Below are 43,773 nucleotides of genomic sequence, written 5' to 3'. Positions count from 1 at the left end.
CGAGGATTGCGCCGCCGTCGGCGCCGTCGTCGTAGGTGCCGGGCGAACCCTCACCCGACCCACCGGGCGCGACCGGCACCACCGGCACCACCGGCATGGCCGGCGCGACCGGCGCGACCGGCGCGGCGGCCGGCGCTGCCTCACCGGTAGCCGGGGTGTCGGTCTTCGGTGTGTCGGGTGTGGTGGGCCAGGGTTCTTGTTCCTTCTTCTTCTCGCGGGCGGCGTTGCCGTCCTTGACGGTGACGCCCTTGAGGGTGAGTTCGCCGCCTTCGCCGACGGTGAAGATGCGGAAGGCGTCGCTGGAGTCGCGCTTGATGATGGACTTGTCGCCCTTGATGGTGATCCGTTGGCGGATCGTGGGCAGGGCGGAGCCGTTCTTGCGGTCGTGGTCGCTCAGCTCGTACTTGCAGTCCCGGGCGAGCTTCAGCGTGCCGCCGAGTTCGTTGTTGGCCCGTACCACCGCTTCGACCAGCGCGTCGTCGTCGCAGGGCACCTCACGGACCCGGCCGTCCTCGTCACGCTCATCCCGGCCGTCCCGGTCCTTGCCTGACCAGTCGTCCTGGCCGGACCACTCGGCACCGCTCCGGTCGTCCTGCTTGCCGGAATCCTGGCCGCCGCTCTCCTTGCCGCGTTCCTCGTCGGCCCGGCCGGCGTCGCTGACGTTCTGCTTCGCGGTGGCCGAGTGCTGATCCGACAGTCGGTTCGCGTCGTCGGACTTGTCTTCGCGGGTGGCCAGTCCGCCGAGCGCCGCCAGACCGACGACGCCGGTCAGGCCGGCAACGCCGGTGGCGACCCAGAGAGCCCGCCGTCGTTTCGCCGGCGGGGTGTCGTGCACCCCGCCGCCGGGAGTCGTTTCGTCGTTGGACATCAGAACCTGCCGCCCTTTCCTGCTACCAGACGGGGCCGCACCGCCCGAAGGGGCGCGACCAGCTACAAATCGGTTGCAGCCTTCTGATCCCCACCGTATGAGAACGTTCTTCACGAGGAGGACGTATCCGAAAAAACCCCGCATTGTTCTCGGATCGGGCGGGAGTCCGCAGTCGGGTGATGCCGTGCACGAAGGTGCCGCAGGGGGAAACGGCGGCGGGCCCCGCCACCGGTGCGTCGACGGTCGAAACGTCGCGTACCGGCGGCGGAGCCCGCCGTGGTCGTACCTGAGGATCAGCCAGGCAGGCGCGGACCCGCCTCGCGCTGCTCGGCCAGCCACGTCTCCACCTCGTCGGCCCGGCGCGGCAGCCCGGCCGAGAGGTTGACCGCGCCGGTCGCGGTCACCAGCACGTCGTCCTCGATCCGGATGCCGATGCCGTGCAGCTCCTCGGGGACCAGTTCGTCCTCCGGCTGGAAGTACAGCCCCGGCTCGACGGTGAGCACGTAGCCCTCGCCGAGCGCGCCGTCGCGGTACGTCTCCTTGCGGGCGTTCGCGCAGTCGTGCACGTCGATGCCGAGCATGTGCCCGAAGCCGTGCAGCGTCCACCGGCGGTAGACCGTCGACTTCTCGTCCATCGCCTCGTCCACGCTCACCGGCAGCAGGCCCAGGTCGTGCAGGCCCTCGGCCAGCACCCGCATGCACGTCAGCTGGACGTCCTTGAACTGCACCCCCGGCCTGATGAGGTCGATGCCGGCCTGCTGGGAGGCGTACACGATGTCGTAGACCTGCCGCTGCAGCGGGGTGAACCGGCCGTCGACCGGGAGCACCCGGGTCACGTCGGCGGTGTAGAGGTTGCGGTTCTCCACGCCCATGTCCATGAGCAGCAGCTCGCCCGGCCGGGTGACGCCGTGGTTGTGCACCCAGTGCAGGATCGTGGCGTGCTCGCCGGCCCCGACGATCGAGCCGTAGCCGACGTCGTTGCCGTCGTGCCGGGCGCGCAGCGCGAAGATCCCCTCCAGCAGCCGCTCGGAGACCGCCCGGTCGGCCGGCAGCACCCGGGCCACGTCCTCGAAGCCCCGCACCGTGGCGTCGATCGCGTCCTGGAGCTGGGCGATCTCCCACTCGTCCTTGACCAGCTTGGCCTCGGAGATCGCGATCGCCAGCTCCCGGTCCCGGGCGGGCTGCCCCTCCTCGCGCGGCCCGTCGTACGGGCGCACGGCCGAGTCCACCCGGGCGTCGAAGCCGCGCAGCACCCGGGTACGCCCCGGCGCCAGCTCGGCCAGCGCCGCGTCCAGCTCGGTCAGGTCGGCGGTGGGCAGGCCCAGCTCGGTCGACTTCTCGGCCAGGGTGTGCCGCCGGCCCACCCACAGCTCGCCGTGCCGGCTGCGGAAGAACTCGTCGGTCTCCCGGGAGGACCGGGGCCGCGTGTACAGGGTGGCGTCGTGCCCCGAGCCGTTCGGGCGCAGCACCAGCACACCGTCCGGGTCGTGGTCACCGGTCAGGTACGCGAAGTCGCTGCCCGGCCGGAACCGGTACTCGGTGTCGTTGGCGCGTACCTTCTCCTCGCCGGTGGGGATCACCAGCGTCTCGCCCGGGAAGGCCGCGGAGAGCGCGGCCCGCCGCTTGGCGTGGTTGGGCACCTCCACCCGGGGGCCGACCGGAAGGGCCGTGTCCCGCCAGCCCTGGCGCATGAACGACAGGAACGCCTCCGGGAAATCCGGGTCGTGTGACTCGGTGCCGTCCGTAGGCTGGTCGCCCGCCCGCTTTTCGCTCATGATCCGCTCCCTCCGGCACGCCGTTGGCCCAGACGCTACCCCTCGCGCGCGGATGTGGAGTGCCTGCGGTGCCTGCGACGTCCGTCCCGGCCGCGTGGAAAGATGACCGGCATGTGCGGACTCCTGGCCTTCTTCAGCGCGAACGGCAACGCCGCCGCCCACCGCGACCACATCGCGGGGGCGTTGGAGTGCCTGCACCACCGCGGACCGGACGAGACAGGTGTCGAGGTGGTGGGCGACGCGACCGGCCAGTACGCGGACGGGGTGTTCGGGCACAAGCGGCTCGCGATCATCGACGTGGCGTCCAGCCACGAGCCGCTGCCGTACGCGGGCGGACGCTACCTGCTGACCTTCAACGGCGAGATCTACAACTACATCGAGCTGCGCGACGAGCTGGTGCGCACCTACGGGGCCCAGTTCGCCACCGCCGGCGACGGCGAGGTGATCGTCGCCGGCTACCACTTCTGGGGCGAGCAGGTGCTCACCCGGCTGCGCGGCATGTTCGCGTTCGTGATCTGGGACCGGCAGGAGCGCCGCGCGTTCGGCGCCCGCGACTACTTCGGCATCAAGCCGCTGCACTACCTGGAGACCGCCGACGGGCTCTACCTTGCCTCGGAGAAGAAGGCGCTGCTGCCGTTCGCGCAGTCCGCGTACGCCGGGGACGCCGGGATCGACCCGGCGAACCTGAGCCACTACCTGACCCTCCAGTACGTTCCGGAGCCCGGCACCCTGCACCGGGGGATCAACCGGATCGGTTCGGGGGAGTACCTGACCTGGACCCCGGGCGGCCGGATCGACGTGCGCCGGTGGTACCGGCCGGTGTTCCGGCCGGCCCCGGTCAGCGACGAGCAGCGGCTCTACCACGAGATCCGGGAGACGCTGCGCGAGAGCGTCCGGGTGCACATGCGCTCGGACGTGCCGGTCGGCTCGTTCCTGTCCAGCGGCATCGACTCCACCGCCGTGGTCGCCCTGGCCCGGGAGTTCAACCCGCACATCCTCACCTTCACCGTCGGCTACGACGTCCCCGGGTACTCGGAGATCGACGTCGCCCAGGAGTCGGCCCAGCACCTCGACGTGACCATCATGCCGACCAAGATCGGTCCGCAGGACATGATCGACGCGCTGCCGAAGATCGTCTGGCACCTGGACGACCCGGTCGCCGACCCGGCGCTGGTGCCGCTGTACTTCGTGGCGAAGAAGGCCGCCGAGCACGTCACCGTGGTCCTCTCCGGCGAGGGCGCCGACGAGTTCTTCGGCGGGTACACCATCTACCGGGAGCCGCTCTCCCTCGGCACGGTCAACGGCCTGCCCGGCGGGGTGCAGAAGGGCCTGCGCGCGGTCTCGAAGGCCATCCCGCAGGGGGTGAAGGGCAAGAGCTTCCTGGAGCGCGGCACCACCCCGATCGAGCAGCGCTACTACGGCAACGCCCGGATGTTCACCGAGGAGGAGAAGCAGCACCTGCTGCGCCGCTACGACCCCTCGGTGCGCTACACCGACGTCACCGCCCCGATCTACGCCGAGTGCACCGAGCTCGACGACGTCACCAAGATGCAGTACGTCGACCTGTACACCTGGCTGCGCGGCGACATCCTGGTCAAGGCCGACCGGATCTCGATGGCGCACTCGCTGGAGGTGCGGGTGCCGTTCCTGGACCGCGCGGTGTTCGACGTGGCAGCCACCATCCCGGTGGACCTGAAGCTCCCACCGCGCTCCGACGCCACCAAGTACGCCATGCGCCAGGCCCTCCAGGGCGTGGTGCCCCCGGCCATCGTCAACCGCAGGAAGCTCGGCTTCCCCACCCCGACGCGGGTGTGGCTGCGCGGCGAGATGTACGAGTGGGCCCGCTGGGTGATCTCCAACTCCGGCGCGGGCGAGCTGATCGACCTGTCGTACGCGATGCGGCTGCTGGAGGAGCACAAGCGGGAGGAGGCCGACCACTCCCGCAAGGTGTGGACGGTGCTGATCTTCTGCATCTGGCACGCGATCTTCGTGGCCAAGACGCTCGACCCGGGCATCCAGCGCAACCAGTCCGCGCTGCTGACCAAGCCGGTGGTCGGCTCCATGGTCCGCTGAGCCGGTGAGAAGGCCCCCTGCCGCTGCTTGCGTGGCAGGGGGCCTCCGCTCACCCGGGCGGGCTCACGCCCGGGCGCAACTCACCGTGGGCAGGGCGTTCGTCCCGGTGGTGCTGGCCACGAAGCCGAACGCGGTCGTCCCCTCCGGGGCGACCGTGCCGTTCCAGGCCGCGTTCGTCACCGTGGTGGTCGACCCGGACGTGGTGTACGAGCCGTTCCACAGGCTCTGGATGGCCTGCCCGCTCGGCCAGGTCAGCGTCGCCTTCCAGCCGGCGAACGACGTCGCGCCGTGGTTCATGATCGTCACCTCGCCCTGGAAACCGCCGGACCAGGCGCCGGTCACCTTGTAGACCGCCATGCAGTCCCCGCTGTGCGGCGGCGGGGTGGTCGGGCTCGGCGGGGGGCTGGTGGGGCTGGGCGGGGGAGTCGTCGGGCTCGGCGGCGGGGTGGTCGGGTTGGGCGAGCCGCCGTTGCCCACCCCGGTGACCTCGCCGTTGCCCCCGTCGAAGGTCACGTCGGAGCAGGCGAAGAAGTTCTCCTGGCTGTCCGAGCGGACCCAGCGCGAGTAGATGATGTGCCGGCCGCTCTTGCTGGACGGCAGGTTGCCGCTGAAGTAGTAGTGCCCCTCGTTGGTGCCCACCCCTCCGTTCTGCGGCGGGTTGGTCACCGTGAGGAAGGGCTGCTCCTCCAGGTCGCCCCAGGCCAGCGGCCGGGTCGGGCTCCAACTGTCCTTCGTCACGTAGAAGTAGAAGGTGCCCGGGTGGTGGGCCCAGTTGCTGTACTTGAAGTTGTGCCGGGCCCCGGCGGTCAGGTGGGTCAGCGGCCAGTCGGTGCGGGCCAGGTCGTACCCGGTGTAGCCGGGGTTGCCGCCGCTGCACAGCTTGCCGTCGGGGATGAAGCCGACGGTCCGGCCGCCGGCGTCGGAGCGCAGCACGCTGAACCAGTTGTACAGCGAGTTCGCCCCGCTCTGGGCGACCGCCGCCGTGCAGGCCGGGTTGATCGGCTTGATCTCGCCGGTGGGGCTGAGGCCGTCCTTCCAGCACAGGTAGGTCCGGCTGCCGGGGGTCATCGGGGTGCCGTGGGCGGCGGCCGGGTCGGGGCCGGCCACCAGGGCGACGGCGCCCGCGGCGAGGGTGGCGACCGCGGTGAGCAGCGCGGCCGTACGGGAACGGGTCACGGGGTTCTCCTGACTCGCGGGACGCGGGCGCCCCGCGGGCAACGTGCGGGGCGGCAGTGCCGCCTGCCCCGCTGCGACGCGGATACGACGGTCGCGGCGGATGCGCCCCGGCGTGGATGGCCGGCGCGTGCGCCGTCGGCGGTCCGGCTCGCGGACCGGTGCCCTCGCGTGGATGTGAACCCGGCGCCGGCGGTACGGCAGCCCCCGCACCGCCCGGCAAGCGTCATCCCACCACGGGATGCCGACGGCGCGCAATAGCCGTTGCTCGATGTGTCAGTAGCGCTCGGCGAGGTGCTCGCGGCCGGGCGGCGGCTCGTAGGGTTCCGGCCGGAACTCGGTGACCTCGCGGACGAGAGTCCCTCGCCTCCAACGCCGCCCGGTAGGCCGACACGGTGGCTTCGGTGCTCATCATGGCGCGTACTGTGCCAGCCTGGTGCGACACGAACAGTCGGCGAGCGGTGCGGACGGAGGGGCCCGAGATGGGATACGCGGCGGTGCTCGGCGAGGCACTGGTCGACCTGCTCGACGCGGAGTGCGACGGCCGGCCCGTGTTCCGCCAGGCGATCGGCGGCGGGCCGCTCAACGTCGCGGTCGGGGTGGCTCGGCTCGGCGGACGCGTGCAGTTCGTCGGCTCGCTCGGCGACGACGTGCTCGCCGACCGGATCCGCGCCTTCCTGGCCGATGCCGGGGTCGGGCTCGACGGGGCGGTCACCGTGCCCGTGGCGACCGCGCTCGCGGTGGCCACCCACTCCGGCGCCGAGCCGGAATTCCGCTTCTACGGCGAGCCACCGTCGTACGGGCTGCTCACCGCCGAGGACCTGGACGTCGGCCTGGTCGAGGGTGCCGAGGTGCTCTACTGCGGGTCGATCGTGCTGCTGTGCCCGGCCGTGCTGGCCGCCGCCCGCCGGGCCTGGTCCGCCGCGGGCGGGCTGCGGGTCTTCGACCCGAACGTGCGGCCCCGGCTGCTCGACGGCCCGGCCGCGCTGGCCGGGCTGCGCGAGACGGTGGCCGAGTTCGCCGCCTCCGCCCATCTGGTCAAGCTGAGCACCGCAGACGCCGAGCTGCTCTACCCCGGTGAGCCGGTCGAGGGGGTCGCGGCGTACCTGCGCGAACTGGGGGCGGCGACCGTGGTGGTCACCCTCGGCCCGGCCGGCGCGGTGGTCGCCGCCGCAGGCGCCGATCCGGTACGCGTGCCCGCGCCCAGGGTGCGCGCGGTGGACGCCACCGGCGCCGGCGACTCGGTGATGGGCGCGCTCGTCGCCGACCTGCTGGTCGACGGCGAGCCGACCGACCCGGCCGACTGGCACCGGCGGGTCGCGTTCGCGCTGCGGGTCGCCGGCCTGGTCTGCGAGTCCCCGGGCGGCGCGGTGGCCATGCCCACCCGCGCCGAGGTGCTGCGCCGTTTCGCCGGCTGACCCGGCGTGGAAGCTGTCCGGCGCGGGCGTCAGCGGTCGGCGGACCGGGCCAGGGTGAGCACGGCGGCCAGGGAGAGCGCGGCGGCGCCGGCCAGTACCGCCGCCATCGGCACGGCGCTGCCCTCGCCGCCCAGCCCGACCAGCGGCGCGGCCAGCGCGCCGATCACCGACTGGAGCGCCCCCAACAGCGCGGCGGCCGTGCCGGCGTGGCTGGCGTGCCGGTCCAGCGCCAGCGCCGTGCTGTTGGGCATCACCATGCCGATCGTGCCGACGAAGACGAACAACGCCACGGCGAGCGGCCACAGGCCGCCGGCCGCCGCGCCGGTCAGCACGCCCACGGCGGCCACGGCGCCGACCAGCAGGGTGGCGACCAGCAGGACGCGCGGGCTGAACCGGTCGAGCAGCCGGGCGTTGGCCTGCCCGGCGGCGACCAGGGCGAGCGCGTTGAGGCCGAAGATCAGGCTGAACGTGCCGCTGGAGACGCCGAACACGTCCTGGAAGACGAACGGCGAGCCGGAGATGTACGCGAACAGGGCGGCGAAGGCAAGCCCCTGGGTCAGCACGTACCCGAGGTAGACCCGGTCGGTCAGCAGCGACCGCATGGTCCGGGCGGTGCCGGCCACGCCCCCGGTGCTGCGCCGCTCGGCGGGAAGCGTCTCGGGCAGCCGCCAGGCCGCCGCGGCGGCGAGCAGCAGGCCGATCACCGCGAGGGTGACGAAGACCGCCCGCCAGGACCCGAACCGCAGCACCAGGCTGCCGACGCCGGGCGCGGCCACCGGGGCCACCCCGAAGATCAGGGTGAGCCGGGAGAAGTACTTCGCGGCGGCCCGGCCGGCGTACAGGTCGCGGACGATCGCCCGGGCCACCACCACGCCCGTCCCGCCGGCGAAGCCCTGCACGAAGCGGGCCGCGGCGAGCGTGCCGGCGTTCGGGGCGACCGCGCAGACCAGGGCCAGCAGGGCGTACCCGACGAGGCCGACGAGCACCGGCCGGCGGCGGCCCCACCGGTCGCTGAGCGGGCCGGTGACGAGCTGGCCGAGGGCCATGCCGATCAGGCAGGTGGTGAGCGAGAGCTGGATCTGGGCCTGGCTGGCCCCCAGCTCGTCGGCCATGGCCGGGAACGCCGGCAGGTACATGTCCAGCGAGAGGGGGCCGACGGCGGTGAGCGCCCCGAGCAGCACCAGCAGCCCGATCCCGGTGCCCCGGCCGGCGGCCCCGGCCCCCGGGACCGGCGCCCCGGGCGCCGCGGTCTGCCCGCCGGGTGCCGGGACGCCGGAGCCCCGCCGACCGGTGACCGGCGTGGGACTGCCGGTCGACTGCACCACACGTGCCACGAGGCCCCCAGAAGAAGTCGGATCCGGGTAACCTTAGCTCTGTCATCAGAGATATTGCGCTGTGAAGTAGGTGACTCGTGTCCACCGACGAGACCCCCGCGCGGCTCGGCGCCGCCGTGGCGGAGCTGCACCGGCTGCTGCGCCGCTCGACCGTGCGGCGGGCCAACCGGCCGGCGCTGCCGGAGGCGCAGGTGGAGTTGCTGCTGGTGGTCCGCGCCCACCCGGACATCAGCGTCAAGGAGACGGCCCGGCGGCTGGGCACCGCGCCGAACACGGTGAGCACCCTGGTCGGCGACCTGGCCGGCGCGGGGCTGCTGCACCGCGAGCGCGACCCGGGCGACCGGCGGCTGGTCCTGCTGCGCCTCACCGACGCCGCGTGGCAGCGGATGGCCGACTACGAGCGGCACCGCGCCGAGCTGCTCGCCGACGCCCTCGCCGCCCTCGACCCGGCCGCCCGCCGGGCCCTGGCGGAGGCCCTGCCCCACCTGCCCCGCCTGGCTGCCCTCATCACCCCCGGCGACTGACCCGGTCGGGTCAGCCGGCGCCGTCGAGTTCGGCGTAGCCCCGGCGGGCCGCGAGCAGGGCGGCGCGGGCACCGAAGGGGGCCTCGGCGGCCACCCGCTCCGGCGGGGCGCCTCCGGCGTGGCCGGCCCGGATCAGCCGGGCCAGCTCGACCAGCTCGCCGTGCTGGGCCCGGACGAACTCCGGGTCGACCAGCTCGCCGTGCCCCGGCACGACGACCGTGCCCGGGGTGGTCAGCCGCAGCAGCTCGGCCACCGCGTCCGGCCACTGCAACGGGTACGACTCCTCGAACGCCGGCGGCCCGCCCTGCTCGACGAGGTCCCCGGCGACCAGCACGTCCGCGTCCGGCACGTGCACCATCAGGTCGGCGTCGGTGTGCCCGTGCCCCGGATGGCGCAGCAGCACCCGCCGGCCCCCGACGTCCAGCACCGTCTCCCGGCGAACGACATGCGTCGGGGGCAGCAGCGCCGTGCCGGCCAGCTCGGCGGCCAGCCCCGGCCGCTCGCCGCGCATCTCCTCGTACGCCGCCCGGCGCAGCTCGTCGGGGCGCTCGCGCAGCGCCGCTGCGGCGACCTCGTGCGCGTACACCGGGCGGGCCGGGTCGGCGGCGAGCGTGACGTTGCCGAAGCAGTGGTCGAAGTGGTGGTGGGTGTTCACCACCGTCCACGGGTGCGGGGTGACCGCGCGGGCTGCGGCGGCCAGCTCGGCGGCCTGCCCGGCGGTGGAGAGGGTGTCCACCACCAGCGCCCCGCCGTCGCCGACGACCAGCGTGACGTTGACGTCGAGCAGCGGCTCCCGCAGCACGTGCACCCCGTCGGCGACCTCGACGAACCGCAGCGTCACGACCCGGCCGTCGCCGCGCGGTCACCGGAGCGACCGCCGGCCGGCGCGTCGGAGGGCCCCCCGCCGGCCGGGGAGCCGGGCCGAGTCCCGCCGGCCCGCTCGACGAAGCGCTGCCGGTCGACCAGCACCCGGTCCACCAGCCCTCGGGCGACCGTCTCCGCGCCGTCGGTGACGCTCACCTCGAACCGCAGCCGTCGCCCGTCGACCGTGGCGAGCCGGGCGTGCGCCGCCACCGTGCGGCCGACCGGGGTGGGGGCCAGGTGGTCCAGCTCGACCCGGAGCCCGACGCTGGTCCGGCCCGGCGGCATCCCGTCGGCGGTGGCCGCGACCGTGGCGGCCTCGATCAGGGCCAGCACCCGGGGCGTGCCCAGCACCGGCACGTCGCCGGAGCCGAGGGCCCGCGCGGTGTCGGCGTCGGTCACGGTCAGCTCGACCCGGGCCGACAGGCCCGGCGCGAGGGATTGCTCCGACAGCTCCTGCATGCGCCCAGCCTAGGTGGTCGCCGTCGGCGGGTCGTGGTGCCGCCGTTAACCTGGACGGCGATGGCCGTCGTGACTGACCCACAGACCCCCGCCCCCGCCGGACCGCCCGCGCCGCCCGACGGCGGTCGCCGCCGGGTGATCGCCATGTCGGTCTGGGCCGTCGCCTTCGTGGTCGGCTGGCTCGGCATCGGCCTGCCCACCGACCCGGCGTACGCGTTCCTCTGGATCTGGGCGGCCACCGTCGCCTGGAACTCGCACCGCCCGTGGCGCACCCACCTGCTGTTCGCCCGCGACTGGGTGCCGGTGGTGCTGTTCCTCGCGGCCTACAACCTGTCCCGGGGGTTCGCCGACAACGGCGCCACCCCGCACGCGATGGAGCTGATCGTCGCGGATCGGTTCATGTTCGGCTGGGCGACCGGCGGCGAGGTGCCGACCGTCTGGTTGCAGGAGCACCTCTACCGGCCCGAGGTGCGCTGGTGGGACGTGGTCGCCAGCTGGGTCTACTTCTCCCACTTCGTGGTGACCCTCGCCGCCGCCGCGGTGCTCTGGATGCGGAACCGGGGCCGGTGGGCCGCGTACATGCGGCGCTTCGGGTTCCTCTGCGCGGCCGGGCTGGTCACGTACTTCCTCTACCCGGCCGCCCCGCCCTGGTGGGCGGCGCAGAACGGCCTGCTCACCGAGGTGGCCCGGATCTCCACCCGGGGCTGGAAGGCGTTCGGCATGCACGGCGCGGGCAACCTGCTCAACGCCGGGCAGATCGCCTCCAACCCGGTGGCCGCGATGCCGTCGCTGCACACCGCGTGGGCACTGTTCGTGGTGCTGTTCTTCCTGAGGGCGACCCGCCGCCGGTGGTGGCCGCTGCTGCTGGCGTACCCGCTGGCGATGACCTTCACCCTGGTCTACTCCGGCGAGCACTACGTCATCGACGTGCTGGTCGGCTGGGCGTACGTGGGGATGACCTTCCTCGTGGTCGGCCTGGCCGAGCGCTGGTGGGCGGCCCGCCGGTCGCGCCGGGCACCGGTCGCGTCGGCGCCGGCCGACGGGGGGCCGGGTGGTCCGGAGCCGGGCGACGGGGGGCCCGAGCCGGTCGGTCCCGCCGCCGATCCGCCGGCGGTCCCGGCCGCGCGCTGAGGGTCCTGCGCTGGCTGCCGCCGGGCCTGTTGCGGCCGGTGTTCCGGCCGCGCGCTGAGGGTCCTGCGCTGGCTGCCGCCGGGCCCGTTGCGGCCGGTGTTCGGCCGCGTGGTGGGCCGGCTCAGCCGGGGTTGCGGGCGGCGTGCGCCCGCGCGGTCAGCTCCGCCGCCAGCCACCACGCCTCGGCGAGGTCGCGGTCGAGGGCGGAGGCGCCCGCGCCGCCCGCGGTGTCCGCGTGCACGGTCGCCAGCCGCAGCCGCCGCTGCGCCGGGCCCTGGGTCACCCGCACGCTCTGGATCCGCGCGTACGGCACGACGGTGAGCTGCCGGGTGATCAGCCCGGACCGGGCGGCGAAGACCCGTTCGTCGAGCCCGGCGCCGACGGCCCGGCGGCTCAGCGGGCGCAGCCACCGGGCCCGGGCCGGCGGGAGGCTCGTCGCCAGCCCGCTCAGCCGCACCCCCGGGAGCACCTCCGTCACGATCCGTTCCCCGGTGTGCGCGTCGCCCACCGGCAGCAGCCGGTCGGGCCGGTTGCGGTCGTCCGGTTCGCCGGCCGCGTAACCGGCCACCTCCAGCCGCAGCCGAAGCCAGCCCTTGGCGCGCCAGAGCAGTGGCCAGGTGACCCCGACCGTCTGTACCCGGCTCAGCGGCACGGTCTGCGCCCGGGTCTCCAGCAGGCCGTTGCGGATCCGCAGGGTGCCCTCGTCTCTGGCCAGCCGGAAGTTCCAGTCGTCGAGGACGCGGCGTACCGGTTGGAGCAGCACGCCGGCCATCGCGGTGAGCGTGCTCGCCACCGCGATGAACGACCAGGAGTCCTCGGAGAGGAACTGGGCCACGACGAAGGCCACGCCGAGGGGGAGCAGGAGCGCCTGCGGGGTGAGCAGCTGGCCGACCAGCAGGTCCCGGTTCGACACGTCGTGCAGCGCCCGCCCCGGCGGGACCGGCGAGGCCGGGTGCTCCACCCCCGGTCCGTCCGTCGCTGTGGTCGCCGGCCGGGGGCCGGGGGCGGCCCCGGTACCGGCGAGCGCGAGCAGCCGCTGCCGCAGGGCGGCGGCCTCGGCCACCCCCAGGTACGCCAGCGGCGCCTCGGTCTTCCCGCCGCCGACCACCTCCAGCCGCAGCTCGGCCAGCCCGGTGAGCTGGGCGAGCAGCGGGCGGACCACCTCGACGGCCTGGAGGCGCTCCAGCGGGATGGCCCGGGTACGCCGCCAGAGCAGGCCCTCGTACACCCGCAGCTCGCGGCCGACCACGTGGTAGCCGGTGTTGTACCAGCTGACCACCGCGAGCACGGTCGCGCCGAGGGCCAGCACGGTCACCATCGCCGCGAACCAGCCGAAGCCGACCCGGGACAGGGTCGACCAGGACAGCCCGGCGACGACCACGACCAGCGACTTGGCCCCGTGCAGCGCGGGACTCAGCGGGTGCAACCGCTGCCGGGGCTCCCCGCCCCCGGCCCGCTGGTCAGGCAGTTGCTGCCCCGGCCCGCCGGGCGGGGCGACGGCCACCTCGGGCCCGTGCGGGGGGCCGGCGGTTGGCGCGGCGGGCACGGGGGCCGGGAACTGCGAGGAGTGGGGGTCGGTGTCGTGCTGGCCCTGGCTCACAGGCCCTCCGCGCGGTCCTCGCCGAGCGCGGTGAGCCGGTCGCGCAGCCGGGACGCCTCCGCCGGGCGCAGCCCCGGCACCCGGGCGTCGCTGGCCGCGGCGGCGGTGTGCAGCTGCACCGTGGCCAGGTCGAAGGCCCGCTCCAGCGGGCCGGCGCTGACGTCGACGAACTGCATCCGCGAGTACGGCACGATGGACAGCCGGCGGACCAGCAGCCCGTGTCGCACCAGGAGGTCGTTCTCGCGCTCGGCGTACCCCCAGGCGTGCACCGCGCGCACGATGGTGACGACCCGCCACGCGCCGGCCAGCACGACCGCGCCGAGGGCGGCACCGAACAGCCAGTGCCCGCTCAACGCCCAACCGACGGCGAGACCCAGCAGCAGCACCCCGAGCAGCGCCGCCAGCCGCAGCAGCTCCACCCAGATCAGTTCGCCGGACACCGGTTGCCATCGCACGGTGTCCGGCCATGGCTCCAGCGGGCCCGGCGTCGACCAGGCCGGGGCCGGCGGCGGCGCGGGGTGCGGGCCGGGTGGGACGGCCGGTGGGCCGCCGACGGGGTCGCCGGTCACCGGGAGGGTCCGCTCTGCGCGTTCACCAGTCGAGCGTAGGCGATCCGGCGAGTGGCGTGACCTCCCGAAGGAAGCCGCGTGCGTCGAGAAAGTCGCCGAGTGAGGACCGGTGGTCGGCGCAGGCGAGCCAGGTCTTGCGCCGGTCGGCGGTGTGCAGGCGGGGATTGTTCCAGCGCAGCGCACACTCGGCGGGCGCGCGACAGCCTCGGGCCGAGCAGATCGGTGCCGCGTCGGCGGGGAGGGGGAGGCTCATCCGGGCCAGTCTAGGCGCGCGGCGGGAAGTCTGAGCGCCGGGCGGCCACGGGGGGAGCCGCCCGGCGACGGGGTGAATGGTACACACGCCGGACCCCCTGGTGTAAACCCGTGACCGGCGATTCGGGACGGGGGGACGGCGTGGCGGAAAACGGCTTCTCCCCGCCTCGGCACTCAGCCGGGCATGCGAGTCTTGACACGCACCACGCCGCGACAATCGATCATGCTGTGGAGGACCGGTGGCCCAGCCGACCACGCCCGACACCCCGACGCCGAACGGCAGCGCGCCGGACACCCCCCCGACGTCGGCGCCGCCGACGACCACCCCCGCTCAGGACGCGACGCTACTGGAGCGCGCGCTGTTCGAGATCAAGCGGGTGATCGTCGGCCAGGACCGGATGGTCGAGCGGATGTTCGTGGCGCTGCTCGCCCGGGGGCACTGTCTGCTGGAGGGGGTGCCCGGGGTGGCGAAGACCCTCGCCGTGGAGACCCTCGCCAAGGTGGTCGGCGGGTCCTTCGCCCGGGTGCAGTTCACCCCGGACCTGGTTCCCGCCGACATCATGGGCACCCGGATCTACCGGCAGTCCAGCGAGAAGTTCGACGTCGAGCTGGGCCCCGTCTTCGTCAACTTCCTGCTCGCCGACGAGATCAACCGGGCCCCGGCAAAGGTGCAGTCGGCGCTGCTGGAGGTGATGGGCGAGCGGCAGGTGTCCATCGGCGGCCAGACCCACCGGGTGCCGGACCCGTTCCTCGTGATGGCCACCCAGAACCCGATCGAGCAGGAGGGCGTCTACCCGCTTCCGGAGGCGCAGCGGGACCGCTTCCTGATGAAGATCGTCGTCGGGTATCCGACCGACGCCGAGGAGCGGGAGATCGTGTACCGGATGGGGGTGACCCCGCCGCAGTCGACGCGGGTCTTCGACACCGAGGACCTGATCGCCCTGCAGCGCAAGGCCGACCAGGTCTTCGTGCACAACGCGCTGGTCGACTACGCGGTTCGGCTGGTGCTGGCCACCCGCGCCCCCGCCGAGCACGGCATGCCCGACGTCGCGCAACTGATCCAGTACGGCGCCAGCCCGCGCGCCTCGCTCGGACTGGTCCGGGCCGCCCGGGCGCTGGCGCTGCTGCGTGGCCGGGACTACGCCCTGCCGCAGGACGTGCAGGACATCGCGCCGGACATCCTGCGTCACCGGCTGGTGCTCAGCTACGACGCGCTCGCCGACGACGTGCCGGCCGACCACGTGGTGCACCGGGTGATGTCGACCATCCCGCTGCCGTCGGTGGCCCCGCGCCAGCAGGCCACCCCGAACGGCGCCCCGCCGGCCGCCGGGTGGCCCGGGCAGCGGCCGTGACCTCACCCACCCCCACCCCCACCGGGGGTACGCGGTGGTCGCCCTCACCCGCCGCCGCCCGCAGCGACGCGCTGCTGCTCCGGCTCCAGCTCATGGTCACCCGCAAGCTCGACGGCCTGCTCCAGGGCGACTACGCCGGACTGCTGCCCGGTCCGGGCAGCGAGGCGGGGGAGTCGCGCGAGTACCGCCCGGGCGACGACGTGCGCCGGATGGACTGGCCGGTGACCGCGCGCACGACGACGCCGCACGTGCGGCGCACGGTCGCCGACCGGGAGCTGGAGACCTGGCTCGCGGTGGACCTGTCCGCGAGCCTGGACTTCGGCACCGGCCAATGGCTGAAGCGGGACGTGGTGGTGGCCGCCGCCGCCGCGCTGACCCACCTGACCGTGCGCGGCGGCAACCGGATCGGGGCGGTGGTCGGCAGCGGCGCAGCTCCGGCGGCCCCGGCCGGACGCCGCCGGGGCACGCCGCCGCCCGGCCCCGGCCGGCCGGTCCGGCTGCCCGCCCGGTCCGGGCGGAAGGAGGCGCAGGGGCTGCTGCGGGCGATCGCCGGCACCGAGATCCGGCCCGGGCGCAGCGACCTGGGCGCGTTGGTCGACATGCTGAACCGGCCGCCCCGCCGGCGGGGGGTCGCGGTGGTCATCTCCGATTTCCTCGCGCCGCCGCCGCAGTGGGCGCGGCCGATGCGTAAGCTGCGGGTCCGGCACGACGTGCTGGCGATCGAGGTGGTCGACCCGCGCGAGCTGGAGCTGCCCGACGTGGGGGTGCTGCCGGTGGTCGACCCGGAGACCGGGGAGTTGCACGAGGTGCAGACCGCCGACCCGCGGCTGCGCCGCCGGTACGCCGAGGCCGCCACCGCCCAGCGCGCGGAGATCTCCGCCCAGCTCCGCGCCGCCGGAGCGGCCCACCTGCGACTGCGGACCGACACCGACTGGCTGCTCGACATGGTGCGCTTCGTCGCCGCTCAGCGGCACGCCCGCACCCGGGGGACGACACGATGATCCGTTTTCTGCAACCGTGGTGGCTGCTGGCCGTGCTGCCGGTGCTCGCCCTCGCCGCGCTGTACGTGTGGCGGCAGCTGCACCGCCGGGCGTACGCGATGCGGTTCACCAACGTGGACCTGCTGCGCACCCTGGCGCCGAAGGGGCTGGGCTGGCGCCGGCACGTACCGGCGGTGGCGTTCCTGCTCTGCCTGCTGGTGCTGTCCACCGCCCTGGCCCGGCCGGCGATCGACACCAGGGAGCCGCTGGAGCGGGCAACCGTCATGCTGGCCATCGACGTTTCGCTGTCCATGCAGGCCGACGACGTGTCGCCGAACCGGCTGGAGGCCGCCCAGGAGGCGGCCAAGCAGTTCGTCGGCGAACTGCCGGAGAGCTACAACCTCGGCCTGGTCTCGTTCGCCAAGTCGGCGAACGTGCTGGTGCCGCCCGGCAAGGACCGGGACGCGGTGACCAGCGCGATCGACGGGCTGGTGCTGGCCGAGGCGACGGCGACCGGCGAGGCGGTGTTCACCTGCCTGGAGGCGATCCGGTCGGTGCCGGCCGACGGCGCGGCGGGGATCCCGCCGGCCCGGATCGTGCTGCTCTCCGACGGCTTCCGCACCTCCGGGCGGTCGGTGGAGGAGGCCGCCGCCGCCGCGCAGGCGGCCAACGTGCCGGTCTCCACCATCGCCTTCGGCACCGACGCCGGCCAGGTCGACATCGGCGGGCAGCTCCAGCGGGTGCCGGTGGACCGACTGGCGTTGGCCGACCTGGCGGAGACCACCGACGGGTACTTCTACGAGGCGGCCTCGGTCAGCGAACTCAAGCAGGTCTACCAGGACATGGGCAGCTCGATCGGGTTCCGCACCGAGCCCCGCGAGATCACCCAGTGGTACGCCGGGATCGCGCTGCTGCTGGCCCTCTGCGCGGGCGCCACGAGTCTCCTGTGGTCCTCCCGCCTGATCTGACCGACCCCGGCCCGCGTCGACCCGTGGGGGTCGGCGTGGGCCGGGCGGTCAGTGGCCGGCGGAGGTGAGGACGAAGACGACGGCCACCCAGACGGCGGCGAGGGTGAAGCCCAGGGGGGCGACGTAACGGCTCATGGGAAGGCTCCGGTGGCGGCTCGACGGTCCGCGCTGTCGCGGGACCGCAGGGGTAGGCAGGACGCGCACACGAAGTCGTGACCGGGGGCTCCCGGCGCCGTCTCCATCGGACGACGCGGCGCGGCCCCCCTCGCCGGCGGGCGGGGGCGGACGGCGGGGAGCGGAGCTGGGTCAGCTCACCTGCTGAGTCGTGGCTCAGCGGGGCTGACGATCGGCCCGGCCACGACTGGGAGGATCGCTATCTCGCACAGCGATCACCTCCTGCGGTCGGCCTGGTCCGGAACGCTGATCATCGTACACCCGGGCACCCGCCCGCCCGCACTCGCCCGGTGGTCCCCGGGCGGTGCCAGGGGGCGGGCGACGCGCCCCGCCGTTAGCGCTTACCTGTCGGTAACGCCTAGGCTGCCCACCGACGTGGATCAGCGGAGCAGAGGGGGGACCCGTGGCCCGAACCGTGCTGGTGACCGGCGGCAACCGGGGGATCGGCCTGGCCATCGCGCAGGCCTTCGCCAAGCAGGGCGACCGGGTGGCGGTGACGCACCGTAGTGGCGACGCCCCGGAGGGGCTGTTCGGGGTGCGGTGCGACGTGACCGACTCCGCCTCCGTCGACGCGGCCTTCGGCACCATCGAGGCCGAGCTGGGCCCGGTCGAGGTGCTGGTGGCCAACGCCGGCATCACCGACGACACCCTGATCATGCGGATGTCGGAGGAGCAGTTCACCCGGGTGGTGGACACCAACCTCACCGGCGCGTTCCGCTGCGCCAAGCGCGCCTCGACGAAGATGCTCCGGGCCAGGTGGGGCCGGATGATCTTCATCTCCTCGGTCGTCGGCCTGTACGGCGGCCCCGGTCAGGTCAACTACGCGGCGAGCAAGGCCGGCATGGTCGGCGTGGCCCGCTCGATCACCCGGGAGTTGGGCGGACGCAACATCACCGCCAACGTCGTCGCGCCCGGCTTCATCGACACCGACATGACCGCCGCGCTGCCCGAGGACCGCCGGACCGAGTACCTCAAGTCCATCCCGGCCGGCCGGTTCGCCGCTCCCGACGAGGTCGCCGCGGTGGTCGCCTGGCTGGCCTCGGATGCCGCCGGCTACATCTCCGGCGCCGTGATCCCGGTCGACGGCGGCCTGGGCATGGGCCACTGACGCTGCTCATCGCACCGACTCAACGGAGGAATCCCGACATGTCCGGACTGCTGGCCGGTAAGCGGCTGCTGGTCACCGGCGTCATCACCGACGCCTCGATCGCCTTCTCCGTGGCGAAGCTCGCCCAGGAGAACGGCGCGCAGGTCGTGCTCACCGGCTACGGCCGGCTCTCCCTGGTCGAGCGGATCGCCAGGCGGCTGCCCGAGCCGGCCCCGGTGATCGAGCTGGACGTGGCCAACGCCGAGCACCTCGCCGGCCTGGCCGACAAGGTCCGGGAGCACGTCGACGGCCTCGACGGGGTGGTGCACTCGATCGGCTTCGCCCCGCAGAGCTGCCTCGGCGGCGGGTTCCTCGACGCGCCGTGGGAGGACGTGGCCACCGCGCTGCACGTCTCGACGTACTCCTACAAGTCCCTGGCCATGGCGGCGCTGCCGCTGATGCAGCCGGGCGGCGCGGTGGTCGGGCTGACCTTCGACGCCACCAAGGCGTGGCCGGTCTACGACTGGATGGGCGTGGCCAAGGCCGGGCTGGAGTCCGCCTCCCGCTACCTCGCGATGCACCTGGGCAAGCAGGGCATCCGCAGCAACCTGGTCGCCGCCGGCCCGCTGCGCACCATCGCGGCGAAGTCGATCCCCGGCTTCGAACAGTTCGAGGACGCCTGGGCCGAGCGCGCCCCGCTGGGCTGGAGCCTCACCGACCAGGATCCGGCCGCCCGGGCCTGCCTGGCGCTGCTGTCGGACTGGTTCCCGGCCACCACCGGCGAGATCGTCCACGTCGACGGCGGCTACCACGCCATCGGCGCCTGACGTCGCGGGCGGGCCCGCCGGCGCGGGGGCCCGCCCCTCCACCCCCCGGAGCAGGGGGCGTCGCCCAGCCGCCGACGGGGGCGGGGAAGAATAGGCCCATGGCGTACGACGCGTTGGTGCTGGTCTCCTTCGGCGGCCCGGAGCGGCCCGAGGACGTGCTGCCCTTCCTCCAGAACGTGACCCGGGGGCGGGGCGTGCCCCCGGAGCGGCTGGCGGAGGTCGTCGAGCACTACCAGCACTTCGGCGGGGTCTCCCCGATCAACCAGCAGTGCCGCGACCTGCTCGCCGCCATCCGGGCGGACTTCGCCGCCCACGGCGTCGACCTGCCGGTCTACTGGGGCAACCGGAACTGGGACCCGATGCTCGCCGACACCGTGGCCCGGATGCGCGACGACGGGGTCACCAACGCCCTGGCGCTCGTGACCAGCGCGTACGGCGGCTACTCCTCCTGCCGCCAGTACCAGGAGGACATCGCGAAGGCCCGCGCGGCCGTCGGCCCGGACGCCCCGGTGATCGAGAAGCTGCGCCAGTTCTGGGACCACCCGGGCTTCGTCGAGCCGCACGCCGACGCGGTCAGGGCGGCGCTGGGCCGGCTCGACCCGGCGAAGCGGGCCACCACCCGGCTGGTCTTCACCGCACACTCCGTCCCCGTCTCGGCGGCCGCGAACGCCGGCCCGCACGGCGGCCGGTACACCGCCCAACTCGTGGAGGTGGCCCGGCTGGTGCACGCCGCCGCCGCGCCCGACCTGCCGTACGACCTGGTGTGGCAGAGCCGCTCCGGCCCGCCCCAGGTGCCGTGGCTGGAGCCGGACGTCAACGACCACCTGGCCGCCCTCGCCGAGGCCGGCACCACCACCGGCGTGGTGGTCAGCCCGATCGGGTTCGTCTCCGACCACCTGGAGGTGGTGTGGGACCTCGACACCGAGGCGGCGGAGACGGCCAGGCAACTGGGGCTGGACTTCGCCCGGGCCGGCACCCCGGGCACCGACCCGCGCTTCGTGGCCATGGTGCGCGAGCTGGTCGCCGAGCGCACCGAGCCGGGCGGGGAGCGGCTGCGCCGCCGCCTCGGCGAGCTGCCGCTGTGGGACACCTGCCCGACGGTGTGCTGCGTGCCGGCCCGCCGGCCCTGACCGCCGCCCGCCACCTCCGACACCCGTGCGGGTCACCGTCCGACGGCCCCGCCCCGAGACCCCCTGGGACGACGAATGCACGAACGTAAGCCGGTGCAGAGCTGGCTGACCGACATGGACGGCGTGCTGGTGCACGAGGGTCAGCCGGTGCCCGGAGCGCCGGAGTTCGTCAACAAGCTGCGCTCCTCCGGCAAGCCGTTCCTGGTGCTGACGAACAACTCCATCTACACCCCGCGCGACCTGCGGGCCCGGCTGACCCGGATGGGCTTCGAGGTGCCCGAGCAGGCCATCTGGACGTCGGCGCTGGCCACCGCCCAGTTCCTGGCCGACCAGCGGCCGGGCGGCACGGCGTACGCGATCGGGGAGGCCGGGCTGACCACGGCGCTGCACGCGGTCGGCTACGTGCTCACCGACTTCGCCCCCGACTACGTGGTGCTGGGCGAGACCCGGACGTACAGCTTCGAGGCGATCACCAAGGCGGTCCGGCTGATCAACGAGGGGGCGCGGTTCATCTGCACCAACCCGGACGTCACCGGCCCGTCGGCCGAGGGCGCGCTGCCGGCCGCCGGCTCGGTCGCGGCGATGGTCTCGAAGGCGACCGGGGTGGCGCCGTACTTCGTCGGCAAGCCCAACCCGATGATGATGCGGTCGGCGCTGAACACCATCGACGCGCACTCCGAGACGACCGCCATGATCGGCGACCGGATGGACACCGACGTGCTGTGCGGCCTGGAGGCCGGGCTGGAGACGATCCTGGTGCTGACCGGGATCAGCACCCGGGTCGAGGCCGAGCGGTACCCGTACCGCCCGTCGCGGATCGTCAACTCGGTGGCCGACCTGATGGACGAGGTCTGACCCCGACGGCCGTCGACGCGGTGGCCGACCTGGCCAGGGGTCGGGCCAGGCGGGGGTCAGGGCGCTCCGGGAGGGCCGGCGGGGGTCAGGGGCGCAGCGGGGCGTTGCAGGCGGCGACGAGGGCCTGCCGGCAGGCGGTGGTGAGCGGGCGCAGCGCGGCGTCGCGCTGCTGGGCCTCGTAGTTGTTGATCGCGCCGCCCAGCGCGCTGTGCCCGGCCAGCGCCAGCACCCGGTCCAGCACGGCGGCGCGGGCGAACAGCCGCCGCGCCCGGGGGTCGAAGCCCGGTGGCAGGTCGGTGGTCCCGTCGGGGCGGCGCAGCGCGGCCAGCGCGCCGGCCAGCTCGGGCCGCCACTGGGCCACGTCGAGCCGGGTCAGCGCCGCGGTGGTCTCGGCGAGCGCGCTGGCCAGTTCCGCCTCCGCCTCGGCGGCGCCGGGCGAGGCCAGCGAGGCGGCCGGGGCGTCGGCGGGCAGCGGGTAGCAGCGCCAGAGCACCGTCTCGAAGGTCATCCCCGAGCCGGAGGTGTGCGTGCGCACCTGCGGGATCAGCCCGATCCCGCCGGCCAACACCGCCTCGCCGGTGACCAGCGCGGTGCCCGCGAAGTCGCCCGGCCCGGGCAGCCCCCGGGGATCGCCGGGCGCGGGCAGCACCAGCCGGATCTCGTCCGGGGAGAGCTTCGCCAGGGTGGGCAGCGCGTCCCGTAGTGGGACGTCGGTCCAGGTGCCGGGGGCGTCCGAGACGAGGTGCTCCTCGTCGCCGGCGATCTCCTCGGCGACCTCGTCGTACGGCACGAGGCCGGCGCGCCACGCGCGCACCCAGGCAACGAACCGGCTCGACCGGCGGGGCGCGAGGGTGACCGCGCCCGCTGCGGGGGTGGACATGCAAGAGAGGGTACGTGGTGCGCGCCGCCCCTGTCTCGACTGCCGCGTGCCCCGCTCCGGTTAGCGTCGATCATGGACTCGTGGTGACCGGATATTCCGTTCGTGCGCCTTTTGCGGAGGTGCTTCGACTCAATGATCGGCGCGGCTGACGCGCCCCCGGGGTGGGGCGGGGGTTAGCGTGGCGGGATGGTGGGGCGGTACGGCGAGGACGTGTTGGCGGGGGACTGGCGGCGGCGGAAGACGACCCCCGAGGTGGACGCGGAACCCGATCTCGTGGTCGAGGACGCCGACTCCGGGTTCTGCGGCGCGGTGGTCGGCTTCGAGTCCGGGGCGGTGGTGCTGGAGGACCGGCACGGCCGGCGGCGCAACTTCCCGCTGTCGCCGGCGGCGTTCCTGCTCGACGGCCGGCCGGTCACGCTGCGCCGCCCGGCCCGCGCGCCCGTGCCGGCGGGCCGCCGACGTACCGCGTCCGGCTCGATCGCGGTCGACGGCGTGCGGGCGCAGGTGGCCAAGGCCAGCCGGATCTGGGTCGAGGGCGTGCACGACGCCGCCCTCGTCGAGCGGATCTGGGGCGACGACCTGCGCGTCGAGGGCGTGGTGGTGGAGCCGCTGGACGGCATCGACGAGCTTTCCGCGCAGGTGCGCGACTTCGCCCCCGGCCCGTCCCGGCGGCTCGGCGTGCTGGTCGACCATCTGGTGCCCGGCTCGAAGGAGAGCCGGATCGTGGCCCGGGTGAACTCCCCGCACGTGCTGGTCACCGGCCACCCCTACGTCGACGTGTGGCAGGCCGTCAAGCCGGCCGCGCTGGGCATCGCGGCGTGGCCGGTGGTGCCGCCGGGGCGGCCGTGGAAGGAGGGGGTCTGCGCGGCCCTCGGGGTGGCGGAGCCGGCCGACATGTGGCGGCACATCCTGTCCCGGGTGGACAGCTTCGCCGACGTGGAGACCCCACTGATCAACGCCATGGAACGGCTGATCGACTTCGTCACCGCCCCCTCCGCCTAACCCCACCCCGCCCGCGCAGATTCACGGAAAGCGTGGCTGTTCCTCGGCGAATGGCCACGCTTTCCGTGAATCTGTCGGCACCGGCACCGGCACCGGCCGGGTCAGGGTTCTTCGGTGGGGGTGCGGGTCAGGATGAAGGTGGCCATGTCCAGGGCGATGGGGTGGGCCTCGGCGTCGCGGAGCACGGTGAGGATCTCGCCGTCCTGCGGGCCGGAGATGCCCCGCCAGCGGTCCGGGCCCTCCCGGGTGAACCGCATGACCGGGTTGCCGACCTGTCCGGCCCGCAGTTCGCCGGTCGTGACGTCGGCGCTGAACTCGACCTCCGCGCCCATCCACCACCAGCGGCCGGTCAGCTCGGCCAGTTCGGCCGGGGGCGGGGCGTCGGCCGGGCGCCACGGCTCGACCGGGTCCGGCAGCGCGTCCAGTACGGTGGTCAGCACCTCCCGGCCGAGGCCGCCGATGTGGCCGACCCGCAGGCCGTACGAGTTGGCGAAGCCCACCACGGCGGTGCGGGTGGGGCGGTGCACAGCCAGCCCGGCGACGTACCCGGGCATCGACCCGCCGTGGCCGACGTACACCCGGTCGCCGACCCGGTTCAGCTCGATGCCGAGGCCGTGCCCGCCGGTCCACGAGTCGAGGTCGCTGATCACCACCGGCGCGCACATCTCGGCGAGCGTCGCCGGGGCGAGGACGGCCGGATCGGGGTCGGCCAGGAACGCGGCCCACCGGCCGAGGTCGGTGATCGTCGACCAGAGCTGCCCGGCGGGGGCCATCGCCCCGGTGTCGGTGCGCGGCTCCTCCCGCAGCGTGTCGTGCCACGGGTGCACCACGTACCCCCGGGCGAACGGCTCGGTGGCCTGGTACGTGGTGCGGGTCATGCCCAGCGGCCCCAGGATGCGCTGCCGGAGCAGGTCGAACCAGCTCGTCCCGGTGACCGCCTCCAGCACCCCGCCGAGCAGCCCGTACGCCAGGTTGGAGTAGTGGTACGCGCGGTGCGGCGGGTAGGCGAGCTTGTGTTCGCCCACGTCGGCCAGCACGGACGCCAGGTCGCCGACCTTGACCCGTTCCCACCAGGGGCCGTCGGGTTCGCGCTGGAGGCCGCTGGCGTGGCCGAGGAGCTGGCGCAGGGTGAGCGCGCCGACCCCGGTGCCGGGCAGGTGCGCGTCGAGGGGATCGTGCAGGGCCAGCGTCCCGGCGTCGCGCTGCTGCATGACCAGCGCCGCGGTCATCGTCTTGGTGATCGAGCCGAGTCGGTACTGCCGGTCGGAATCCGGGCGGGGATGCTCCCCGGCTGCGGCGACGTGGGCCAATTCACCATCGCGCACCACGCCGAGCACGAGCGACGGGGTGCGCCCGGCGGACTGCGCCCGGGCGACTGCGGTGTCGACCCCTCGGACGGTCTCGGATGGCAGTGACACGGCTCCTCCACGGGCTCGAGGGACGGCTGTCAGCGTCCTCACAGAATGACTCGCCGCCGAGCTTACTGATCTTGTCGAGGGGTCGCGCGTGCTACGACGTGTCACTCTTGGGTGGTGGACGCGGTGTTCTGGGTCGTACTGGGTGTGGTGTTGGCGGTCGCCGAGATCTTCACGACGACGCTGTTCCTGATCATGTTCTCGGTCGGCGCGTTCGCCGCCGCCGGGGCCGCGGCCCTGGGTGCGCCGACCGCCGTGCAGGCGCTGGTGTTCGCGGTGGTCTCGGCGCTCACCGTGGCGGTGGCCCGGCCGGCGATCCGCCGGCACGCCCGCTCCGCCGAGGAGAGCGGCGAGCAGCCGTTCGGGGTGGAGGCGATCGAGGGGACCACCGCCCTGGTGCTGGAGCGGGTCGACGCCGACCAGGGCCTCGTCAAGATCGACGGGGAGCTGTGGAGCGCCCGGTCGTTCGACGCGACGCAGAGCTTCGTCCCCGGTCGGCGGGTGCGGGTGATCAAGGTCCAGGGCGCGACGGTCCTGGTATGGGATGACGACGTTTCCACCTCGGGTGAGCTGCCCGAAGCGAGAGGGTGAAAGGCATGGAATTTGTGACGGTGCTGTTGGTCGCCGTGGCGTTGATCGTCATGGTGACCCTGGTCAAGGCGGTGCGGATCGTGCCGCAGCAGCGCCAGGACGTGGTGGAGCGGCTCGGCAAGTACAAGCGCACCTTGAACCCGGGCCTGAACCTGCTGGTCCCGTTCGTCGACGCGGTCCGCACCAAGGTCGACATGCGGGAGCAGGTGGTCAGCTTCCCGCCGCAGCCGGTGATCACCTCGGACAACCTGGTGGTGTCGATCGACACGGTGCTCTACTTCAAGGTCATCGACGCGGCCCGTGCCACGTACGAGATCTCGAACTTCCTCCAGGCCATCGAGCAGCTCACCGTCACCACCCTGCGTAACGTGATCGGCTCGCTGGACCTGGAGCGGGCGCTGACCAGCCGCGAGGAGATCAACCGGCACCTCTCGGGCGTGCTGGACGAGACCACCGGCCGGTGGGGCATCAAGGTCACCCGGGTGGAGATCAAGGCGATCGAGCCGCCGGCCAGCATCCGTGACTCGATGGAGAAGCAGATGCGCGCCGAGCGGGACCGCCGGGCGGCGATCCTGACCGCCGAGGGCCACAAGCAGTCGCAGATCCTGACCGCCGAGGGCGACAAGCAGTCCGCGGTGCTGCGGGCCGACGGTGACCGGCAGGCCCGGATCCTCCAGGCCGAGGGCCAGGCGAAGGCCATCCGGACGGTCTTCGACGCGATCCACCAGTCGAACCCGAGCCAGAAGGTGCTCGCCTACCAGTACCTCCAGGCGCTGCCGCAGATCGCCAACGGCACGGCCAACAAGGTCTGGATCATCCCGGCCGAGCTGACCAAGGCCCTGGAGGGGATGGGCGGCGCGTTGGGCGGGCTGAGCCAGATGGTCGGCGACCAGCCCACGGCCGAGGCGGCCGACCACGCGAGCGCCGTCGAGCGGGAGGCCGCCGAGGCCGCCCAGGCCGCGGCCGCCGCCGCCCAGCAGATCCACGACGAGGTACGCGTCGCCGAGGCGCAGGCCACCGGCGGCCACGGTCCGCAGGGGCTGCCGGCCCCCGAGCCGGTGTCCCCGGGGAGCCTGCTGCACGACCCGGCCGACCAGCGCGAGCGGGGCTGACGACCACCCGGGCGGGGCCCGGGGCGGAATGCGAATAACGCTCATGCGGCGCTCCGGCACCTGACACGATCGGTCCGAAGGACGGGTGGTGACCAGGAGCCGGGGCGCCGCGGCGCGTTCCGCCCCGCCGACCAGCGCAGCGAGGTGACGTATGAAGGATCCCGCCGACAAGCTCTTCTCCAGCACCCCGGTGCCCGGCGCGCACGATCCGGCGGGGCCGATCGGCACCCGACGCACCGGGGGCGGGTTCGGGGTGCTGCCGTTCGTCGGCGAGCCGACGCCCGCCCGTCCCGCGACCGACGCCACCTGGGCCTGGTCGCTGCGCCGCTTCGGCCGCGCCGCCGTCTGGCTGCTGCCGGCGTACGCGGTGCTGTACGGCGTGGTCGCGATGGCCAGCGACGGCGGGGTGGGCAACGCCCCGTACCCGGCCGACGGGGGGCAGCTCTACCTGATCGGCTGGGTCGCCGCCGTCTGGCTCGGGCTGCTCGCCCTGCTGGCCCTGACCGGCCTGCTCGCGGCCACCCGCAGCCGTCGGGTGGCCGCCGCGGGGCTGCTGGTCAGCATCGCCGGCACCGTGCTCATGCTGCCCTTCGCCGGGCTGACCGGGCAGGCCCCGGTCTTCGGCACCACGGCCCGCACGCTCGTGCTGCTCGGGGCCACCTGCTACACGGTGGGCTGGTTCCTCACCGGATGGGCGGTGGCCCGTTCCGGCATGTTCAGCATCGGCGACGGCACGATGCTGATGATCGCCGCCCCGCTGGTCGGCATCGGCGGCGCGCTGATCGGGTCGCTGCAGACCTTCGGGGCGATCTTCGTGCTGATCGCCGGCATCGGCATCGGGTACCGCTCCGGCCGCCTGGTCCCCGCCGCGATCGCCCGGGACGCGGCCAGCGCCAGCGTCGCCACCGCCACCGCCCCGGGGGGCGGCGCGACACCGGGTTCCGGCGGCGGCCCGCTCGCCGCCGGCTGACCCGGTTTCCGCCGGCCGTTCGGGGGGTTCGTCCCGCTACCTGTCGACCAGGTGGGGAAGCGCCTGGCGGGACGCGGTGAATTACCTGACAATCGCCCCCGGGGCTGGCCGGATCGCGGCTTTCGTGGCAATCCTTGGCTCCATGCCGCCACCCCGGTCGCCGCTGTCGCGGCTGTTCACCGTGCTCCTCGCCGGCGTGCTCGCCGGCCTCGTCCTGGCGGTCGCGGCGCTGCCGGGCAACCTGCTGCTCGGGTACGCCGCGAAGTCGGCGATCGGGTCGTACGCCGTGCTGCCCGAGGCGCTGCGCACCCCGATCACCCCGCAGCGGTCGTACCTCTACGCCAACGACGGCAAGACGCTGATCACCACGTTCTACGACGTCAACCGCACCGACGTGCCGCTGGCCGAGATCGCGCCGGTGATGCGCCAGGCCGTCGTGGCGGCCGAGGACCGGCGGTTCTACTCGCACGGGGGCGCCGACCTGCGCGGCCTCGCCCGCGCCCTGGCCGCCAACGTCACCGGCGGCGGCACCGAGCAGGGCGGCTCCACGCTGACCATGCAGTACGTCCGCAACGTGCTCAAGACCGACCCGAACCGCACCGCCGAGGAGCGGCAGGCCGCCACCGAGCAGACCGTCGGGCGCAAGCTCCAGGAGATCCGGTACGCCACGGCGCTGGAGCAGCGGCTCAGCAAGGACGAGATTCTCAACGGCTATCTCAACATCGCGTACTTCGGCTCCGGCGCGTACGGCATCGCGGCGGCCAGCCAGCGCTACTTCGCCAAGTCCCCGGCCGAGCTGACCCTGCCCGAGGCGGCCCTGCTCGCCGGCCTGGTCCAGTCGCCGGACGCGTACAGCCCGATCGACGGCGACGCCGACGCGGCGCTGGCCCGGCGCGGGTACGTGCTCGACGCGATGGCCGGCACCGGCGCGATCACCGCCGAACAGGCCTCGGCGGCCAAGGCGGAGAAGCTGGCGCTGAGCCCGACCCGGCAGCCCAACGGCTGCACCGCCGTGGCGAAGGGCCACGACGACTGGGGCTTCTTCTGCGACTACCTGCGCCAGTGGTGGCTCACCCAGCCCGCGTTCGGCGAGACCGTCGAGGAGCGTGAGCAGGCGCTGCGCCGGGGCGGCTACACCGTGGTCACCTCCCTCGACCCGAAGATCCAGGCCACGGCGCAGCAGCAGGCCACCGCCGTCTACGGGTACGACAACAAGCGCGCCCTGCCGATCGCGGCCGTGCAGCCCGGCACCGGCCGGGTGCTCGCCATGGCGGTCAACCGGCACTACAGCCTTGAGGACAACCCGGACGGGCAGGCCAACCACCCCAACACCGTCAACCCGCTGATCTCCGGTGGCGGCGGTGTCGACGGGTACCAGGCCGGGTCGACGTTCAAGCTGTTCACCATGCTCGCCGCCCTGGAGAACGGCAAGCAGCTCGCCACCGGCTTCGACGCGCCCAGCCGGCTGCCCACCCGGTACGCCGCCGAGGGCGAGGCAAGCTGCGACGGCAAGTGGTGCCCGGCGAACGCCAACCCGCAGTGGATGGACGGCTACCGCACCATGTGGGACGGCTTCGGCCGCTCGGTGAACACGTACTTCGTCTGGCTCGCCGAACAGGTCGGCCCGGCGAAGGTGGTGGAGATGGCCCAGCGCCTCGGCATCACCTTCCGGGCCGACTCGGATGCCGCCTTCGCGGAGGACAACGCCGCCAACTGGGGGTCGTTCACCCTCGGCGTGGCCGCCACCACCCCCCTCGACCTCGCGAACGCGTACGCGACCGTGGCGGCCGAGGGCACGTACTGCGCCCCGCTGCCGGTGGTCTCGGTGACCGCCGCAAACGGCGACCGGGTGCCGGTCGGCGACCCGTCCTGCCGCAAGGTGCTCGACGCCGACGTGGCCCGGGCGGCCACCGACGCGGCGCGCTGCCCGGTCGGCCAGCAGACCACGTTCGACCAGTGCGACGGCGGCACCGCGACCTCGGTGGACCGGATCGTCGGCCGCCAGGTCGCCGGCAAGACCGGCAGCTCGGAGAAGAACGCCACCGAGACGTTCGTCGGATTCACCCCGCAGGTCGCCGTCGCCGGCATCGCCGCCAACCCCGACGACCCGGGCGACTCGGTCGGCTCGGCCGTGCAGGCGAAGGTGATCGACGCGGTGGCCCGGACCATCCGCACGGCCGTCAACGGCCAGCCGGTGCGCGACTTCACCCCGCCCAGCCGGGCGCTGGCCGGCGAGGTGCGCCGCCCGGCCCCGCAGCCGAGCCCTCCGCAGCAACAGCGCCGGCAGCAGGAACGGAATCTGCCGCCGGACGTGCTCCGCTGGCTCAACCGAGGCCGAGGCTGAGGCGCGACCGGGTCTGAACCGGGGCGGAGGCTGCTCGTCACGTGTTCAGCGGCGGCGGGGACGCCAGGTGGCGACGGCGCTGGGCAGGCCGCGCCGGATGATCCCCGCCCGGTCGGCGTCGCCGCGCAGCATCGCCGCCGCCGTGTTGCGCGCCTGTTCGCCGGTGAAGTGCGGGGGCAGCATCAGCTCCGCCGGGTCCACCACCGCGTTGATCACCGTCGGCCGGTCGGCGGTCAGGGCGCGCCGCCAGACGTCCGGCACCTGGTCGGGGGAGTCGACCAGGACGCCGTGCAGGCCGAGCACCTCCGCCCACCGGTGGTAGTCGACGTCGGGCAGGTCCTGGCTGGCCGGGTACGCCGGCGTGCCCTCGGTGGAGCGCTGCTCCCAGCTGACGAAGGCGAGGTCCCGGTTGTTCAGCACCAGCACCACGAACCGGGGATCCGACCAGCTCCGCCAGTACTTCGCCACGGTGATCAGCTCGTTGACCCCGTTCATCTGCATCGCCCCGTCGCCGAGCAGCGCCACCAGCGGCCGGTCCGGGTGGGCGAACTTCGCCGCGATCCCGTACGGCATGCCCCCGCCCATGGACAGCAGGGTGCCCGACAGGCTGGCCAGCATGCCGGGGCGGACCCGCACGTGCCGGGCGTACCAGGCGGTGCTGGTGCCGCAGTCCACCGAGAGCATCACGTCCTCCGGTAGCTGGTCGTCCAGCGCCGTGAACAGCGACTGCGGGTTCACCGGGTCCGCGGGCTGGCCGGCGATCTCCCGCTGGGCACGCCGCCAGGCGGAGGTGGCGTCGACGATCTTCTGCCGCCAGGCGGTCGGGGCCGGGCCGGGGCCCAACTCGCGTAGCAGCGCCCGCAGCGTCGCCCCGGCATCGCCGGTGAGGTTGACCTCGGTGGGGTAGCGCAGCCCCATCCGGCTGCCGTCCACGTCGATCTGCACAGCCCGGGCCTGCCCCTCGGGCGGGTAGAACTCCGAGTAGGGCATGTTGCTGCCCACGATCAGCAGCCGGTCGCAGTCGCGCATGAGCTGCCAGCTCGGCCGGGTGCCGAGCAGCCCGATCGCGCCGGTGACCCACGGCTCGCGGTGGTCGACGACGGCGAACCCGAGCAGGGCGGCGGCGACCCCGGCGCCGAGCCGGTCGGCGACCCGGCGTACCTCGCTCTCGGCGCCCAGCGCGCCCTGGCCGACCAGCATCGCCACCCGCTCGCCGCCGCGAAGCACCTCCGCGGCCCGGCGCACGTCGGCCTCCGGCGGGATCGTCGTGGCGCTGCTCGGCACGGCGCTGGTGTGGTAGTAGCCGTGCGCGTGCGGCGGGTCCGGCACCGCCGGGCGGTCCTGCACGTCCAGGGGGAGCACCACCGCGGTGACGGTACGCCGGGCCAGCGCCGTCCGGCAGGCCCGGTCCACCAGATGCCGCACCTGGGACGGGTCGTCGAGCTGGGCCAGGAACGCCGAGGCGACGTCCTTGTAGAGGGCGAGCAGGTCGATCTCCTGGTAGTAGCCGCCGCCCTGGGCGGTCAGCGCGGTGTTCCCGACCAGGGCCACCACCGGCTGGTGGTCCAGCTTCGCGTCGTACAGGCCGTTGAGCAGGTGGACCGCCCCGGGTCCGCTGGTGACCAGGGCGCAGCCGAGCGGGCCGCCGCCGTACTTCACGTGCGCCGAGGCGGCGAAACCGGCGGTCTCCTCGTGCCGCACCTGGACGAACTCCGCCCGCCCGGCGGCGCGTTGCAGCGCCGAGGTCATGCCGTTGATGCCGTCGCCGGGGAGGCCGAAGTACCGGCGTACTCCCCACCGGGACAGCCGGGCCACGATGTGGTCGGCGACGGTGGCGCCCTTCGGCAGGCCACCCTGTCCGTCCGGGGCCGGCCCGCCTGCCTGGTTCGCGCTCACCTGTCAGGTCCCTCCGGTCGCGTCCGCTGCCCTCGGGCGCGTTCCCCGTCGTACCCGTGGAAAACGCCGCGGGGCGACCGGCGCGCGGTGCCGGCGGCGCGGTCCGGCAGAATCGCCGGGTGCCCGTCCACCAGATCACCGACCCCGACGACGACCGGCTCGCCGACTACCGCGCCCTCACCGACGTGGAGCTGCGCACCCGGTGGGAGCCGCCGCACGGCCTGTTCATCGCCGAGGGGGAGCTGGTGCTGCGCCGGGCGCTGCGGGCCGGCTACCCCGCCCGGTCGTTCCTGGTCGACGCCAAGCGGGCCGACCAGCTCGCCGACCTCGACACCGGCGACGCCCCCGTGTACGCGGCCACCCCGGACGTGCTGGAACGGGCCACCGGATTCCACGTGCACCGGGGCGTGCTCGCCTCGTTCCACCGCAAGCCGTTGCCGGACGCGGCCGAGGTGCTCGCCGACGCCCGGCGGGTGGTGATCCTGGAGGACGTCAACAACCACACCAACCTGGGCGCGGTTTTCCGGGGGGCCGCCGCGCTCGGCATCGACGCGGTGCTGCTGTCGCCGTCCTGCGCCGACCCGCTCTACCGGCGCAGCGTGCGGGTCAGCATGGGGGAGGTCTTCGCGGTGCCGTACGCCAAGCTCGAGCGCTGGCCTGCGGGTGTGGACCAGGTACGGGAAGCGGGCTTCACCGTGCTTGCCATGACGCCGGCTCCGGACGCCGTACCGATCCAGCGGTTGACCCCGGTGCAGCGCGAGCGGGCAGCGCTGCTGCTGGGAGCCGAGGGGCCCGGCCTCACCGCGGCGGCCCAGTCCGCCAGCGACGTACGGGTGGTCATCCCGATGCGGCGCGGAGTGGACTCGTTGAACGTCGCCGCCGCTGCGGCGGTGGCGTTCTGGGAACTGGGTCGCGACGACCCACCGTTCGGCATCGGGTAGCCCCTGCGGGCGGCTGTCCCGCCGGGCACGTCGGTTTGCATGATGATGCGGTCTAGTGCATAGTCTTCCTCGTGTCCAAGGTTCTCACCTCCCTGCCCACCGGCGAACGCGTCGGCATCGCCTTTTCCGGCGGCCTCGACACCTCGGTCGCGGTCGCCTGGATGCGCGACAAGGGTGCCGTCCCCTGCGCCTACACCGCCGACATCGGCCAGTACGACGAGCCCGACATCGTCTCGGTGCCCGGTCGCGCGCTCAGCTACGGTGCCGAGGTCGCCCGCCTGGTCGACTGCCGCGCCGCCCTGGTCGAGGAGGGTCTGGCAGCCTTGACCTGCGGGGCCTTCCACATCCGCTCGGGCGGGCGGGCGTACTTCAACACCACCCCGCTGGGCCGGGCCGTGACGGGAACCCTGCTGGTGCGGGCGATGATCTCGGACGACGTCCAGATCTGGGGCGACGGCTCGACCTTCAAGGGCAACGACATCGAGCGGTTCTACCGGTACGGCCTGCTGGCCAACCCGCAGCTTCGCATCTACAAGCCGTGGCTCGACACCGACTTCGTCAACGAACTGGGCGGGCGAAAGGAAATGTCGGAGTGGCTGCTCGAACGCGGCCTGCCGTACCGGGACAGCGCCGAGAAGGCGTACTCCACCGACGCCAACATCTGGGGCGCCACGCACGAGGCGAAGACCCTCGAGCACCTCGACACCGGCATCGAGACGGTCAACCCGATCATGGGAGTCCGGTTCTGGGACCCGTCGGTGGAGATCCCGGCCGAGGATGTCACGATCGGCTTCGACCAGGGCCGTCCGGTGACGATCAACGGTAAGGAGTTCGGCAGCCCCGTCGATCTGGTGCTGGAGGCCAACGCCATCGGCGGCCGGCACGGCCTGGGCATGTCGGACCAGATCGAGAACCGGATCATCGAGGCCAAGAGCCGGGGCATCTACGAGGCGCCCGGCATGGCGCTGCTGCACGCCGCGTACGAACGGCTGGTCAACGCCATCCACAACGAGGACACCCTGGCGAACTACCACAGCGAGGGCCGCCGCCTCGGTCGGCTGATGTACGAGGGGCGCTGGCTGGACCCGCAGGCGCTGATGCTGCGCGAGTCGTTGCAGCGCTGGGTCGGCACGGCGGTCACCGGCGAGGTGACGTTGCGGCTGCGCCGGGGCGAGGACTACTCGATCCTGGACACCACCGGCCCGGCGTTCAGCTACCACCCTGACAAGCTGTCGATGGAGCGTACCGAGGACTCGGCGTTCGGCCCGTCGGACCGGATCGGCCAGCTCACCATGCGCAACCTGGACATCGCCGACTCGCGGGCGAAGCTGGAGCAGTACGCCACCCTCGGCCTGGTCGGCGGCGCGACCCCTGCGCGGATGGTCGGCGCGGCACAGGCGGCCTCGACCGGGCTGATCGGTGTGATGCCACAGGGCGGCGCGGAAGCCATCGCCTCCCGGGGCGTCTCCTCCGTCGACGACGAGGCACTCGACCGCGCCGCGATGGAGTTCGGCGTCGACTGAGCGACACCTCCCCGGTGTACCCGTACCCTCGCCAGATGCGACCTCTTCGGTACTCCATCAACGTCACATTGGACGGGTGCTGCGACCATCGTGCGATCCCCGCGGACGAAGAATTGCATCGTCACCACGTCGGGAACCTCAACCAGGCCGATGCGCTTCTCTTCGGCCGGGTGACTTACGAAATGATGGAGGAAGCGTGGCGGCCGTCGACGCCGACGGGAGCGAGACCTGATTGGGTGGAACCCTTCGCCCAGACGATCAACGCGGCCAAGAAGTACGTCGTGTCGAGCACCCTGAAGCGGGTCGATTGGAACGCGGAACTCGTGCGCGGGGATCTGGGCAAGGCCGTTCGGCAGCTCAAGCGGGAGCCGGGCAAGGGACTGTTCGTGGGAGGCGTGAAGCTCCCGCTGGCGTTGGCGGAGCTGGGATTGATCGATGAGTACGAGTTCGTGGTGCAGCCCAGGCTCGCGGGCCACGGGCCGACGTTGTTCGCGGGGCTGTCGAAGCAGGTAGACCTGAAGCTCGTGAGCCGGCTGGAGTTCGGCTCGGGGGCGGTGGCGATGCGGTACGAGCCGAGAAGATAGCCATCGGGCTGGCTGACCCGAGCCGGCCGCATCATGGAGCCCCGGTTCGCGGCTCTTGAACGCCCCACCGCAGCGGTTCCCACCGCAGCGAACCGGCTACCCCACCGGCCAGTCGGCCCCGGCCATGGTGGCGGCCGGCACCGCCGACCGGCCGTACGCGTCCGCCCGGCCGCCCTTTCGGTACGGGCATCCCGGCGTCAACAGCTCGTGAGGACGACGAGCTGCTGGGTCGCTCGGGTCATCGCGACATAGCGGTCGACCGCTCCTTCGATGCCGTCGCCGAACGTCTCGGGGTCGATGAGGACGACCAGGTCGAATTCGAGCCCCTTCGACAGCTCCGGGGTCAGCGACCGGACACGGGACGTCGCCCGGAAGGCGGGATCGCCGATGACGCAGGCGGTCCCGTCGGCGTGCGCGGCGAGCCAGCTGTCGAGGATCGAGCCCAGATCCGAAGCCGATCCGTGTACGACGGGGACGCCGCCGCTGCGGATGGAAGTCGGCACGTTGGCGTCCGGGAGCACGGCCCGGATGATCGGCTCGGCTTCCGTCATGATCTCTTCCGGCGTCCGGTAGTTGATGCTCAGGGTGGCCAGGTTGATCCGGTCGAGCCCGATCCGTTCGAGCCGTTCCCGCCACGACTCCGTGAACCCGTGCCTGGCCTGGGCGCGGTCCCCGACGATGGTGAAGCTCCGGGACGGGCAGCGGAGCAACAACATCTGCCACTCCGCGTCGGTCAGTTCCTGGGCCTCGTCCACGACGATGTGCGCGAACGGGCCGGCGAGCAGGTCCGGGTCGGTGTCGGGAAGTGCGGCCTCGTCGACCAGGGCATCCTGGAGATCCAGTTGGCGCAGGCTCGACAGCACACCTTCGCCGTCGTCATAGGCGTGGGCCTCGATCAGTTCGTCGACCACCATGGCCATGCGCGCGCGTTCGGTGGCGACAGTGGCGTCATGCCGACGCTTACGCCCTGATGCCTCCCGATCGCCGAGCCGCTGCCGTGCCGCGTCCAGGAGCGGCAGGTCGGACACCGTCCATGCCTGGGGGTCGCCACGCTGTAGCTTGCGGACCTCGTCAGGGCTGAGCCAGGGAGCGCACCTGCGCAGGTAGGCGGGCACCGACCACAGGTCTCCGACAAGGTCGGCCGGGTCGAGCAGCGGCCAGGCGCGGTTGAAGGTGGTGCGTAGCTCCCTGTTCCGCAGCAGCGACCTGCGGACCAGGTCATCCGGCTCATCGCCGTGGTATTTGTCCATCAGGATCGTGAGCAGCTCCTCCCAGACCTCGTCACGCGCCTCGTTGTGCGGGGCACCGGGCCCCGGCGCCTTGAACGCCTCGGCCCAGTCGTCGGCGCTCAGCCAGATGTCGGACTCGTCGGTCGTGACCGCCATCGGTTTGGCGGGCGGCTCCTCGTAGAACCTGACGGCCGCCTCGATCGCCTCCACCAGGTCCGCGGACGACTTCAGGAGGGCCACGGTCGGGTCGGTCTCGATGGTTGCCGCGGCCCCCTCGGCGACGAGGTCCCGCAGGGTGCAGGTCTGCACCTCCTCCTCTCCGAGGCTGGGCAGGACGTCGGCGACGTAGGCCAGGTAGGGCTGGTGCGGCCCGACGAACAGCACGCCACCCTGGCGTTGACCGAGGCGAGGGTCGGAGTAGAGGAGGTAGGCGGTGCGGTGCAGGGCGACGACGGTCTTCCCCGTACCCGGGCCACCGTCCACGACGAGAGCGCCACGGGATCCCGCGCGGATGATGGCATCCTGGTCGGCCTGGATCGTGCCGAGCACGTCCCGCATCCGGTCCGACCGGCTGCCGCCCAGGCTGGCGATGAAGGCGGACTGGTCGTCGAGTGCGGCGTGCCCCTCAAGCCCGTCCGAGGCGAACACCTCATCCCAGTAGTCGCTGATCCGGCCGCGGGCCCAGCGGTACCTGCGGCGGCTCGCCAGACCCATCGGATTGGCGTGGGTCGCTCCGAAGAACGGCTCAGCCGCAGGAGAGCGCCAGTCCAGCAACAGCCGACGACCCTCGCTGTCGGTGAGGCCACGTCGCCCGACGTACACCGGCTCGGGGTTGTCCGCGCTGACCATGCGTCCGAGGCACAGGTCCACGCCGAAGCGACCCAGCGTGCGGAGGCGAGCCGTCAGCCGGCGGACCTCCGAGTCCCGGTCCACCGCCTGCCGGCCTTTGCCGCCGGGCGCCCTGCGCGCGATGTCAAGGCGGTCGGACAGGTCGGCGGACAACTGTTCGAGGCTCTCCGCGATGGCCGCGAAGTGGTGCTCGTCGCGCGCGATCAGCGTCGGATCGGCCTTGGGGGAGAGGTGGTCAGGAAGGTCGAACAGGCTGGTAGCCGGGTGGTTCACGTCATCCGCTCCGATCTGGGGTCGCTTGCGACCCATTGCGCGCAGGTTCTCTTGTTCCGGGTCCTGGCCCGACGATTCCGCGTGGTTCACGCTGACACCGGCGGCCTTTCTCGGCCGACCGCCACGAACGACACGTCGACACCGGCCAGCCGCCCCGTGAACTCCCCGTCGGTCGGCGCGCACACCAGCGCCTCCGCGCCGGCTGCCCGCAACCGCACCGCGAGTCCCGCCAGCGGCTCGACGCCCCCGCGCGAGTCATCCGTCGACAACAACACTCGCATTTCGCGGCTCCCATTTCCCCAGTTCCTGGCCTCGGCCAGCGATTCTGCGGCACGTACCGGGTCTTGCCGCAAGCCCCCCGGTGCGATATACGTTAGGAGTGGAAGGGGCTGCCGCTTTCCTTTCGGCCTCGTCGGCGACCACAGCCAGGCTTTCAGCCGCAGTGAGGAAGTCCGCTCGCGAGTCCGCCACAAACACATCGGACCGCGCGGCGGGTGCCGCCTTCGCCGCCATCCCGAAATCTGCTGTGGCGACCACCGCCGGTTTTAGCTCCTTCTCCACCGGCTCGGGGAGCAGCCTCCATCGCTCGGCGACGTCATGCCTGCCTTGAGGATTTCCCCCGCACGCGGAAGTAGGTACACGGCACCACCGGCTGCCGCATCAGCCCGGGATCACCCCCGCGTGCACGGGGAGCAGGGAGCGAGAAAACCAAGGAAGAAGAAATCCGCACGTACCGATGCGCCCGCTCTGGCGGTGCCGCAACTGCGGCGCGGAGTGGCCCTGCCAGCCGGCCCGGCTCGGCCTGCTGGTGGAGTACCGGGGCGACCGCACCGCCCTGCTGTTCTACCTGAGCGGGCTGATGGCCGAGGCCCGTGCCCAGCTCGTACAGCTCAACCCCGAACGCGTCCTCAACCTGCAGGACCGCTTCCTCAACTGGGCGCGGGCCCGGGACTGAGCGGCGCGGGCCCGGGACTGAGCGGCGGCCCGTGCGGAATCGACATCACGGACGGTAGCGTGTCGCCCGTGTTCCCCACCGTCCGTGAGGTCCTTGCGTTGGACCCGGTCCGCCATGGCGCGCCCCGCCTGGTCGCCGGGGAGGCCGGCCTGGACCGGCCGGTGCGCTGGGTGCACGTGGCCGAGGTGCCGGACATCGCCACCCTGCTGCGCGGCGGCGAACTGGTGCTCACCACCGGCATCGGGCTGCCCGCCGACGACGCCGGCCTGCGCGTGTTCATCGGTGCACTGGCCGACGTCGGCGTCTCCGGTCTGGTGGTCGAGCTGGGTCGCCGGTACGTCACCGGCGTACCCCGGGTGATGGCCGCCGCCGCCGAGCGGCGCGGCCTGCCGCTGGTGGAGTTGCGCCGGGCCACCCCGTTCGTCCGGGTGACCGAGGCCGTGCACGCGCTAATCGTCGACGCCCAGCTCACCGAGCTGCGGGCGACCGAGGAGATCCACCAGCGGTTCACCGAACTGTCGGTCGAGGGCGCTGGCCCGGCGGAGGTGGTCCGGCAGGCCGCCGAGCTGTCCGGTTGCCCGGTGGTGCTGGAGAACCTGTCCCGGCAGGTGCTCGCGTACGACCCGGCGGGGGAGAGCGCCGAGCTTCTGCTGGACGGCTGGGAACAGCACTCGCGGCGGATCAGCCCGGCCGGGCGCACCGCGTACGACTCGGACAGCGGCTGGCTGGTGACCACCGTCGGGGCCCGGGGGCAGGACTGGGGCCGGCTGCTGCTGCGCTGGCCGGGCGGCGGTGAGCTGACCACCCCCGCGCCGGTCCCCGACGGGGTGCCGGACCCGGAGACGGGCCGGGTCGGGCAGCTGCCGGGCGGACCGCCGACCCGGCTGACCATCCTCGTTGAGCGGGCCGCCTCCGCACTCGCGCTGGGCCGGCTGATCCGCCGCGACGCGGAGGGGCTGGAACGGCAGATCCACCGGACCCTGCTCACCGCCCTGCTGGACCACTCCCGCCCCGTCGACGAGGTGGCCCTGCGGGCACGGGCGCTCGGGGTGGTGCTGGAACGCCGGCACCTGGTCGGCGTGGTGGTGCGGTACCGGACCGACGAGCAGGCCGCCGAGATCGGCAGCCCGGGCGAGTCCGGCCAGGTCGACCCGGAGGCCGGGCCGGCCCGGCTGCGGGACCTGTCCGAGGCGGTCGGGCAGGCCCTGGGCGAGGCGAAGCTGACCGGGCTGAGCAGCGCCATCGACGACCAGGCCGTCGGCGTACTGCTCGCCCTGCCCGACGCGGCGGCAGAGGAGCGGGCGCTGGCCGCCTTCGCCGCCGCACTGCGCCGCAACCGGATGGACGCCGCCCCGCCCCGCCCGCCCGACGCCGTCCCCGCCCGTCCCGGCGCCTCCGCCCCGGGTGCTAACCCCGCCCGAACCGGTACGACCGCCCCGGGTGCTGCTGGGGCCGCCCGAACCGGTACGACCGCTTCGGGTGCCGGGTCCACCCGGCTGGGCGGCACCGGCCCTGCGGCACCGGCCGGGCTCACTGCGCCCCCGCACGCCCGGACCGCCGGGCCCGGCGCGCCGCCGTCGCTGCTCCGGACCACCGGGCCGGCTGCGGTGATCGTCGCCGCCGGGTCCGGGGTGGGCAGCCTCCGGGAGGCACGCCGCTCGCTGGTCGAGGCGCGGCAGGTCGCCGACGCGGCCCGCCGGGACCGCCGGGACCTGCCGATCTTCCGGCTGCCGCACGTCGGGCTGGCCGGCCTGCTGCACCTGCTACGGGACGAGCCGCGGTTGCAGACGTTCGTCGAACGCGAGCTGGGTGCACTGCTGGCGTACGACGCCCGGCACCCCCGGGAGCAGCTGCTCCGCACCCTGCGGGCGTACCTGGAGCAGGGCCGGAACAAGTCGGCCGGTGCCGCTGCGGCACACCTGTCCCGGCCCGCCTTCTACGAGCGGCTGGCCCGCATAGCCCGCATCCTCGACGTCGACCTCGACTCCGTGGAGGCGTGCATCTCCCTGCACGTCGCACTGCTCGCCCTGGACGCCGTCCGCACCCCCTGACCCCCCACCCTGACCCTCCCCGGCCCTCCCTCCCCGATCCCGTTGATCATGAAGTTATTGCTACGACACGCCGGGCCGGACGGCAATAACTTCATGATCAACAGGGCCGGGCGGGGGTGGGGCCGGGCGGGGCGGGGCGGGGGGTGGGGGTGGGTCAGGTTAGGGCGGTTAGGGCCTTGGCGTAGGGGGTGGGGATGTGGTTGGGGCCGCCAGGGGTGAAGACGTCCGAGTTGGCCGCCGCCGACCAGGCGGTTTCCGGGATCGCGTCGACCAGGGCGCGGACGATCGGGGCCTCGCGCCACTGGTCCTGCTCGGCCAGCAGGCTGAGCGCCACCACCGACTCCTCGACCTCGCCGACGCACTCGAACGGCTTGTGCCCGTCCACGCCCAGCAGTTCCCGGTACCCGGGGATCTGGGCCTCGTCGGCGAGCAGGTCGCCGCCGAAGATGTGGATGATCCGCTCGTGGGGCATGAACGGCGCCATGGCGAGGAAGACGAACCGGCACTTCGGGCAGTCGCGGCACCACCGCTCGCTCGCGTCGCGCAGCTTGAACGCGGCGTTGCAGCTCGTCACCACGTCGTCGTACCGGTCGATCGCGGCGAACAGCCGGGCGATGTGCAGCTCGGACAGGGAGCGCAGCAGCGAGAAGTACGGCTCGGTGAGCCCCGCGTGCTCGGCCAGCGCCGCCCGCAGCAGCCCCTCCGCCTCGACCCCCTTGGACCACTGGTGGTTGATCTCGTGCCCGTTCCAGACCAGGTTCGGGTCGGACGCGGACCGCTCGTTGGACATCACCACCGGGCCGAGCCCGTTGAGCACCGCCGTGGCGACCGCGATCAGCGAGTTGATCGCGGTGACCGGGATGTGGCCGTTGCGCGCGCCGGCCGCGTTGAGGTCGAACAGCACCGGGTCGAGCCGCCGCCGGGCGGCAAGGGGAGCCAGCCCGGACGCCTCGTTGACGGAGACGATGACGTGGTTCGGGTTCACCGAGAACGGCACCGGGTCGAGGCCGGCCCGGCGCAGCGCCTCCAGGCTGACGATGGAGTCCTTGCCGCCGCCGACGGCCGACAGGGGGCGCAGGTCGGAGTTGTCGTACTCGCGGGCGGGCGACACCGAGCCCGAAGGGACCTCCGGGGTCAGCTCCAGCACGTGCGGGAGCTGGTTGCGGTACGCGTACTCGGCGAGACCCCTGGTGTAGACGGCGGTGACCAGATCGGCGGCGGCCGGGCCGAGCGGCGCCGGCAGCACCAGCCTGGGCGGCGCGGCGGCCTTGTAGTAGCTGACGCCGGCGACGACGTGCAGCAACTCCAGGACCCGGCCCAGGGTGGCCACGGTGGCGTCCGAGGGCGGCCCGGCCGGCAGCGGCAGGGTGATCACCTCGGTGAACCGCTGCTCGCCGTCGGGGCCGGTCAGGGCGTAGTCGAACAACGCCTCGCCGGTGGCGAGGTCGATCGAGTAGGACGGGAAGGTGAAGGCGTCCATCCGCCGCAGCTGCTCGTTGGGCACACGCCATACTAGGCCCTGGTTCGTCCGGCCGTGCCCGGCTGCGCCGGACCGGGCCGCCGACCGTCCCCCAGCCCGAGGAGAACACCTGTGCGTCTGTCTGACCTGCGCGGACGTGCCGTCGCCGTCTGGGGGGCCGGCCGGGAGGGCCGGGCGGCGGTGACCGCGATCGCCGCGCACGGCCCGGCCGACCTGGTCGCCGTGGACGACAGCGCCAACTTCCTCGCCCTGCCGTGGGAGGGACCGCTGGCCGAGGCGGCCCCGCTGGTCACCGGGGAGGAGGGCCTCGCCCGACTGGCCGCCGCCGACGTGGTGGTCCGCTCGCCCGGGGTGCCGAACACCCACCCGTGGATGGTCGAGCTGCGCCGCCGGGGTGTCACCGTCACCCAGGGCAGCGCACTGTGGATGGCCGACCACGCCCGGCGTACGGTCGGGGTGACCGGCAGCAAGGGCAAGTCCACCACGTCCAGCCTGATCAGCCACCTGCTCACCGCGGTCGACCGGCCGAACGTCTTCGGCGGCAACATCGGGGTGCCGCTGCTGGACCTGCCCGAGGCCGACCTGTACGTGCTGGAGCTGTCCAGCTACCAGTGCACCGACCTGACCGACTCGCCCCGGGTCGCGGTGGTCACCTCACTCTTTCCCGAGCACCTGGACGCGCACGGCGGCGAACGGGAGTACTACCGGGACAAGCTCAACCTGCTGGCGTACGGGCCGGAGACCGCGGTGGTCAACGGCGCCGACCCGCGGCTCGCCGCCGAGCTGGGAGACCGGTCGGCCGTGCGCGCCGGCTCCCCGGACACCACCCACGTGGCCACCGGCCCGGACGGCGCACCCTGGTTCCACCTCGCCGACCGCCCACTGTTCCCCCGCGCCGTGCTGCCCCTGGTGGGCCGGCACAACGAGGGCAACCTGTGCGTCGCACTCGCCGTGCTCGACGCCATCGGCGTGGACGTGGTGGCCCGGAAGGACACCCTCGCCGTCGCGGTCGCCGGGTTCCAGGGGCTGGCCCACCGGCTCACCGAGATCGCCGACCCGTCCGGGTTGACCTTCGTCGACGACACCCTGGCCACCAGCCCGTACGCGGCGATGCACGCGATCGACGCGTACGAGGGGCGGCCGTTGACGGTGATCGTCGGGGGCACCGACCGGGGGCTGGACTACACGCCGCTGCGCGAGCACCTGACCGAGCGGGAGCTGACCGTGCTCGGCATCCCGGACAGCGGGGAGCGGATCGTGGGTGCCCTCGCCGGGTTGCCGAAGGTGCGTACCGAGGTGGTCGAGGACCTGGTCGCCGCCGTGCGCCGGGCCCGGGAGGTGACCCCGGCCGACGGGGTGGTGCTGCTCTCCCCGGCCGCGCCCAGCTACGGGCGGTTCCGCAACTTCGAGCACCGCTCCGAGGTCTTCGCCGAGGCGGTCCGGGACACCGCCGCCGGTTAGTCCGCCGGCTAGATTCTGTCGCGCAACCTTGGCTGTTGGGGACGGCGCGTAATAGTCGAGGGTTTCGACCGTCGCCCCTGCCTGACCAGGAAGTGATGCGGGTAGCGAGGGAGCGCCCCCGTTGGAGCGATGACCCGCGAGTTTGGCCGTCAACGCCATCTCAACCCCAATGTTCACGCCTCGTCGAAACAACATGACGGCTTCATCGAATGAGTCGGGCTCGGCGCGCCTGTCCACGGGCAATGCGACATGCCCGCCCGTACTACGGTGGGTCGGGTCCCGTCACTGTTGCGAGGAGGTCCCGGTGGGTAGCTCCGCCATGTCGTTCGATGCCGCGTGCAAGGTTCTAGGCGAGAACGACGCCGGCTGGAGCGCCCGGCTCAGCCGGCTCCTAGGTGTGGCGGCCCTAGCCAGCGGAGGGGTCGGGCTAGCGCCATCCGCTTCGGTAATCGGCGCCGCGTGGGGCTGGATCGACCAGAAGAACGAGCTGGTTTACCAGATCAGCTCCATCGTCGAGAGGGCCCAGAACCGATGCCTTGGTGCAAAAGGCCGAGACCGGCACGAGTTGATCGCGGCGGCGCACACGGCTGTTGTAACCGGCGCATTCTTTGCTGCGCTTGGCGAAATGATCGGCCCTGGGTATACGCGGTTGCGCCTGTCGGAGGCCGAAAAGCACCAGATGGTGTCCTCCGAAGAGACTGTCGGTGATCACTGAGGCTTTTCCATCGTGATGGTGCTGGTCACGGTGGGTGCGGGGAGCCCGTGTCGACATAGGACGAGGCTCCCGGTAAGACAGCAGTCGAC

The 43,773-nt window shown here is 73.3% G+C and carries 35 protein-coding genes and 3 pseudogenes; 23 read left to right on the top strand and 15 right to left on the bottom strand.

The features are described from left to right. Both ACFYZF_RS28620 and ACFYZF_RS28615 read right to left on the bottom strand, forming a co-directional pair. A pseudogene (locus tag ACFYZF_RS28620) lies at positions 1-868 on the bottom strand (hypothetical protein); the annotation flags it as partial. A 293-nt stretch (positions 869-1,161) separates the two neighbouring features. Beyond that, positions 1,162-2,643, bottom strand: a complete 1,482-nt coding sequence (locus tag ACFYZF_RS28615) for an aminopeptidase P family protein (protein ID WP_387025959.1) — start codon at positions 2,641-2,643, stop codon at positions 1,162-1,164. A gap of 111 nt (positions 2,644-2,754) precedes the next feature. Here ACFYZF_RS28615 and asnB point away from each other — a divergent pair, with 111 nt between their 5' ends. Next, positions 2,755-4,716, top strand: coding sequence for an asparagine synthase (glutamine-hydrolyzing) (gene asnB / locus ACFYZF_RS28610; protein WP_387025958.1), 1,962 nt, complete (start codon positions 2,755-2,757; stop codon positions 4,714-4,716). A 63-nt stretch (positions 4,717-4,779) separates the two neighbouring features. Here asnB and ACFYZF_RS28605 read toward each other — a convergent pair whose 3' ends face one another. After that, positions 4,780-5,892, bottom strand: a complete 1,113-nt coding sequence (locus ACFYZF_RS28605; RefSeq protein ID WP_387025956.1) for a lytic polysaccharide monooxygenase — start codon at positions 5,890-5,892, stop codon at positions 4,780-4,782. Positions 5,893-6,371: 479 nt separating this feature from the next. On the opposite strand from ACFYZF_RS28605, the gene ACFYZF_RS28600 reads away from it, so the two are divergent. Further along, a complete protein-coding gene (locus ACFYZF_RS28600; protein ID WP_387025954.1) occupies positions 6,372-7,307 on the top strand; it encodes a carbohydrate kinase in 936 nt (311 codons plus the stop codon). A 29-nt stretch (positions 7,308-7,336) separates the two neighbouring features. On the opposite strand, the gene ACFYZF_RS28595 is transcribed toward ACFYZF_RS28600, so the two are convergent. Then, positions 7,337-8,641, bottom strand: coding sequence for a multidrug effflux MFS transporter (locus ACFYZF_RS28595; protein ID WP_387025952.1), 1,305 nt, complete (start codon positions 8,639-8,641; stop codon positions 7,337-7,339). Between the two features lie 77 nt (positions 8,642-8,718). On the opposite strand from ACFYZF_RS28595, the gene ACFYZF_RS28590 reads away from it, so the two are divergent. Next, positions 8,719-9,165 carry a MarR family winged helix-turn-helix transcriptional regulator gene (locus ACFYZF_RS28590; RefSeq protein ID WP_387025950.1) on the top strand — a complete coding sequence of 149 codons (447 nt, stop codon included), beginning with the start codon at positions 8,719-8,721 and terminating at the stop codon, positions 9,163-9,165. A 10-nt stretch (positions 9,166-9,175) separates the two neighbouring features. Here ACFYZF_RS28590 and ACFYZF_RS28585 read toward each other — a convergent pair whose 3' ends face one another. Both ACFYZF_RS28585 and ACFYZF_RS28580 read right to left on the bottom strand, forming a co-directional pair. Next, positions 9,176-10,006, bottom strand: coding sequence for an MBL fold metallo-hydrolase (locus ACFYZF_RS28585; protein WP_387025948.1), 831 nt, complete (start codon positions 10,004-10,006; stop codon positions 9,176-9,178). Positions 10,007-10,098: 92 nt separating this feature from the next. After that, positions 10,099-10,488, bottom strand: a pseudogene (locus ACFYZF_RS28580) (thioesterase family protein); the annotation flags it as partial. Between the two features lie 60 nt (positions 10,489-10,548). Between ACFYZF_RS28580 and ACFYZF_RS28575 the strand changes: the two are divergent. Then, the gene (locus ACFYZF_RS28575) at positions 10,549-11,619 is read left to right on the top strand and encodes a phosphatase PAP2 family protein (protein ID WP_387025946.1); all 1,071 of its coding nucleotides are present in this window, start codon (positions 10,549-10,551) and stop codon (positions 11,617-11,619) included. A gap of 121 nt (positions 11,620-11,740) precedes the next feature. Here the strand turns inward: ACFYZF_RS28575 and ACFYZF_RS28570 are convergent, their stop codons facing one another. Genes ACFYZF_RS28570 through ACFYZF_RS28560 form a run of 3 tightly spaced genes read right to left on the bottom strand, consistent with a single transcriptional unit; the run spans position 11,741 to position 14,041 of the window. Beyond that, complete coding sequence (locus ACFYZF_RS28570) at positions 11,741-13,219, bottom strand: PH domain-containing protein (RefSeq protein ID WP_387025944.1); 1,479 nt, start codon at positions 13,217-13,219, stop codon at positions 11,741-11,743. After that, positions 13,216-13,788, bottom strand: coding sequence for a PH domain-containing protein (locus ACFYZF_RS28565; protein ID WP_387025942.1), 573 nt, complete (start codon positions 13,786-13,788; stop codon positions 13,216-13,218). The genes ACFYZF_RS28570 and ACFYZF_RS28565 overlap by 4 nt, the downstream gene beginning before the upstream one ends. Positions 13,789-13,810: 22 nt before the next feature. Beyond that, complete coding sequence (locus ACFYZF_RS28560; protein WP_387025941.1) at positions 13,811-14,041, bottom strand: hypothetical protein; 231 nt, start codon at positions 14,039-14,041, stop codon at positions 13,811-13,813. Between the two features lie 238 nt (positions 14,042-14,279). Here ACFYZF_RS28560 and ACFYZF_RS28555 point away from each other — a divergent pair, with 238 nt between their 5' ends. From ACFYZF_RS28555 to ACFYZF_RS28525, 7 genes are all read left to right on the top strand, one after another. Beyond that, the gene (locus ACFYZF_RS28555) at positions 14,280-15,392 is read left to right on the top strand and encodes an AAA family ATPase (protein WP_387025939.1); all 1,113 of its coding nucleotides are present in this window, start codon (positions 14,280-14,282) and stop codon (positions 15,390-15,392) included. Beyond that, entirely contained in the window at positions 15,371-16,393 is a 1,023-nt protein-coding gene (locus tag ACFYZF_RS28550) for a DUF58 domain-containing protein (protein WP_387025937.1), read from the top strand. The genes ACFYZF_RS28555 and ACFYZF_RS28550 overlap by 22 nt, the downstream gene beginning before the upstream one ends. Further along, positions 16,390-17,340, top strand: a complete 951-nt coding sequence (locus ACFYZF_RS28545) for a VWA domain-containing protein (RefSeq protein ID WP_387025936.1) — start codon at positions 16,390-16,392, stop codon at positions 17,338-17,340. The genes ACFYZF_RS28550 and ACFYZF_RS28545 overlap by 4 nt, the downstream gene beginning before the upstream one ends. Positions 17,341-17,917: 577 nt before the next feature. Then, complete coding sequence (gene fabG / locus ACFYZF_RS28540; RefSeq protein ID WP_387025934.1) at positions 17,918-18,622, top strand: 3-oxoacyl-ACP reductase FabG; 705 nt, start codon at positions 17,918-17,920, stop codon at positions 18,620-18,622. A 38-nt stretch (positions 18,623-18,660) separates the two neighbouring features. After that, positions 18,661-19,428 (top strand): enoyl-ACP reductase FabI, encoded by a 768-nt coding sequence (gene fabI, locus ACFYZF_RS28535; RefSeq protein WP_387025932.1) that lies wholly within the window; start codon positions 18,661-18,663, stop codon positions 19,426-19,428. Between the two features lie 98 nt (positions 19,429-19,526). After that, a complete protein-coding gene (locus tag ACFYZF_RS28530) occupies positions 19,527-20,558 on the top strand; it encodes a ferrochelatase (protein WP_387025930.1) in 1,032 nt (343 codons plus the stop codon). A gap of 75 nt (positions 20,559-20,633) precedes the next feature. Then, entirely contained in the window at positions 20,634-21,413 is a 780-nt protein-coding gene (locus ACFYZF_RS28525; RefSeq protein WP_387025928.1) for an HAD-IIA family hydrolase, read from the top strand. Between the two features lie 85 nt (positions 21,414-21,498). Here the strand turns inward: ACFYZF_RS28525 and ACFYZF_RS28520 are convergent, their stop codons facing one another. After that, the gene (locus tag ACFYZF_RS28520; RefSeq protein ID WP_387025927.1) at positions 21,499-22,293 is read right to left on the bottom strand and encodes a hypothetical protein; all 795 of its coding nucleotides are present in this window, start codon (positions 22,291-22,293) and stop codon (positions 21,499-21,501) included. A 186-nt stretch (positions 22,294-22,479) separates the two neighbouring features. On the opposite strand from ACFYZF_RS28520, the gene ACFYZF_RS28515 reads away from it, so the two are divergent. Then, the gene (locus ACFYZF_RS28515) at positions 22,480-23,295 is read left to right on the top strand and encodes a DUF3097 domain-containing protein (protein ID WP_387025925.1); all 816 of its coding nucleotides are present in this window, start codon (positions 22,480-22,482) and stop codon (positions 23,293-23,295) included. 101 nt (positions 23,296-23,396) lie between these two features. Here ACFYZF_RS28515 and ACFYZF_RS28510 read toward each other — a convergent pair whose 3' ends face one another. Next, on the bottom strand, positions 23,397-24,713 hold the full coding sequence (locus tag ACFYZF_RS28510) for a serine hydrolase domain-containing protein (RefSeq protein WP_387025923.1): 1,317 nt from the start codon (positions 24,711-24,713) through the stop codon (positions 23,397-23,399). A 114-nt stretch (positions 24,714-24,827) separates the two neighbouring features. On the opposite strand from ACFYZF_RS28510, the gene ACFYZF_RS28505 reads away from it, so the two are divergent. From ACFYZF_RS28505 to ACFYZF_RS28490, 4 genes are all read left to right on the top strand, one after another. After that, a complete protein-coding gene (locus tag ACFYZF_RS28505; protein WP_387025921.1) occupies positions 24,828-25,301 on the top strand; it encodes an NfeD family protein in 474 nt (157 codons plus the stop codon). A 5-nt stretch (positions 25,302-25,306) separates the two neighbouring features. Next, positions 25,307-26,413, top strand: coding sequence for an SPFH domain-containing protein (locus tag ACFYZF_RS28500; RefSeq protein ID WP_387025919.1), 1,107 nt, complete (start codon positions 25,307-25,309; stop codon positions 26,411-26,413). 151 nt (positions 26,414-26,564) lie between these two features. Further along, positions 26,565-27,383: a hypothetical protein gene (locus ACFYZF_RS28495; protein WP_387025917.1), complete on the top strand. Its 819-nt coding sequence runs from the start codon at positions 26,565-26,567 to the stop codon at positions 27,381-27,383. Between the two features lie 76 nt (positions 27,384-27,459). After that, positions 27,460-29,727, top strand: coding sequence for a transglycosylase domain-containing protein (locus tag ACFYZF_RS28490; RefSeq protein WP_387025916.1), 2,268 nt, complete (start codon positions 27,460-27,462; stop codon positions 29,725-29,727). A gap of 45 nt (positions 29,728-29,772) precedes the next feature. On the opposite strand, the gene ACFYZF_RS28485 is transcribed toward ACFYZF_RS28490, so the two are convergent. After that, entirely contained in the window at positions 29,773-31,623 is a 1,851-nt protein-coding gene (locus tag ACFYZF_RS28485) for a thiamine pyrophosphate-requiring protein (RefSeq protein ID WP_387025914.1), read from the bottom strand. Positions 31,624-31,649: 26 nt separating this feature from the next. Between ACFYZF_RS28485 and ACFYZF_RS28480 the strand changes: the two genes are divergently transcribed. From ACFYZF_RS28480 to ACFYZF_RS28470, 3 genes are all read left to right on the top strand, one after another. Then, complete coding sequence (locus tag ACFYZF_RS28480) at positions 31,650-32,564, top strand: TrmH family RNA methyltransferase (protein ID WP_387025965.1); 915 nt, start codon at positions 31,650-31,652, stop codon at positions 32,562-32,564. Positions 32,565-32,635: 71 nt separating this feature from the next. Next, entirely contained in the window at positions 32,636-34,087 is a 1,452-nt protein-coding gene (gene argG / locus ACFYZF_RS28475) for an argininosuccinate synthase (RefSeq protein WP_387025912.1), read from the top strand. A 35-nt stretch (positions 34,088-34,122) separates the two neighbouring features. Further along, positions 34,123-34,671 (top strand): dihydrofolate reductase family protein, encoded by a 549-nt coding sequence (locus ACFYZF_RS28470; RefSeq protein WP_387025910.1) that lies wholly within the window; start codon positions 34,123-34,125, stop codon positions 34,669-34,671. A gap of 197 nt (positions 34,672-34,868) precedes the next feature. Here ACFYZF_RS28470 and helR read toward each other — a convergent pair whose 3' ends face one another. Then, a complete protein-coding gene (gene helR, locus ACFYZF_RS28465) occupies positions 34,869-37,058 on the bottom strand; it encodes an RNA polymerase recycling motor ATPase HelR (protein ID WP_387025908.1) in 2,190 nt (729 codons plus the stop codon). Positions 37,059-37,108: 50 nt separating this feature from the next. After that, positions 37,109-37,303, bottom strand: coding sequence for a hypothetical protein (locus ACFYZF_RS28460; protein ID WP_387025906.1), 195 nt, complete (start codon positions 37,301-37,303; stop codon positions 37,109-37,111). 455 nt (positions 37,304-37,758) lie between these two features. Between ACFYZF_RS28460 and ACFYZF_RS28455 the strand changes: the two genes are divergently transcribed. Both ACFYZF_RS28455 and ACFYZF_RS28450 read left to right on the top strand, forming a co-directional pair. After that, a complete protein-coding gene (locus ACFYZF_RS28455) occupies positions 37,759-37,977 on the top strand; it encodes a flavin reductase (RefSeq protein WP_387025904.1) in 219 nt (72 codons plus the stop codon). Positions 37,978-38,027: 50 nt separating this feature from the next. Beyond that, positions 38,028-40,028 (top strand): annotated as a pseudogene (locus ACFYZF_RS28450) (PucR family transcriptional regulator); the annotation flags it as partial. 154 nt (positions 40,029-40,182) lie between these two features. Here ACFYZF_RS28450 and ACFYZF_RS28445 read toward each other — a convergent pair. Next, positions 40,183-41,532 carry a hypothetical protein gene (locus ACFYZF_RS28445; RefSeq protein ID WP_387025902.1) on the bottom strand — a complete coding sequence of 450 codons (1,350 nt, stop codon included), beginning with the start codon at positions 41,530-41,532 and terminating at the stop codon, positions 40,183-40,185. Between the two features lie 87 nt (positions 41,533-41,619). Here ACFYZF_RS28445 and murD point away from each other — a divergent pair, with 87 nt between their 5' ends. Together murD and ACFYZF_RS28435 are read left to right on the top strand one after the other, a co-directional pair. Further along, positions 41,620-42,969, top strand: a complete 1,350-nt coding sequence (gene murD, locus ACFYZF_RS28440; RefSeq protein WP_387025900.1) for a UDP-N-acetylmuramoyl-L-alanine--D-glutamate ligase — start codon at positions 41,620-41,622, stop codon at positions 42,967-42,969. Positions 42,970-43,273: 304 nt separating this feature from the next. After that, complete coding sequence (locus ACFYZF_RS28435) at positions 43,274-43,684, top strand: hypothetical protein (RefSeq protein WP_387025898.1); 411 nt, start codon at positions 43,274-43,276, stop codon at positions 43,682-43,684. Positions 43,685-43,773 lie beyond the last annotated feature (89 nt).

This window comes from Micromonospora sp. NPDC001898, assembly GCF_042891255.1.
In the GTDB taxonomy this organism is placed as follows: Bacteria; Actinomycetota; Actinomycetes; order Mycobacteriales; family Micromonosporaceae; genus Micromonospora.
The sequence above is the reverse complement of the archived record's forward strand: the minus strand, read 5'-3'. Positions and strand labels throughout refer to the sequence as shown.

Bases quoted from the DNA above. Each gene is read 5' to 3' on its own strand.
- ACFYZF_RS28545 (WP_387025936.1), top strand. From the start codon at position 16,390: ATGATCCGTTTTCTGCAACCGTGGTGGCTGCTGGCCGTGCTGCCGGTG.
- ACFYZF_RS28525 (WP_387025928.1), top strand. From the start codon at position 20,634: ATGCACGAACGTAAGCCGGTGCAGAGCTGGCTGACCGACATGGACGGC.
- fabI (WP_387025932.1), top strand. From the start codon at position 18,661: ATGTCCGGACTGCTGGCCGGTAAGCGGCTGCTGGTCACCGGCGTCATC.
- ACFYZF_RS28520 (WP_387025927.1), bottom strand. From the start codon at position 22,293: ATGTCCACCCCCGCAGCGGGCGCGGTCACCCTCGCGCCCCGCCGGTCG.
- ACFYZF_RS28575 (WP_387025946.1), top strand. From the start codon at position 10,549: ATGGCCGTCGTGACTGACCCACAGACCCCCGCCCCCGCCGGACCGCCC.
- ACFYZF_RS28615 (WP_387025959.1), bottom strand. From the start codon at position 2,643: ATGAGCGAAAAGCGGGCGGGCGACCAGCCTACGGACGGCACCGAGTCA.
- asnB (WP_387025958.1), top strand. From the start codon at position 2,755: ATGTGCGGACTCCTGGCCTTCTTCAGCGCGAACGGCAACGCCGCCGCC.
- helR (WP_387025908.1), bottom strand. From the start codon at position 37,058: ATGGGTCGCAAGCGACCCCAGATCGGAGCGGATGACGTGAACCACCCG.
- ACFYZF_RS28600 (WP_387025954.1), top strand. From the start codon at position 6,372: ATGGGATACGCGGCGGTGCTCGGCGAGGCACTGGTCGACCTGCTCGAC.
- ACFYZF_RS28455 (WP_387025904.1), top strand. From the start codon at position 37,759: ATGCGCCCGCTCTGGCGGTGCCGCAACTGCGGCGCGGAGTGGCCCTGC.
- ACFYZF_RS28515 (WP_387025925.1), top strand. From the start codon at position 22,480: ATGGTGGGGCGGTACGGCGAGGACGTGTTGGCGGGGGACTGGCGGCGG.
- ACFYZF_RS28460 (WP_387025906.1), bottom strand. From the start codon at position 37,303: ATGCGAGTGTTGTTGTCGACGGATGACTCGCGCGGGGGCGTCGAGCCG.
- ACFYZF_RS28470 (WP_387025910.1), top strand. From the start codon at position 34,123: ATGCGACCTCTTCGGTACTCCATCAACGTCACATTGGACGGGTGCTGC.
- ACFYZF_RS28530 (WP_387025930.1), top strand. From the start codon at position 19,527: ATGGCGTACGACGCGTTGGTGCTGGTCTCCTTCGGCGGCCCGGAGCGG.
- ACFYZF_RS28500 (WP_387025919.1), top strand. From the start codon at position 25,307: ATGGAATTTGTGACGGTGCTGTTGGTCGCCGTGGCGTTGATCGTCATG.
- ACFYZF_RS28495 (WP_387025917.1), top strand. From the start codon at position 26,565: ATGAAGGATCCCGCCGACAAGCTCTTCTCCAGCACCCCGGTGCCCGGC.
- ACFYZF_RS28560 (WP_387025941.1), bottom strand. From the start codon at position 14,041: ATGAGCCTCCCCCTCCCCGCCGACGCGGCACCGATCTGCTCGGCCCGA.